61 protein-coding genes, 1 other RNA gene and 1 riboswitch (1 of these 63 running past the window's edge) are annotated in these 57,671 nt (G+C 33.1%); of the genes, 10 read left to right on the forward strand and 52 right to left on the reverse strand.

All coding sequences use genetic code 11. The annotated features are described in order from the left end of the window. Positions 1-195 precede the first annotated feature (195 nt). Entirely contained in the window at positions 196-579 is a 384-nt protein-coding gene (locus EKN01_RS05050) for a CvfD/Ygs/GSP13 family RNA-binding post-transcriptional regulator (RefSeq protein WP_129045267.1), read from the reverse strand. 72 nt (positions 580-651) lie between these two features. On the opposite strand from EKN01_RS05050, the gene EKN01_RS05055 reads away from it, so the two are divergent. After that, the gene (locus EKN01_RS05055) at positions 652-1,647 is read left to right on the forward strand and encodes an NAD(P)/FAD-dependent oxidoreductase (protein WP_129045268.1); all 996 of its coding nucleotides are present in this window, start codon (positions 652-654) and stop codon (positions 1,645-1,647) included. An 84-nt stretch (positions 1,648-1,731) separates the two neighbouring features. Next, a complete protein-coding gene (locus tag EKN01_RS05060) occupies positions 1,732-2,379 on the forward strand; it encodes a DedA family protein (RefSeq protein WP_129045469.1) in 648 nt (215 codons plus the stop codon). A gap of 4 nt (positions 2,380-2,383) precedes the next feature. Here EKN01_RS05060 and EKN01_RS05065 read toward each other — a convergent pair whose 3' ends face one another. From EKN01_RS05065 to EKN01_RS05090, 6 genes are read right to left on the reverse strand one after another with little or no spacing between them, the layout of a single operon-like run. After that, entirely contained in the window at positions 2,384-2,995 is a 612-nt protein-coding gene (locus EKN01_RS05065) for a TIGR01906 family membrane protein (RefSeq protein ID WP_129045269.1), read from the reverse strand. Beyond that, complete coding sequence (locus EKN01_RS05070) at positions 2,988-3,767, reverse strand: TIGR01457 family HAD-type hydrolase (protein ID WP_129045270.1); 780 nt, start codon at positions 3,765-3,767, stop codon at positions 2,988-2,990. Before EKN01_RS05070 ends, EKN01_RS05065 begins: the two co-directional genes overlap by 8 nt. Beyond that, positions 3,764-4,387 carry a YutD family protein gene (locus EKN01_RS05075; RefSeq protein ID WP_241685256.1) on the reverse strand — a complete coding sequence of 208 codons (624 nt, stop codon included), beginning with the start codon at positions 4,385-4,387 and terminating at the stop codon, positions 3,764-3,766. The genes EKN01_RS05070 and EKN01_RS05075 overlap by 4 nt, the downstream gene beginning before the upstream one ends. 2 nt (positions 4,388-4,389) lie before the next feature. Then, positions 4,390-5,766: a bifunctional metallophosphatase/5'-nucleotidase gene (locus tag EKN01_RS05080; RefSeq protein WP_129045271.1), complete on the reverse strand. Its 1,377-nt coding sequence runs from the start codon at positions 5,764-5,766 to the stop codon at positions 4,390-4,392. Between the two features lie 3 nt (positions 5,767-5,769). Beyond that, entirely contained in the window at positions 5,770-6,375 is a 606-nt protein-coding gene (locus EKN01_RS05085; RefSeq protein ID WP_129045272.1) for a metallophosphoesterase, read from the reverse strand. Next, on the reverse strand, positions 6,375-6,704 hold the full coding sequence (locus tag EKN01_RS05090) for a hypothetical protein (protein ID WP_129045273.1): 330 nt from the start codon (positions 6,702-6,704) through the stop codon (positions 6,375-6,377). The genes EKN01_RS05085 and EKN01_RS05090 overlap by 1 nt, the downstream gene beginning before the upstream one ends. Before the next feature lie 62 nt (positions 6,705-6,766). Between EKN01_RS05090 and EKN01_RS05095 the strand changes: the two genes are divergently transcribed. From EKN01_RS05095 to EKN01_RS05105, 3 genes are all read left to right on the forward strand, one after another. Continuing rightward, a complete protein-coding gene (locus EKN01_RS05095; protein ID WP_129045274.1) occupies positions 6,767-8,200 on the forward strand; it encodes a glycerophosphodiester phosphodiesterase in 1,434 nt (477 codons plus the stop codon). A 66-nt stretch (positions 8,201-8,266) separates the two neighbouring features. Then, positions 8,267-9,667, forward strand: coding sequence for a dipeptidase PepV (pepV, locus tag EKN01_RS05100; protein ID WP_129045275.1), 1,401 nt, complete (start codon positions 8,267-8,269; stop codon positions 9,665-9,667). A gap of 110 nt (positions 9,668-9,777) precedes the next feature. Then, positions 9,778-12,471 (forward strand): transglycosylase domain-containing protein, encoded by a 2,694-nt coding sequence (locus EKN01_RS05105; protein WP_129045276.1) that lies wholly within the window; start codon positions 9,778-9,780, stop codon positions 12,469-12,471. Positions 12,472-12,527: 56 nt separating this feature from the next. On the opposite strand, the gene ccpA is transcribed toward EKN01_RS05105, so the two are convergent. Next, positions 12,528-13,529: a catabolite control protein A gene (gene ccpA, locus EKN01_RS05110; RefSeq protein ID WP_129045277.1), complete on the reverse strand. Its 1,002-nt coding sequence runs from the start codon at positions 13,527-13,529 to the stop codon at positions 12,528-12,530. A gap of 167 nt (positions 13,530-13,696) precedes the next feature. On the opposite strand from ccpA, the gene EKN01_RS05115 reads away from it, so the two are divergent. Continuing rightward, positions 13,697-14,797, forward strand: a complete 1,101-nt coding sequence (locus EKN01_RS05115) for a M24 family metallopeptidase (RefSeq protein WP_129045278.1) — start codon at positions 13,697-13,699, stop codon at positions 14,795-14,797. 27 nt (positions 14,798-14,824) lie between these two features. On the opposite strand, the gene EKN01_RS05120 is transcribed toward EKN01_RS05115, so the two are convergent. The 4 genes from EKN01_RS05120 to murI are packed head-to-tail and all read right to left on the reverse strand — an operon-like array spanning position 14,825 to position 16,967. Next, positions 14,825-15,100: a hypothetical protein gene (locus tag EKN01_RS05120; RefSeq protein WP_129045279.1), complete on the reverse strand. Its 276-nt coding sequence runs from the start codon at positions 15,098-15,100 to the stop codon at positions 14,825-14,827. Positions 15,101-15,102: 2 nt separating this feature from the next. Then, complete coding sequence (locus tag EKN01_RS05125; RefSeq protein WP_129045280.1) at positions 15,103-15,510, reverse strand: DUF948 domain-containing protein; 408 nt, start codon at positions 15,508-15,510, stop codon at positions 15,103-15,105. Positions 15,511-15,562: 52 nt separating this feature from the next. Further along, positions 15,563-16,162, reverse strand: a complete 600-nt coding sequence (locus tag EKN01_RS05130) for an XTP/dITP diphosphatase (RefSeq protein ID WP_129045281.1) — start codon at positions 16,160-16,162, stop codon at positions 15,563-15,565. 13 nt (positions 16,163-16,175) lie between these two features. Beyond that, entirely contained in the window at positions 16,176-16,967 is a 792-nt protein-coding gene (murI, locus tag EKN01_RS05135; protein ID WP_129045282.1) for a glutamate racemase, read from the reverse strand. A 71-nt stretch (positions 16,968-17,038) separates the two neighbouring features. Between murI and EKN01_RS05140 the strand changes: the two genes are divergently transcribed. Then, positions 17,039-17,470 (forward strand): DUF2507 domain-containing protein, encoded by a 432-nt coding sequence (locus EKN01_RS05140; RefSeq protein ID WP_099975100.1) that lies wholly within the window; start codon positions 17,039-17,041, stop codon positions 17,468-17,470. A 40-nt stretch (positions 17,471-17,510) separates the two neighbouring features. Here EKN01_RS05140 and EKN01_RS05145 read toward each other — a convergent pair whose 3' ends face one another. The 20 genes from EKN01_RS05145 to EKN01_RS05240 form a co-directional block, all read right to left on the reverse strand. After that, positions 17,511-18,266 (reverse strand): hypothetical protein, encoded by a 756-nt coding sequence (locus tag EKN01_RS05145; RefSeq protein WP_129045283.1) that lies wholly within the window; start codon positions 18,264-18,266, stop codon positions 17,511-17,513. Positions 18,267-18,364: 98 nt separating this feature from the next. Then, a complete protein-coding gene (gene trxA, locus EKN01_RS05150; RefSeq protein WP_129045284.1) occupies positions 18,365-18,679 on the reverse strand; it encodes a thioredoxin in 315 nt (104 codons plus the stop codon). Between the two features lie 73 nt (positions 18,680-18,752). Further along, on the reverse strand, positions 18,753-21,101 hold the full coding sequence (locus tag EKN01_RS05155) for an endonuclease MutS2 (protein ID WP_129045285.1): 2,349 nt from the start codon (positions 21,099-21,101) through the stop codon (positions 18,753-18,755). Positions 21,102-21,169: 68 nt separating this feature from the next. Then, a complete protein-coding gene (locus tag EKN01_RS05160) occupies positions 21,170-21,712 on the reverse strand; it encodes a CvpA family protein (RefSeq protein ID WP_099975104.1) in 543 nt (180 codons plus the stop codon). 78 nt (positions 21,713-21,790) lie between these two features. Then, positions 21,791-22,099: a DUF1292 domain-containing protein gene (locus EKN01_RS05165; protein WP_129045286.1), complete on the reverse strand. Its 309-nt coding sequence runs from the start codon at positions 22,097-22,099 to the stop codon at positions 21,791-21,793. A gap of 6 nt (positions 22,100-22,105) precedes the next feature. Further along, on the reverse strand, positions 22,106-22,540 hold the full coding sequence (gene ruvX / locus EKN01_RS05170; RefSeq protein WP_129045287.1) for a Holliday junction resolvase RuvX: 435 nt from the start codon (positions 22,538-22,540) through the stop codon (positions 22,106-22,108). After that, on the reverse strand, positions 22,541-22,798 hold the full coding sequence (locus EKN01_RS05175) for an IreB family regulatory phosphoprotein (RefSeq protein WP_099975107.1): 258 nt from the start codon (positions 22,796-22,798) through the stop codon (positions 22,541-22,543). A 64-nt stretch (positions 22,799-22,862) separates the two neighbouring features. Further along, entirely contained in the window at positions 22,863-25,502 is a 2,640-nt protein-coding gene (gene alaS, locus EKN01_RS05180; RefSeq protein WP_129045288.1) for an alanine--tRNA ligase, read from the reverse strand. 259 nt (positions 25,503-25,761) lie between these two features. Next, a complete protein-coding gene (locus tag EKN01_RS05185; RefSeq protein WP_129045289.1) occupies positions 25,762-27,114 on the reverse strand; it encodes a DEAD/DEAH box helicase in 1,353 nt (450 codons plus the stop codon). Then, complete coding sequence (locus tag EKN01_RS05190; RefSeq protein WP_129045290.1) at positions 27,115-28,071, reverse strand: DHH family phosphoesterase; 957 nt, start codon at positions 28,069-28,071, stop codon at positions 27,115-27,117. It abuts the gene before it with no gap. Then, positions 28,071-29,243, reverse strand: a complete 1,173-nt coding sequence (dinB, locus tag EKN01_RS05195; protein WP_338323310.1) for a DNA polymerase IV — start codon at positions 29,241-29,243, stop codon at positions 28,071-28,073. The genes EKN01_RS05190 and dinB overlap by 1 nt, the downstream gene beginning before the upstream one ends. Then, positions 29,200-30,639, reverse strand: a complete 1,440-nt coding sequence (zwf, locus tag EKN01_RS05200) for a glucose-6-phosphate dehydrogenase (protein WP_129045292.1) — start codon at positions 30,637-30,639, stop codon at positions 29,200-29,202. Before zwf ends, dinB begins: the two co-directional genes overlap by 44 nt. A 118-nt stretch (positions 30,640-30,757) precedes the next feature. Then, a complete protein-coding gene (gene yajC / locus EKN01_RS05205; protein ID WP_241685257.1) occupies positions 30,758-31,168 on the reverse strand; it encodes a preprotein translocase subunit YajC in 411 nt (136 codons plus the stop codon). A 70-nt stretch (positions 31,169-31,238) separates the two neighbouring features. Then, positions 31,239-32,381: a tRNA guanosine(34) transglycosylase Tgt gene (gene tgt / locus EKN01_RS05210; protein WP_129045293.1), complete on the reverse strand. Its 1,143-nt coding sequence runs from the start codon at positions 32,379-32,381 to the stop codon at positions 31,239-31,241. Between the two features lie 9 nt (positions 32,382-32,390). Then, a complete protein-coding gene (queA, locus tag EKN01_RS05215; RefSeq protein ID WP_129045294.1) occupies positions 32,391-33,425 on the reverse strand; it encodes a tRNA preQ1(34) S-adenosylmethionine ribosyltransferase-isomerase QueA in 1,035 nt (344 codons plus the stop codon). Position 33,426: 1 nt separating this feature from the next. Further along, complete coding sequence (gene ruvB, locus EKN01_RS05220) at positions 33,427-34,440, reverse strand: Holliday junction branch migration DNA helicase RuvB (RefSeq protein WP_129045295.1); 1,014 nt, start codon at positions 34,438-34,440, stop codon at positions 33,427-33,429. Positions 34,441-34,454: 14 nt separating this feature from the next. Then, positions 34,455-35,045: a Holliday junction branch migration protein RuvA gene (ruvA, locus tag EKN01_RS05225; protein WP_129045296.1), complete on the reverse strand. Its 591-nt coding sequence runs from the start codon at positions 35,043-35,045 to the stop codon at positions 34,455-34,457. A gap of 2 nt (positions 35,046-35,047) precedes the next feature. Continuing rightward, a complete protein-coding gene (mutL, locus tag EKN01_RS05230) occupies positions 35,048-36,922 on the reverse strand; it encodes a DNA mismatch repair endonuclease MutL (RefSeq protein WP_129045297.1) in 1,875 nt (624 codons plus the stop codon). Positions 36,923-36,935: 13 nt separating this feature from the next. Continuing rightward, on the reverse strand, positions 36,936-39,491 hold the full coding sequence (mutS, locus tag EKN01_RS05235; RefSeq protein ID WP_129045298.1) for a DNA mismatch repair protein MutS: 2,556 nt from the start codon (positions 39,489-39,491) through the stop codon (positions 36,936-36,938). A 12-nt stretch (positions 39,492-39,503) separates the two neighbouring features. Continuing rightward, entirely contained in the window at positions 39,504-40,307 is an 804-nt protein-coding gene (locus EKN01_RS05240; RefSeq protein WP_129045299.1) for a TIGR00282 family metallophosphoesterase, read from the reverse strand. 238 nt (positions 40,308-40,545) lie between these two features. Here EKN01_RS05240 and EKN01_RS05245 point away from each other — a divergent pair, with 238 nt between their 5' ends. Continuing rightward, complete coding sequence (locus tag EKN01_RS05245) at positions 40,546-40,887, forward strand: hypothetical protein (protein WP_129045300.1); 342 nt, start codon at positions 40,546-40,548, stop codon at positions 40,885-40,887. A gap of 44 nt (positions 40,888-40,931) precedes the next feature. Here the strand turns inward: EKN01_RS05245 and groL are convergent, their stop codons facing one another. Together groL and groES are read right to left on the reverse strand one after the other, a co-directional pair. Next, complete coding sequence (groL, locus tag EKN01_RS05250) at positions 40,932-42,560, reverse strand: chaperonin GroEL (protein WP_129045301.1); 1,629 nt, start codon at positions 42,558-42,560, stop codon at positions 40,932-40,934. Between the two features lie 31 nt (positions 42,561-42,591). Next, positions 42,592-42,879: a co-chaperone GroES gene (gene groES, locus EKN01_RS05255; protein ID WP_099975123.1), complete on the reverse strand. Its 288-nt coding sequence runs from the start codon at positions 42,877-42,879 to the stop codon at positions 42,592-42,594. Positions 42,880-43,006: 127 nt separating this feature from the next. Between groES and EKN01_RS05260 the strand changes: the two genes are divergently transcribed. Further along, positions 43,007-43,624 (forward strand): CPBP family intramembrane glutamic endopeptidase, encoded by a 618-nt coding sequence (locus EKN01_RS05260; RefSeq protein WP_129045302.1) that lies wholly within the window; start codon positions 43,007-43,009, stop codon positions 43,622-43,624. A gap of 36 nt (positions 43,625-43,660) precedes the next feature. Here EKN01_RS05260 and manA read toward each other — a convergent pair whose 3' ends face one another. Next, positions 43,661-44,629: a mannose-6-phosphate isomerase, class I gene (manA, locus tag EKN01_RS05265; RefSeq protein ID WP_129045303.1), complete on the reverse strand. Its 969-nt coding sequence runs from the start codon at positions 44,627-44,629 to the stop codon at positions 43,661-43,663. 17 nt (positions 44,630-44,646) lie between these two features. After that, a complete protein-coding gene (locus EKN01_RS05270; protein WP_129045304.1) occupies positions 44,647-45,291 on the reverse strand; it encodes a redox-sensing transcriptional repressor Rex in 645 nt (214 codons plus the stop codon). 136 nt (positions 45,292-45,427) lie between these two features. On the opposite strand from EKN01_RS05270, the gene EKN01_RS05275 reads away from it, so the two are divergent. Further along, complete coding sequence (locus tag EKN01_RS05275; RefSeq protein ID WP_129045305.1) at positions 45,428-47,338, forward strand: ABC-F family ATP-binding cassette domain-containing protein; 1,911 nt, start codon at positions 45,428-45,430, stop codon at positions 47,336-47,338. A gap of 34 nt (positions 47,339-47,372) precedes the next feature. On the opposite strand, the gene tsaD is transcribed toward EKN01_RS05275, so the two are convergent. The 16 genes from tsaD to EKN01_RS05355 form a co-directional block, all read right to left on the reverse strand. Continuing rightward, on the reverse strand, positions 47,373-48,386 hold the full coding sequence (gene tsaD / locus EKN01_RS05280; protein ID WP_129045306.1) for a tRNA (adenosine(37)-N6)-threonylcarbamoyltransferase complex transferase subunit TsaD: 1,014 nt from the start codon (positions 48,384-48,386) through the stop codon (positions 47,373-47,375). 10 nt (positions 48,387-48,396) lie between these two features. Beyond that, a complete protein-coding gene (rimI, locus tag EKN01_RS05285; RefSeq protein ID WP_164966373.1) occupies positions 48,397-48,927 on the reverse strand; it encodes a ribosomal protein S18-alanine N-acetyltransferase in 531 nt (176 codons plus the stop codon). Beyond that, positions 48,911-49,636, reverse strand: coding sequence for a tRNA (adenosine(37)-N6)-threonylcarbamoyltransferase complex dimerization subunit type 1 TsaB (gene tsaB, locus EKN01_RS05290; protein WP_129045308.1), 726 nt, complete (start codon positions 49,634-49,636; stop codon positions 48,911-48,913). The genes rimI and tsaB overlap by 17 nt, the downstream gene beginning before the upstream one ends. Before the next feature lie 61 nt (positions 49,637-49,697). Then, positions 49,698-50,216 carry a folate family ECF transporter S component gene (locus tag EKN01_RS05295; RefSeq protein ID WP_099975131.1) on the reverse strand — a complete coding sequence of 173 codons (519 nt, stop codon included), beginning with the start codon at positions 50,214-50,216 and terminating at the stop codon, positions 49,698-49,700. A gap of 51 nt (positions 50,217-50,267) precedes the next feature. Next, positions 50,268-50,362: riboswitch (THF riboswitch) on the reverse strand. A 49-nt stretch (positions 50,363-50,411) separates the two neighbouring features. Beyond that, positions 50,412-51,161 (reverse strand): acyl-[acyl-carrier-protein] thioesterase, encoded by a 750-nt coding sequence (locus EKN01_RS05300; protein ID WP_129045309.1) that lies wholly within the window; start codon positions 51,159-51,161, stop codon positions 50,412-50,414. 1 nt (position 51,162) lies between these two features. Continuing rightward, positions 51,163-52,029, reverse strand: a complete 867-nt coding sequence (gene rsmI, locus EKN01_RS05305; protein ID WP_129045310.1) for a 16S rRNA (cytidine(1402)-2'-O)-methyltransferase — start codon at positions 52,027-52,029, stop codon at positions 51,163-51,165. 14 nt (positions 52,030-52,043) lie between these two features. Then, the gene (locus tag EKN01_RS05310) at positions 52,044-52,394 is read right to left on the reverse strand and encodes an initiation control protein YabA (protein ID WP_099975134.1); all 351 of its coding nucleotides are present in this window, start codon (positions 52,392-52,394) and stop codon (positions 52,044-52,046) included. 11 nt (positions 52,395-52,405) lie between these two features. After that, positions 52,406-53,359: a DNA polymerase III subunit delta' gene (locus EKN01_RS05315; protein ID WP_129045311.1), complete on the reverse strand. Its 954-nt coding sequence runs from the start codon at positions 53,357-53,359 to the stop codon at positions 52,406-52,408. Beyond that, positions 53,359-53,679 (reverse strand): cyclic di-AMP receptor DarA, encoded by a 321-nt coding sequence (gene darA, locus EKN01_RS05320; RefSeq protein WP_099975136.1) that lies wholly within the window; start codon positions 53,677-53,679, stop codon positions 53,359-53,361. The genes EKN01_RS05315 and darA overlap by 1 nt, the downstream gene beginning before the upstream one ends. 4 nt (positions 53,680-53,683) lie before the next feature. Then, the gene (gene tmk, locus EKN01_RS05325) at positions 53,684-54,334 is read right to left on the reverse strand and encodes a dTMP kinase (protein ID WP_129045312.1); all 651 of its coding nucleotides are present in this window, start codon (positions 54,332-54,334) and stop codon (positions 53,684-53,686) included. A gap of 93 nt (positions 54,335-54,427) precedes the next feature. Beyond that, the gene (locus EKN01_RS05330) at positions 54,428-54,712 is read right to left on the reverse strand and encodes a YaaL family protein (protein WP_099975138.1); all 285 of its coding nucleotides are present in this window, start codon (positions 54,710-54,712) and stop codon (positions 54,428-54,430) included. Then, a complete protein-coding gene (gene recR, locus EKN01_RS05335; RefSeq protein ID WP_129045313.1) occupies positions 54,712-55,311 on the reverse strand; it encodes a recombination mediator RecR in 600 nt (199 codons plus the stop codon). Before recR ends, EKN01_RS05330 begins: the two co-directional genes overlap by 1 nt. After that, positions 55,311-55,634: a YbaB/EbfC family nucleoid-associated protein gene (locus tag EKN01_RS05340; RefSeq protein ID WP_099975140.1), complete on the reverse strand. Its 324-nt coding sequence runs from the start codon at positions 55,632-55,634 to the stop codon at positions 55,311-55,313. The genes recR and EKN01_RS05340 overlap by 1 nt, the downstream gene beginning before the upstream one ends. A 12-nt stretch (positions 55,635-55,646) precedes the next feature. Continuing rightward, positions 55,647-57,353 (reverse strand): DNA polymerase III subunit gamma/tau, encoded by a 1,707-nt coding sequence (gene dnaX / locus EKN01_RS05345; RefSeq protein ID WP_129045314.1) that lies wholly within the window; start codon positions 57,351-57,353, stop codon positions 55,647-55,649. Between the two features lie 82 nt (positions 57,354-57,435). Further along, positions 57,436-57,522, reverse strand: an RNA gene (ffs, locus tag EKN01_RS05350) — signal recognition particle sRNA small type. A gap of 41 nt (positions 57,523-57,563) precedes the next feature. Further along, positions 57,564-57,671, reverse strand: partial view of a nucleoside deaminase gene (locus tag EKN01_RS05355; RefSeq protein ID WP_241685258.1) — the final stretch only. Its footprint extends 366 nt past the window's final position; only the last 108 of its 474 coding nucleotides appear in the window; its start codon lies off the right edge, out of view; the stop codon is at positions 57,564-57,566.

The raw sequence follows: 57,671 nt of genomic DNA on the forward strand, positions 1-57,671 counted from the left end.
TAATCGCTTTCGCTTCTTAACAAGCGACTAGAATATCTTATCAACTTAGCTAACTCATGTCAACTAGTTTTTTAAAATATTTTTATCCGGTTTCAATCGATAAATCTCTCTCAACCCGTTGCCGCAGTTGCTCTTACGAAACAACAAATATTATCTTATCAATTACTGCTATTCCTTGCAACCCCTTTTTACACTTTATTTTACTTTTTTTTCGTTTTTCGCTTCAATCGTTGACATAGTGCTGTTTATCCAGTCTTTTTTAGACTGTTCAATTGTCTTAAATCCAATGTGTTTCTTATAATTTGTCCAAAAATGTTTAAATCTTAGTGGTTTTCCATTCTTTTCAACATACATTAGCGCTCTGGAAGAGAGACTAACCTGATTGTTATATTCATCTACATCCAAGACTACAACATCTAATTCTTCCCCAACTTTATAGTAAGCTGACAAGTTATTCACATAACCTTGGGTTAATTCGGATATATGAATTAACCCTTGTTTACCATCTGGCATTCTTACAAATACACCATAATCTTGAACACCTGTGATTTCTCCTTTGAATCTATCACCTATCTTCATATGTAATTCCTTTCTATTTTTGTTATATTTGTGCCACAATATAATTACTAATTATTTAGGAGCAAATGTACTATGACAGATAAAATATATGATATTGCAATTATCGGTGGTGGCCCTGCTGGTATTTTTGCAGCTTATTATGCAAGATTACGTAAACTAGATGTGGCACTTATTGAAACTCTCCCAAATCTAGGGGGACAACCAAACACTCTATATTCTCAAAAGAAGATTTATGATATTGCAGCTATACCTAGTATAACTGGTTCAGAGTTAACTGAGCAACTAATTGAACAAATTAATTTCATTGGATGCGACAAATTTTTAGGAACATCTGTTTCGAACATCAATCAAGTAGACGATGATAAATGGGAGCTAACTACTGATAATGACAACAACAAAACTATTATTGCCAAATCAATTATCATTGCTCTTGGTAATGGAGCATTTGAACCTCGAAAACTTACTTTTGATTACGATCATGAATTAGAAACAAATAACATTCGATATTTTGTAAATGATATAGAAGATTTCAGAAACCAAGACATTGCCATAGCAGGTGGTGGTGATTCTGCTGTCGATTGGGCTGTGGATCTAAATAAAGTTTCAAACAGAACTTTTCTTATTCATAGAAGAAACAAGTATCGTGCGATGGAAAATAGTGTTGATCACTTGAATTCTTCATCAGTAGAACAGCTTAATCCATATATTATTAAAGACGTTAAACCTAATGTGGACAAAATGGATATAATTATGAAAAAACTAAAATCCGATGACATTGACACTATTACCGTTGATAAACTTTTAGTAAATTACGGATTTGTCTCAGATTCAAAAATTTTAAAAGAATGGAATATCGACTTGGAAGGACCTTTCATTAAAGTAAACGAACATATGGAAACTAATTTGCCAAATGTCTTTGCAATTGGAGATATCGTCACTTACTCTAGTAAATTACAATTAATTGCAACTGCTTTTGCTGAAGGCCCTATTGCTGTGACAAAAGCTATCAGAAACATCTATCCCGAAAGGGATTTCTTCGAACACAGCACGTCACTTTTTGAAAATTAATTTTATTTTTTAATCTATTTTTAAGATTTGTTGGTATAATTAAGTTTCATAATATCGAATGGAGTTGATTATTTGAGTTACGTTATGGGTCTTATTAATTTTATTCTACATATTGACTCACATATGGTTAATATCGTGAATAACTTTGGCGATTGGACATACTTAATATTGTTCTTAATTGTCTTTGTTGAAACAGGACTGGTTATCATGCCGTTCCTACCTGGAGATTCATTGATCTTTGCTTCTGCTGCATTGGCTGCTAATCCAGCATACAATCTGCATCCGTTACTACTATTCTTCATATTTTTCTTAGCAGCAGTCTTGGGCGATTCTCTTAACTACGAAATTGGAGAACATCTTGGACAGTTTGCTACTGAGCAGAAACACCTGAAAAAGCTCATTAAGAAAGAGAATCTTGATGAAGCCCATGAATTCTTTGAAAAACATGGTGGAAAGACAATCGCCTTTGGACGCTTCATTCCTATAATTAGAACTTTCGTCCCATTCGTAGCCGGAAGTGGTACCATGAGCTATCGTCACTTCCTAACATACAACGTTATAGGTGCATTCAGTTGGGTCGGTGTTTGTGCTTTAGCCGGACACTGGTTTGGTAATATACCTGCAGTGCAAGAGCATTTCACACTTATCATACTTGGAATTGTTATTGTTTCTCTGATACCTGTCATTATAGCCAGTTTAAGAGGTCGCAAAAAAGATACAGAAAAGAGCTAGAACATTATGTTCTAGCTCTTTTTGTTTGCCAATATTTATACAATAATAATCCTTCAAATAATACAAAGAAGAATACAAAGCACTGCGTGAAAAATTCTTCTGGTAAGACATTTATAATTGGATCTAAATTAGGATCAAACAACCAATCACTATTTCTAAACAAAATCTCATGGAATATCACAAAAAATCCGTCAAAATTGACTGTCATTAAAATAGCCAAAATTATAAATACACCTGCTGTATATAGATACACTTTAGGAAATACCGCTCTAACTTTTCGTTGCACAAAATAATATATTCCTGTAAAAATCATAACTATAAAATTTAACATAAATAAATTTTTACAATCGGAAAAGTGTCTGATACCTGAGGCTGATGATGGAAAGTTATCCAATTTAAAATTATGAGCGAATGGATTAACTAGATAATTCAACATCTGATTATAATTGTGCATCAATTGCTGTGATGTCAGATGTACTTCATCAGACAGATAATATGCACCAATGTCATATCTAAAAAAAGCAAAACTAACAACTATTGCTAAAGTAATAGAGAGTGTGAATAAAAACAAAATGCTAGCTATTGTGTAGACAGTATCTTTTTGAGTACTAGACATCCCATTCATCCAAACTTTCTACTTCGTAAGTAGGTTTAATATTTTCTTTGGCAATATCATCATGTGTGCTTACACCTGAGTAAACTAATAATGAATCAATACCCGCATTGATACCACATTTGATATCCGTATTATAGTTATCTCCAACCATAATTGCATTTTCAGGATCTATTCCCTTTTCAGAAACAGTATATTCAATAATGTCCTTTTCAGGTTTACCAATATACTTTGCTTTTTGTTGAGTGGATGTTTCTACAAGTGATATCACTGAACCAGCACCAGGAACTAATCCACGTTCATTTGGCAAATTTGTATCGGCATTTGTTCCTATGAAAAATGCACCTCTTTTAATTGCCAATGTTGCCAACTCGAATTTATGATAAGTTACATCATAATCCAAACCAACTACGACTACATCTGGATCAACTTCATTCATTTTTATACCTGTAGAATAAATTGCATTCTTCAATCCGAATTCACCAATAACATAAGCACTATGATTTGATAGCGAATCTTCAAACATATTTTCTATGTAGCCAGCCGTAGCCATTGAAGGTGTCACAATATGTTCTACATCTGCTGGTATGTCATGGTTTACGGTCAGATTATCTGCCACTTGTTGTGGTGTCTTAGTAGTGTTGTTAGTGACAAAGTAATAATCTAGACCTGCATCACGGATTTTATCTATAAATATTTTAGCTTCAGGGATTTTTTCTTTTCCACGATACATAGTTCCGTCTAAGTCAATTAAATATGTTTGGTACTTTTTCATTTATCGTTTCCTACTTTTCTAATTTTAAAACTTGGCTTTTTAGCAACTTTTGGTGATTTGGCTGTTTGCTTATTTTTGACATCATTAGTTGCTTTTTTTGGCTTATTATTTTTAGGTTTTCGAGTACTATTCTTTTTGGCAGAATTAGAATTATTATTTTTAGATATATTCTGTTTCTTACTGTCATTCTTTTTATTAGAAGTATTCTTTTTTCTTACGTTGGGTTTATTGCCATTTTTAGTGGTATGTTGCTTCTTATTGGAACTAGTTTTCTTCTTTACCTTCGGTTTATCTACTTTTTCCAAAACAAAATAGGCACAACCAAAATTACAATACTCAACCAGATAATCAGTTAGATATGCTAAGCGATTATCCATAGTACTTTCTGCTCTATCGTTATCAAAAAAACCTTTGAATCTTAACTGATCATAACCCCAGTCTCCAACAATATAATCATACTTATCAAGAACGGTATTATATCTTAATGCCAAAGATTCCTGATTAAAGCCATTTTCATAGTTTTCAACAATTCTGTATTTAACACCATTTATTGATATCAAATTTTCTTCAAGCATCGTTACCTCAGCTTGATTAACTTTTTTTTCTTCAACTTCTTGCAACTTTACACCTCAATAGGATATTTAACTTTTAAATAATTTCCAATTACAGTTCGTATAAAATTAGGATACATAATTTCATTATCGCCAACAATTTCTATAGTTGGAAAATAAGGAATGAATAAATAGTGATCCAATAATCCTAAAGTATACATTTTATTTTCTTCAAGTGCCTTACCGTTGATATATACATTTCTTTTTTCATCAACAGTAATTCCTTTATAGACAAGCTCGCCAAATATAATACCACGAAAACCCATACCTCTTTGATGGTGATTTCTTAAAATTGGACGATTTTTTTCCATTTCCATAACTAAACGCCAAACATCACGACCACTAAGAACTGTTTTCATAGCGTGGATAGCATGTGGCATGCAGTCATGAAGATTTTTTTCAGAAATAATACCTTTCGGTAAATCTTCTAAGAATAATCCTGTACTTAAAACTGCGACTTCAGCACCAGTATTTTCTTGTAAAGCATCAAGCGCAATATCAATAATTCTGTTTTTGCTATTTACATCTGTGCTCAGATTCTTAGGCAATTTAGCAACCTTTTTCAAATCTAAAAGTTGCTCTCCTTTTTCAAACTGATCTTTTACCCACTTATCATCATCTTTTTTTACACTTAGTTCGGAAGTTTTAACTGTCCAAGCTTTCTTGCTAACTATTTGATGATTATCATCAATCACTAAATCAGCATTGCCAATGTTTTGACCATATTTACCAGCTGCACATAATAATGTTCCTTCATCTAATTCACCTTTTTCAAACAAATGATGCGTATGTGAACCCAAGATTAGATCTAATTGATCATATTCTTTTGCTAAAGATCGATCCATAGAAATTCCCAGATGTGACAACAAAATAATAACATCCGTCTTACCTGCTAGATCATCTAGAATAAGATTTAAAGTGTCACGAATCATTCTAATATCCCAATCTATCAATGGATAGGTCAATATATATGGTGCTGTTAGTCCTATAACACCTATTCTTGTACCCTTAGTAGTTTCGATAATTTTGTATGGTTTTGAAAATTTTGCTAATTTATGTGTTCTCTCATCAAACAAATTTCCAACTAGAACTGGGAAATTAGCGTCATCATATAAATGAGATAATTCTTCGTGACTATTTCCTAGACCTTCATTATTTCCAATTGTAACAGCATCATAATTAAATTGATTCATCCACTCTATATTGCTGTGCCCGTTGGTTGCTTCAGTAAGTGGATGCGCACGATCCATAGAATCACCAATATCGAATAATAAAAAATCATCTGCTTTAGATTCTTTCCTACTATCATTTATGTATCTTTTAATACGAGGAAAGTTTTCATAGTGAGAATGTAAATCATTTGTATGTACAATTTGAATTTTCTCCATAATCTAACTCCTCTTCATTAAATCTTGCTTTTTCTTATCATATATTACCAATATTTCCTCGCCACGTAATGGTGTTCCAAACTCAACAGGATTTTCCAAATACTGCAGTTCTGGAGAATCTACTCCAACATTGATATTTTCAGCGATACCTACTGAATAATGATGTATATGACCGTGCAAATTGAGAATCTGATCAACTTGTCCCAACAACATTGGATAATGAGTGCAATAAAATTGATGATGATCAAACTTTAATAAGGATCCGACATCTTCGGTCTGATATTTTAAGCCACCATCTTCTAATACTCTATTATTTTTCATTAAGTATTTTAACAAGCTACGATAATCATGATTTCCCTTAATCAAAATAATATGACCATTTAAACGTTCTAACATATCAAATGTTTCTTTTTCAGTTGGGTAATGCTTTGGTCGCATAGCAACATCCCCCAAATGATAAACAGTATCATGGTCAGTTACACGTTCATTCCAAGATTTGATTAGTTTTTCATTCATCTCTTCGACACTATCAAAAAGTCTGGGTGCAAAATCATTTTGACCTAATAAACTATCATGGTAAAAATGTGTATCTGAAATAAAGTAGTTCATTATTTATCATCTTCATTCTTTTCAATAATTTTATTTGCTTTTAAAATGCTGTCAAATGCGTCCTTTATCTTGCCTTCTGGCTTATCATAGACTACCCATTCTGACATTTCCCAATCAGGTATTGTATAATTACTGTTAATATATTCTTCATAGACAGAAACTGCAGAAGAATGTGGGATGTTTAATTTCAAGATTTTAACCTCTTTGATTAATCCCAGTTCCACTGCTTTCTCTGCTCGTCCATTCATTAGAATATTTGCAATTTCATAATACTTTGTTCCATCGTCCAAAGTAATTTGTTCTATCATATCTAAAACTTGATTATCCATTTTGCACCTCAATTTAGATTCCATTATCATTATTATATATTAAGTATTTAGCGGGGTATATTATGTACTTTAATAAAAAGAAGCTACCTGTAGTAATTTTAACATTTTTTATTTTCATACTGACAAGTGGATTTACAGTTGTTGGTCATCGTGGTGATCCAATAAAAGCACCTGAAGAAACTTTTCAAAGTTTTGATACAGCTTTTAATGAGGGCGCTGATTATGTAGAGTTAGACGTCCATGAATCAAGTGATGGTGTTCTAGTTGTATCTCATGATATCAACCTAGAAAGAATCACTGGATCTAACATTAATGTTAATGAACAGACCTTTGCAAATATCCAAAAGTTAACTCAACAAAACGGAGAACCCGTCCATAGCTTGGATGAAGTTTTTGAACACTATCAAGATAATCCCAATGCTAAATTCTTAATTGAAACAAAAAAGTTAAAAAATAACGTACCCACTGATATGGAAGATAATTTAAAAGTATCTATCGATAAGTACCATATGCAAGACAGAGTAATGTTTCATTCTTTTTATACCAAGAGTTTGAAAAAAGAATCTGAGATAATGCCTGATATTCCTCGAATCTATATTGCCAAAACTTTGAAAAAGATTAATTTCGAAATCTTGCAATATGTAACCGGAGTTAATCTATCTTCTAAAATTGTCACTGAAGATATCGTTGATGAACTCCATGGTGCAGGTAAATCAGTGTATGTTTGGGATGAGATGAATGAGAACGCAAAAAAATGGAACACATTAATTAATAAACCCATAGATGGAGTTGTTACTAACTATCCTGAAACTGGTGCCAGTTATCGTGATTTGAAAGATTTGTCCAAAAATCAAACGCTAGATAAAGATTATTTCTATATTGGCTCAACCAATAAAACTATATACGAGAATCCCTATAAATTTATAAAACGCAAAACAAAAGTAGAACCACTCTACGGTTACCACGTAACGAAATCCGTCAAATTTGGAGATAAAAATTATTTCCAAATCGGTACTAATCAGTTTGTTGAATCAACAGGCTTTAATACCGCAGATACAACTCCACAATTACTTCAATACTATGGAGCTAACATAGTTTATCGTGGTCAAAACTATGACAACCTTGTCTTTAAAAAACCAGGTGATAGAGATTCATTGATTAATTATCTAAATTGGAACTCACCTGAACAGGTCGTTGGCGTTCAAAGAATAGGTACCTCTATATGGTTAAAAATTGACCAAGGTTGGGTAAATTCTGATGATGTTCTCGTGCAATTGAATAGTCAGAAGTTAAATGGTAACAGTACTTTGGACAGATACAATACAACTGATGAGAGTCAAAAATTGACCAATATCGACCTGCTACAAATGAATTCTTTCTTATATACTGAACATAAAAAATCAGTTAAAAGCACAAAAATAATAAAAAACGTGCCAAATCTTTACAGCGTTCTTTTCGATAATTCTGGTTTAGATAATTCGATAAATGATATTTAATTATTAGCTATCAGAATGTATATTTGATAAAATATCTCATTATTAACTACTTATGGAGGATTCAATATGTCAATTGATTGGGAAAAAGAGGTATCACTTCGTTCAGATGAACTGATTAATGATGTCTCAGAATTAGTAAGCATCAATAGTCAACGAGATGTTGAACACAAAACTAGTGATTACCCACTAGGACCAGGACCTGCCAAGGCACTAAAGACTTTCTTAGGAATGGCTGAACGTGATGGTTTTACTACAAAAAATATTGAAAATGTTGCCGGAAGAATCGAATTTGGTGAAGGTTCTGAAGTAATCGGAATTCTATCACACGTCGACGTTGTACCTGAAGGACCAGGTTGGGATACTAATCCCTTTAAGCCAACAATAAAAGACGGCAAACTATATGCACGTGGTGCTAGTGACGATAAAGGACCAGGTCTTGCTGCCTACTATGGTCTAAAAATTATCAAAGAACTTAAATTACCTGTATCAAAGAAAATTCACTTTATTATCGGTACTGACGAAGAAAGTGACTGGGTTGGTATCAATAGATATATGGAACTTGAAGAAATGCCAGAAGTTGGTTTTTCTCCAGATGCAGAATTTCCTGCTATCAATGGTGAAAAAGGTATTGTCTCATTTGAAATTAATTTTGCCGGTTCAGATAAAGGAACTGTAAAATCTTTTGATAGTGGTCTAAGACCTAATATGGTTCCTCAATCAGCTACCGCTGATATTGATTTAAATAAAGTTCAAAATGATGAACTTTCATCTAAATTTGAAGAATTTTTAAATTCAAATCCTTCACTTAAAGGTACTATCGAATCTGAAGGTGATGTTGCCCACATTGAATTAATTGGTAAAGCTTCACACGCAATGGCACCATTCAATGGTATCAATGCAGCTACATACTTAGCAGTATTCCTAAACTCACTTGAACTTGCAGATGAAGAAAAAGTTTACTTCAATTTCATTGAAAAGCAACTTCACATGGATTTTGCTGGTAAGGGAATTGGAATAGAAGCTTCTGATGAAGTCATGGGAGAACTTACAGTTTCAGCAAGTATTTTGAAATTTGACGCAAAAGAAGGATCAATTGTGATCAACATACGTTATCCTAAGGGTGACGATGATAAAACACTTTCAAGTAAAATAGCTGCAACACTTCCTGAAAGTGGCTCAGTTAAACTATATGGATACAATGAAATGCCTCATTTCGTTGATGCAAATGATCCATTAGTTCAAAATCTTGTTCAAGCATATCGTGAACATACTGGTGATGTGGAAAATAATCCATACACAATTGGTGGTGGAACATATGGACGTATCCTAAAAAAAGGTATTGCTTTTGGAGCTATGTTCCCTGGTGATGAAAATGTTATGCACCAAGCTAATGAATACATCGAAATCGATAAATTATTAAAAGCTGCAGCAATTTATGCAGATGCAATTTACCGTCTAATAAAATAATATAAAAAGTTCTGTAGAATAAATCTACAGAACTTTTTGTTTTTATAAGTTATAAACCCGATTTTATTATATAATTATGACATGTAACTTTTTAAAGGGGTTTATTAATCTTGAAAAATCTATGGAACTCTATCAAGGAATTCTTCAATAGTATTGATAGCTGGTCTGACTTAGCAGAACGTGCCAACTTAACTATTGCTGTAATCCGTCGAATAGTCTTGTATTCAATAGCTGGTATTTTCATTATACTAAGTCTTCTAATTGGTCTAGGACTTGGTTATGTATCAGCATTGACTAATCAAGTTGATGTACCTACCAAAACAGAAATGAAAGCAGAACTACAAGACACTAATAATTCTGCTACATTATACTTTGCTGGTAACAAAAAAATTGAAAGTCTTCAAAAAAATCTTTACGGTCAAAGAACTTCATTGAACGATATGTCACCATATCTTAAGAAAGCTATCGTTGCTACTGAAGATGAAGACTTCTACAAACACAATGGTGTGCTTCCAAAATCTGTCGTACGTGCTGTAATCTCAGATGTTGCTGGTATTGGTACCCAAACTGGTGGATCTACCCTTACCCAACAAACTGTAAAAATGCAGATGTTATCATCTGAAACAACTTGGAAACGTAAAGCCGTGGAAATTTTCCTAGCTATGCGTGTTGACAAATATTTTACAAAAGATGAAATTCTTGAAGATTACTTGAATGCTGCTACTTTAGGTCGCAACAATAAGGGACAAAACATTCAAGGTGTGTACGCTGCTGCCAAAGGACTATTTGGTAAAACACCTAGTGAGCTTAATTTAGCCGAATCTGCATATATTGCAGGTCTACCTCAAAGTCCATCTGTTTATACTCCATACGATAACGATGGTAAGCTCAAAGATGATTTAAGTCTTGGTAAAAAACGTATGAAAGTCGTTCTTTACCGTATGTACCGTAATAATCAAATTTCCAAATCACAATACAACGAAGCTTCTAATTTTGATTTAAAAAAAGATTTCCTTAAACCTCAAAAACAAACAACTGAAGAAATCAAATACGGTTATCTATATAATTCTCTAACAAGTCAAGCTAGAACTATACTTATCAAAAACTTGGCAAAAGAAGATAATATACCTTATTCAGAATTGAAAAAGGATGAGAACCTATACCAAAAATACTATGAACAGGCTGACACTGAGCTACATAGTAAAAACTACAAGATTGATAGTACTATCAACAAAGATATTTACAATTCTATGAATACTCAAGTAGATTCATTTAAGTCAAATCTTGGTACTACTCATAGTGACACTGCTACCGACTCAAATACCGGAAAAACTATCAATGTGAAAGAGCCTGTTCAAAATGGTTCTGTCTTGCTAGATAATGCCTCTGGTCAAGTATTAGGATTTGTTGGTGGTGTTGACTTTGATGATTCTCAATTGAATCACGTTTTTGATACACAAAGATCACCTGGATCTTCAATCAAACCGCTTATCACGTTTGCTCCAGCAATTGAAAACGGACTAATAGGTACTCAAACACAATTATCCGATTTCAAGGTCAAATTTGGAAATTATTCTCCTACAGATTACGGTAATACAATCCAAAATAGATTTGTATCTGCACGTGAAACTCTAGAGGAATCATACAATATCCCTACAGTTAACTTATACAAACATATGAAGGACAAGGGTATTTCTTCTAAACAGTATATGTCTAAGATGGGAATTGATCTTTCTCAAAAAGAATATGATCAATTAGGTATTACTCTTGGTGGTACTTCTACCGGTGTGACTGTTCTTCAACAAGCAAGTGCCTTCTCTACATTTGCTAACAAAGGTGAACACGTTGAACCATATGTAATCAAAAAAATTACAGCTCCAACTGGTAAATCTATTTACAAGCATAAGGATGCTGCCAAGAAAACTAAGGTCTTCTCAAAGGAAACCTCATACATCATTCAAAATATGTTACATGGCGTAGTTACAAAAGGTACAGCCTCTGCATTATCATATGAAACAAACTTCAACACAGATAATCTATTCGGTAAAACTGGTACCTCAAATGACTACCGTGATAACTGGTTTATCGGAAGTACTAACGGTATGACTTTGGCTTCATGGATAGGTTATGACAACTTCTATGGTAACAACTACAATTTGGAATCCAACTCAACCGATATTAATCAAGAGTTATGGTCAAGGATGGCAAATGCTATCTACAAAGTTGATCCTAATGTGGTTGATGAAGATACATCATTTAGTAAACCAAGCGGCGTTAAGAAGTACAAAGTTGACAAAGAAACTGGTACTAAGACTGGTTATATTGAATACAATGGTATCAATACTCACGTTAACCAACATACAACTACCTCGCTATATTACAAAGGTAGTCCTGATGACATGTCATCCAAGAATTTTGCAATTGGTGCTAAATCTAGCAACTACAAACTATTCTGGGATAACTATTTCGGAAAATCTAATGGATATGGCGTAGTTACAACTAAAGGAAATTCATCTAAATCAGCTGCTGAAGTATTAGCAGAAAATGGTAGTGGTAGAACTACTGGATTTAGTAATAGTAGTGACAACAGCGGATCATCTGAAGTTACTACAAACTCTTCTACAACAAGCGGAACTAATTCAACAACAAATAATGGAACATCTGAAACTGGTACAGGATCATCTGGTGCTGGTTCAGGAAGTGGTTCTTCTGGTGCCGGAACTGGCGGTGGTGGAACATCTACTGGAAATATTGGTGGTGTAACTGGTGGTACCACTCCTGGTGGTGCTACTGGAGCTGAGTAATAAAAAAGACCAAGCTAGAAAAATTCTAGCTTGGTCTTTTTTTGTTTAATTAATATTTAACGTGTAGATTCTCTTTTAACGATGCTATAAGGAAGTTTAACAACGTTTTCGTCAATCTGTTCCTGATTCATCATCTTAGTCAAAAGTCTCATAGCAACGGCACCAATATCATATAGAGGTTCTTCAATAGAACTCATCTTAGGATTAGTTACTTCACAAAGAATTGTATCGTTACTTGAAATTATCTCAAAATCTTCAGGAATACTAATTCCGGATCTAACAGCAGAATTAAGAATACCAGCAGCTAATAAATCATCTGTAACATACACTGCAGTGGCATTTGTATTTTTGATAACATCAAAAATTGCTTCCCCTGCTCTCACTGAATTTTCAGCTTCAAAAACTAAATCAGATGAAAAATTAATATTAGCATTCTTAAGTGCCTTCTTGTAACCATCTAGTCGATACTTGCCATCGATAGGATTTTCTAAATTACCTCCTACAAAGGCAATCTTTTTGTGTGAATTATGAATAAGTTGAGTAACAACATTATTTACAGCTTCTACAAAATCAATATGTACACTAGCAGTTTCATTGTTCTTATCTACAGAACCTGCTAATACTAGAGGTGTCTTTGAGTGCATAAATACTCGTTTGAGTTTCTTGGAAATTTGCTTACCCATGTAGATTAAGCCATCCACTTGTTTAGACAATAGGTTATTGATGATCTGTTCCTCATCCCCTACTGATTCTTCTAAACTAGTCAAAATGATGTTGTACTTGTACATAGAAGCAACATCATCAACACCCTTAGCCAGAGAAGCATAATATAAATCAGTGATATTAGGAATAATTACACCAATAGTTGTACTCTTTTTACTTGCTAGACCACGAGCAACAGCATTTGGTCGATAATTTAATCGATCAATAACTTCCATTACTTTTTTTCTAGTTTCTTCTTTTACATTAGCATTTCCGTTAACAACTCTTGAAATGGTTGCCATAGAAACATTGGCTTCTTCAGCCACATCATATATAGTAATTACTTTTTTATCCATATGAACCACTCTTTTCACAAATATTACATTTTACTAACATTAAAGGTATCAAATTACAGGATACTTTGCAAGCGTTTCCTTATTTGATTAAACATGTTTTCATACTTTTTTCATAAAGAAAACAGTTTTCAGTGCTATACTAAAGAAAAAACAAAGGAGTACATATCTTGAAAAAACAATTATTAGAATTACAAAATTATCTGGCCGAAAATAATTATGATCTGGCATATATCTCTGATCCTTCAGACATAAATTACTTCACTGGATTTTATAGTGATCCTATTGAAAGAATTTTGGCACTTATCGTGTTTAAAGATAAAGATCCTTTTATTTTCGCACCTGCTCTAGAAGTAGATTCCGTTAAAAAAGTTGGTTGGGAAAATGACGTTTATGGCTATCTCGATCATGAAAATCCATTTAAACTAATAAGACAACATATCATTGATCGTAATACTGATATTAAAATCTGGGGTATTGAAAAAGATAGTCTTTCAGTTGATAGATTTGAAGCCATTCGCTCACAATTTCCAGATGCAGAGTTCCCTGGAAATATTTCTAGATATATGGAAAACGCAAAATTAATCAAAACTGATGAAGAAATATCTGAATTGATTGCTGCTGGTAATGAAGCTGATGAAGCTTTTGAGATTGCTTTCAATGCAATTAAAGAAGGTCGTACAGAACAAGACATCGTTGCAGAAATAGAATACGGTATGATGAAAAAAGGTGTCATGGAAATGAGTTTTGACACTATTGTTCAAGCTGGAGCAAATGCTGCAAATCCTCACGGTGGACCAGAAAAAAATCCAATTACTCGTGATGAACTAATTCTATTCGATTTAGGTACTGTTCATAATGGATACATCAGTGATGCCTCACGTACTGTTGCTTTTGGCAAACCAAATGAAAAAGCTATCGATATATACAATGTTACACTTGAGGCACAACTGGCAGCTATGGAAGCTGCTAAACCTGGCATAACAGCTGCTGAATTAGATGCTGTAGCTCGTGATATTATAACTAAGGCTGGATATGGTGAGTACTTTATCCATCGTCTAGGTCATGGTATGGGTACTTCTGAACATGAATTCCCTTCTATCATGGAAGGAAATGATATGGTACTTAAACCAGGTATGTGCTTCTCAATTGAACCAGGTATTTATATACCTAATGAAGCTGGAGTACGTATTGAAGATTGTGTTTACATCACTGAAGATGGATGCAAGCCATTCACACATACAAGTAAAGAACTTAAATATATCAAGTAAAAAAACCTCTCAATATGAGAGGTTTTTTTATTTTTTAATATCGTCTTCATTGAAAACTATATCTGATGTATCCAAATCACTAACTGAAGATTTCATGTAATCTTTTAAAGCACCTGTACGTTCATTGAATGAACTAACAAGTTCATCACGATTAGCCAAACCTACGCCACCATTATTAAAATCAGCACGGATTTCTTTGATGTTTTCTATAACTTTTTGGCCATCTTCACTTGTAAGATATTTTGATGCTACATATCCAACTGCACTACCAACAACAAGTCCTAAAGTAAATTTCATCTTCATGATTATTTTCTACCTCTACGAGAAAAGATTTTAGCAGTACTTGTAGCTATTTTTGCCATCTTTAGCATGTTAGAAATACCAAATGCATTGCTCTCTTCTGGATTATTTGAAGTAGCATTTGCTGTTTTTGTTCCTATGTTTTCAACTGTATCAAATAATGGGTTCAATTTACTTGCTTTGTAGTTAACGTCATCCATCAACTCGTTTGTCTTTGACACAAGTTCTGATGATTCTTCCATTATTTTTTCTGCTTTATCTGTAGAAACTTTCAAAAGTTCTGTTGATTCAGCAACTGTTTTTTGAAGTTCTTGAAGAACTTTTACCGTTTGTATTAGTGCCATTCCTAAAAAAATAACTAATACTACAAAAGCGATAGCAGCTATTAATCCTGCAATTTGTCCAACTGTCATAATGAATCCTCCTGAGATTTTTATATTTAATGAATATTATACAGCAATATTTTTATTTATTAAGCCAATCCTGCCAACTTTTCTCTAGTTCACTGATTGCCCTACCACGATGTGAAATTTCATTTTTCTCATCCATAGACAATTGTGCCAATGTTTTCTCTAGTTCAGGTACGTAGAAAAGTGGATCATATCCAAAACCATTGTCACCATTAGGGAATATTGCAATTAATCCCTTTAGTTCACCAGTAACAACTAAATCATCACTCTTTTCAGGATCAGTAAAAACTAGCGTAGTCATGAAAGTTGCTGTTCTATCTTGAAGAGCAACTCCACCTAATTCTGATAATAGCTTTGCGTTATTAGCCGCATCATTGTGATCTCCAGCGAAACGAGCAGAATAAACACCAGGCTTGCCATGTAAAGCATCAACACATAATCCTGAATCATCTGCAATCACTGGAACATTATATTTTTCAGAAATTGTATGTGCTTTTAATTTTGCATTTTCCTCAAAAGTTGTGCCATTTTCGATAATATTAGGTGCATCTGGAAAATCAAATAACGTTTTTACTTCGTATTGAGTATCCTCAAATATTTTTTGAAACTCTTTTGCCTTATTAGGATTCTTGGTAGCAACAATTATTTCTGGCATCATTCTTCTCCATTTATACTAGATTAATTTCATCAATATCATTGTTTAACCATTTCAATGCTAGCTTGGAAAAATTCTCAAAATTAGCAGTAGTATTCAATTCAATTGTTCTGTTCAGTCCATCATTTAGCATATCATTTTCTTTCAAAAATGCTTTGATCTTGTTCACAGTCTCAACTCCTGGATCAACAAGAACAATATCTTTACCCAAAATATCGGCAATTATTGGTTTCAACATAGGAAAATGAGTACATCCTAATACCAATGTATCACTTTTAGAATCAATGACATTTTGTAAAACATCATGAATCATCGTTTGAGCTAATGGTGATTCTGATAAATCATCTTCAACAATTTTAACAAATGACTGTGCCGCTACACCATTAACTTCGACATCATTTTTTATTTTTGAAATTGCCTTAGTATAACTTTCATTTTTGATTGTTCCCTCAGTGGCTATAACTGCAACATTGTTGTTCTTAGTTGCAGCTACAGCAGTTTGTGCACCAGATTCAATTACTCCTATCATTGGAATATCATATTCTTCTTGAAGAATAGGCATTGCCAATGCAGTCGCAGTATTACAAGCAAATACAATAATCTTAGAATCATTCTTTATCAAAAATTCTACTGATGTACGACAATAATCTATTATTTCTTGTGCAGTTTTCGTTCCGTAAGGCATGTTTAATTCATCCCCAATAAAAACAATATTTTCATTGGGTAATTTTTCTTTGAGTTCTCGAACCACAGTGAGTCCACCCAAACCAGAATCTAATAATCCGATAGGTTGATTTTTTTTCATAATTGCCTCTTTTATCCTTAAATATCTCTATTCTTAATGATATAATAAATTGTTGAAAAAAGGAGCTTAAAATGTCAGAAAATGAAGTTCAAAATACTGAAGTAACAGTTAACCCCGCATTTGCTATATCTATATTGCGTGATAACGTAATACCTGATTTGTTGGACAATGATACCATTGAAATACTGTATTGGGCAGGTAAGAATCTTGCCAGAACACTAGATTCCAAGATTGAAGGTCTTCCTACCCTATTCAAAGAAGCTGGATTGGGAGACTTGAGAATCATGAAGCAAACTACAAGTAACTTCCAATACAAGCTCCAAGGTACCGAAGTAGCTGAACGATTTGACCACTCTGACGTTAAACACTTGGAGTATTCCCTAGAAGCTGGACTTATCTCAGAAACTATCGAGCGAACAATCAGCGCCTATTGTATGGGAACATACTCAATTAATAAAAATGATAAATCTGTATCAATTAAAATTCACGTTGAACGTGCATAACGTGCATAGAGTATAGAAGACCAGCATATGCTGGTCTTTTTTATTTTGTTCTTTCCGAGTCAGTTATTGCCCAACTATTATCAGAAAATTTAGGAACTCCTGCTTCTTTTAAACTCCAAAGATTTTCACCAGATTCATATTCTGTAATCTTTACAACGTTTGATACTTTTGTCTTTATTTCATCTTCTATTCCAATTTCTGCTCTTTTTGAATATGTATTTATCATTAATTCACTGATAGCAGAACTAACATCTATAGGAACTAACTTTTTTGAAAATGCATATAGCTTAATCCAATCAATATATTTAGAATATTTATTCTTCAAATCAATAAATACCGTCTCTCGTAAATCATTGATTTTAATTTCTTTATTAGCTATTTCAAGTACTTTCTGCTGATTGAAACTAGAAAAATATTCTGTAGGATTTACTTGAAATTTATCTATATCCACTGAAGAAATATTTTTTAATAAAACATCGTCAACATCTGAAGTTTTGATAATTCTAACTGGTCCATTGTTATTGTGAACCCAAAATATTAGTTCCATGATTACCCCTTCAGGTAATTCTTGTATTTCATCTGAATCAACAAATAACCAAAATTCATCTGCCAATTGTTCCACAGAAATACAATCTTCTAAAGCAGATTTTTTAGAGTTTCCATGTGCTACAGTAGAAATATAGTATCCTAATAATTTTGTGGGATTTAAAGGTGTGTAACCATGGTATAGCGCAAATGCTATAAAATTATCTATTTTTGTAATTAAATCCCCATCATATGAAGTATAAACCAACATAATTATCACCCCATTACCAATTATTATTACCGTTAATAATATACCTACTTATACAAAAAAAATAACCTCTAAAGTAATTAAACTTTAGAGGTTATTTTTTATTTTGCTAAATATCCATCAAGAATTTTTTCTAGTTGACCTTTACTATGGAAGCCTGTCAATTTCTCCACTACTTCGCCATCTTTTTTGATAACTAATGTTGGGATTGCCATTATTCCGAATTCTTCTGGAGTATTTGGATTTTCATCAACATCCATTTTTGTAAACTTAACTGCATCATTTTCGTCAGCAAGTTCTTCAATAACAGGTGATTGCATACGACAAGGACCACACCAAGTTGCCCAAAAGTCAGTTAATACAACACCTTCTGCTGTTTCTTCTTTAAAAGTCTTATCTGTTAGTTCATCAACCATAATAAGATCTCCTTTTCTATCGATAGAATGATATTACCACTTTTATTTTTATATACAAACGTTTTAGCTCATTTTATAAATTAACTATTGTAGCGCCTGAACCACCTGAACTGGCTGGAGCATATTCAAATGATTTTACTCTAGGATTACTTTGTAAATATTCCTTCACACCATTGCGAATAGCTCCGGTACCAAATCCATGGATGATTGTTACTTGATTATAATTTGATAACAAAGCAGAATCAATAAATTGATCTAACTCAGTCATAGCCTCTTCATATCTCTTACCACGTAGGTCTAGTTTATTAGAAACCGTGGCACTCTTTGTACGTTTCACAAAGGTTTTCTTTTCTTCTACTTCTGGCTCTGTATCAACTTTTTCAAGATCATCACGATTGAATTGCATTTTCAAAATACCAAGTTGAACTTCATATTTTTGATTTTTATCAATCTGTGTAACTATTCCAATTTGACCATATGTTAGTGATCTGACTGAATCGCCAACTTTAATTTCCTGACGTTTTTTACTTCTCTTTAGAACACGATTCTTAGATAGCTCTTCTTCGTGAAGATTATTCAAACCAGTTCTGGCACTTATAATTTTGTCTTCTTTGACAGTTGCGCCTTCTCGTTGCAAACGATGTAATTCTGAAATTATTTTTTCAGATTCCTTTTTAGCATTAGCAACAAGCTGATTAGCTCTAATTTTAGCAGCTTGTAATTCACTTTCTTTAGAGTTATCTAACTTAGTTAACTTATCTTCGTATTCATCTTCTATTTTCTTATTTTGAGATAACTGTTCATCAAGTTTGACAGTTTTATCTTCAAACTCTTTTCGACTATTTTCAAGATCAGTAATCATCTTGTTGAGATCTTGGCTCTCTCCACTCATTAATGACTTAGCTCGTTGAACAACCGAATCCTGCATGCCCAAACGAGAAGTTATATTGAAGGCATTACTTGATCCTGGAATTCCTATCAACAATCGATAGGTTGGTCGTAGTGATTGTTCATCAAATTCCATACTAGAATTGATTGTATCTGTAGTATTATAAGCAAAAATTTTCAATTCAGGATAGTGAGTTGTTGCTACAATTAGACAATCTTTTTCAGATAGTTTCTCCAAAATAGAAATGGCAATAGCCGCACCTTCTTGAGGATCAGTTCCGGCTCCTAATTCATCGATTAAAACCAGACTGTCTTCAGTGGCTTTGTCCATAATATTGATAATATTATCCATATGAGATGAGAATGTACTCAAGTTTTGTTCAATAGATTGTTCATCACCAATATCCACAAAAACCTCATCAAATATAGCAATTTCACTTTCTTCATGAGCTGGAATAAATATACCAGCCTGTGCCATCATTTGAATTAAGCCTAAAGTTTTCATGGTAATAGTTTTACCACCAGTGTTAGGTCCAGTGATTAACATTGTTTTATAATCATCGCCTAATACTATGTCGTTCGCTACGACCTTATCAGGGTCGATTAAGGGATGTTTTGCTTGCTTTAGATTAACTACATGCTTTTCAGAAATAATTGGCTCTGTTGCCTTAATTTGTCTTGCATAGCGTGCTTTAGCATTAATCAAATCTAGTTGAGCTAAAATATCATTGTTCTCTAAAATACGATCAATGTCAGGTCTTACCATGTCAGATAGATTATTAAGAATTCTGATTTCTTCTAATCTTTCAGACGTTTGAGCATCATGTAATTTATTATTTAAATCTACAACCGCTGATGGTTCAATATATAACGTTTGCCCACTAGCACTTTGATCATGGACTACCCCACCAAATTTAGACCTATACTCCACTTTAACAGGCACAACAAATCGATTATCCCTCATGGTAACGATAGCTTCAGTTAGATACTTGGTGTTATTACCACGTGTATATTTCTCCATAGATTCTCGTATTTGATCATTTAGCTTTCCTATTTGATCACGTAAGTATTTCAATTCTTCTGAAGCAGAATCTAATACTCGCCCAGTTTCATCGAGAGAATCATGTAATTTTTTGGTCAAATCTGGATTATCTATAAGTTCGTCATTCATTTGATAAAGAACTTTCAACTCGACTTGATCAACTTGTAAATCTTCAAAAAATTCTTTTAAATCATGTGTTGTTTGAAGCACTTTACCAATCTCTGCTAGTTCAGTTCCATTTAGGTTACCATCTTTTTTCAAACGATTGGCTTGGTCACTCAAATCGTTTAATTTTCTAAGTGGTATTTCTCCTTTTAGTCTAGCAATTTCTAATCCATCTTTTGTCTGATCAATTAATGTTTGAACAATTGATTCTTTTGACATTGGCATTAATTTTTTTAACAGACTTTGGCCTCTTGCTGTAATTAGATATCTAGAAATCTCTTCTCTGATTTTTCCAAACTCTAAAATATTTAAAGCCTTTTTGTTCATTAGTATTTCCTCTTTTTAAATTCAAATTAATAAAGACTAAGGCATTATTATGCCTTAGTCTTTTATTCTTAAAGTACACTCAACCATAAATTAGTAATGTTATGAGTTAATATCGGTGTACTAGTAATTATTGACGATGCTAAAAATGAATGTTTCATAGCATCTTGCAAACCAGCTACTGGAATAAGAGCCATTAAAAGTAAGATAAGAAATATTCCAATATAATTTACAATAAGTCCTAAGATTCCACCACTCAGAACATTTACGTCATTTGTCATTGGAAAATATGTTAATCGTTTAAAGTATAGGCCAGCTATTCTCATAACAACCCAACCAACAAAACATACAAAGACAAATCCAAATGCACTATAAAATACACTATCTAGTTTAATTCCTAATGAGTTTGAGAAAAACGCAAACTTACTATCTAGAGTGGCTGATGGATATGGTATTAACATTTCAAATTTTGGACCTAATGATTTAAATGAAAGTGCTGCTATAACAAAAAATACTGCATAACCGGCTGTATAGAACAATTGCATCATTAAGCCTCGTCTTGCACCAATATAAAATCCATATATGAGTACCAAGATAATTAATAGACTTAGCATTTCTTCCCCTTATTACGTGAGTGTTTTTTATATAAAACAAACCATGAATCTGATATGATTCATGATTTTTGAATAAAACTACTCTTCGTCATCTGATATAAATGTATTTAATACTTCTTGAACCATTTCCCATTCTTCATCATCTTCAACTGGGTTTAGTTCTCCTGCATCTATATCACCATTTGCATCTGGTTGGAATGAAAAAGCCTGTATTTCAATTTCATCTGAATCTTCATCCGCCTTAGGATATAAGAAGACATATGATTTACCATAGTCGTCTGAATCAAATGTAAAAAGAATTTTAAATGTTTCTTCATTTCCTTGATCGTCACTTAATAATACTTCATCTAAATCACCATGAGGTGGTTGTATGTTGTTATCTGCCATTAAAAATTACTCCTTCGTGAGCTTTCCTTTTGCGTCTAAATAGTTTTGTAGAATCATCTCAGACGCTACTTTATCTATGACTTGTTTTCGCTTATTTCTAGAAACATTACCCTCATCAATCAGCATTCTTTCAGCTTGAACAGTTGTTAAGCGTTCATCAATGTAATCAACTGGTAAATTAAATTTGTCTTCAACCATCTGACCATATTCGCGTGATTTTTCCACACGAGGTCCTTCGGTATTATTCATATTTTTAGGTAGGCCAATGACGACACCTGTAGCTTGTTTTTCTTTGATGATCTCACCTAGTCTATCTAAGCCAAAGTCATCTTTATCTTCATTGATACGGATTATTTCTACACCTTGGGCAGTCCAGCCTAGTAAATCACTCACTGAAACACCTACTGTTCTTGACCCAACATCCAGTCCTAATAATCTCATCTAAACATTCTTATTAAGATAGTCTTTAACAATTTCTTCAACTATCTCATCTCTTTCATGTTTTAGTATAAGATTTCTCGCATCATTGTAACGAGGAATATAAGCCGGATCTCCAGAAAGAAGATAACCTACTATTTGGTTAATAGGATTATAACCTTTTTCCTCTAGAGATTGGTATACACTTTGCAAAGTTTCTTTGACATCTTTGCCTTTATTATTATTAAAATCGAAGCTCATAGTTTTATCTAGTGAACTCATATCGACACCTCCATTGGGCACAAACTAAAAATAAGCTAAACTAATAGATACATTATAACTTAAATTAGTTAGATTTAATAATTTCTTTCGACATTTGGATAGCTTTTTGTAGTCCAGCGGGATCTTTTCCACCTGCTTGAGCCATATCTGGGCGACCGCCGCCGCCCCCTTTAATTTCTCCAGAAATTTGTTTTATTAAATCTCCAGCCTTGATTCCTTTAGACTGTGCTTCATCGTTTACTGCAACAACAAGACTTGCCTTATCGTCAGCACCTGTTCCAAGTACCAATACATCAGAACTATTATTGTTCTTCCAATTATCTGCTAACTTACGTAGAGAACCCATATCAGAACCAGGAACGATAGTTGCTATTACTCTAAGGTCGTTAATTATATCAACATTCTCGAACACTTGACCAGATTTTTGACTTGTAATTTGATCTTTTAATTTTTGATTCTCGCGTTTTAATGTTTTCACATCATTAACTATTTGACTTGCTTGTTTTGGTAAATCTTTTACTTGATTTACTTTCATGTTATCAGCTGTTTCTTGAAGTAAGCTTAAATTATTATTCAAATATTCAAATGCTTCCTTACCAGTAACTGCTTCAATTCTACGAACACCAGAACCAACGGCTGATTCAGAAATTATTTTGAATAATCCAATTTCAGAAGTATTTGAAACATGAGTACCACCACAGAATTCCATTGAGTAATCATCAACTTCAACAACACGAACTATATCACCATATTTGTCTCCAAACATTGCAATAGCGCCCTTCTTTTGAGCTTCTTCAATTGGTAATTCTTCAGTTACAACAGGAATAGCTTGCCATATCTTTTCATTAACAATTTTTTCCAAGTTAGAAAGTTCTTCAGATGACAGACCCTTATTACTGTTAAAGTCAAAACGTAAATATCCTTCTTCAACCAATGATCCAGCTTGATGAGTATTCTCATTAACAACATCCCTCAAAGCTTGATCCAACAAATGTGTGGCGGTGTGATTATGACGGACTCCCTCACGGAAATCTACATCAATCTTCAACAAATAATTTTGGTCTTTTGATAGATCAGCAAGTACATTTACCAAATGGATATTTTGACCATTAGGTGCGTGTTGAACATCGACGACTTCCGCTACTTTGTTATCCTTTGAATCATAAATAAATCCTTTATCGGCAACTTGTCCACCCATTTCTGCATAGAATGGAGTTTTATCAAATATTAATTGTGCTTGTCCTTCTGAAACTGAATCAACTAAAGAATCTGATACAACGATATCCTTCAATACAGAATTTGTTTCATTTTCTGTATATCCAACAAACTCACTCTTAGTTTCGATATCCATCAATGTTTCATCTTGCATACCCATTGATTGCATATTACCTCTAGCTGAACGAGCACGTTGTTTTTGTTGTTCCATATGATCTTGGAATCCATCTTGATCTACTTTCAAACCTTCGTCATTGGCATATTCTACAGTCATTTCTAGTGGGAATCCATATGTATCATATAGTTTGAAAGCTGTGGCACCATCTATTGTGCTATCATTTGAAGACTTAAGTTGAGCAATAACATCATTTAGAAGTGTCAAACCTGCATCCAATGTTTCAGAAAAACGATCTTCCTCATTTTTTATTGTTTCAGCAACGAACTCACTTTGTTCACTGACGTTAGGATAGTAGCTCTTCATAATATCGCCAACTATTGGAACCAGTTTATACAAGAAAGCCCCATCTATGCCCAATTTTTTACCGTTTAATACAGCTCTTCTAATAAGACGTCTAATAACATATCCACGTCCTTCATTAGAAGGCAATGCTCCATCAGATACAGCAAACGAAACTGTACGAGCATGATCAGCAATTATTTTAAATGAGACATCATCTTCTGGAGTTTTTCCGTATGAACGATTATCAGAAATTTTAGAAACATTTTCAATTAATGGCATAAATAAATCTGTTTCAAAATTAGTTTTTGTTCCTTGTATGATAGAAACTAGTCTTTCTAGTCCCATACCCGTATCAATATTTTTATGTGGTTGTTCAACATAGCTACCATCTGGTAAATGATTTAATTCAGAAAAAACAATATTCCAGACTTCTAGATAGCGTTCATTTTCTCCACCAGGTCTGTTTTCTGGATCATCTTCAGAAACATTATTGAATTCTTGACCTCGATCATAAAAAATTTCTGAATCAGGTCCACATGGGCCTTCACCAATATCCCAGAAGTTATCTTCTTCTTCGATGATATGATCTTCAGCTACTCCTGTTTTTAACCATATTTCTTTAGCTAACTTATCTTTAGGATAAACTGTGACATAGATTTTTTCTTCATCCATATCAATCCATTCTGGACTTGTTAAAAATTCGTATGCCCAAGGAATAGCATCTTCTTTAAAATAATCACCTACTGAAAAATTACCAAGCATTTCGAAAAAAGTTTGGTGACGAGCAGTGTGACCGACATTTTCAATATCATTTGTTCTGATACATTTTTGAGCATTTGTAATTCTTGGATTTTCAGGAATAACACTTCCATCAAAATATTTCTTCAATGTAGCAACACCTGAGTTAATCCACAACAATGTTGGATCATCTTTTGGTATTAGAGATACACTGGGTTCTACACTGTGTTTTTTTGATTTAAAAAAATCTAAGAACATTTGTCTTATTTCTGCACTAGATAATTCTTTCATAATATATTCTCCCAAAATAAATTAAAAAAATCGCTGCAAATTCAAGGACGCCTATGCGCGGTACCACCTTGATTGCAACGATTTTCGTTAGCCTCTTTATTAAATAAATCTATAATTTGATTACACTTTGAATTGGTAGCATCAAATATTCTACTATCAGGCTTTCTCAGCAGTTAGCCCTCTCTTTTGATAGCGAATCTATTTGATATATCCTTCTAAAAATATAGCGAGATATCAAGCATTTGTCAATATCATTAATTTATCTATGATTATTATTTTCTTTACGACGAACTCGATCTTGTTTAGCTTCTTGACGATTATTAATTCTTGTCTTTCTCTTACGTTCAGTAGTAATAGCTTGTTTGATTTTCTTTTTATAACCAGGTTTTTTCTTGTTTTTTTGCTTTTTAACAAAACCCACAAGTTTTGGCTCTAGTTTTTCTTGTGATGCATTACGATTTTGACGTCGATCACGTTCTTGAACATCAACAATTTCATCTTTGCGCAAATCCTTAGGTGCAAACTTGATACCTAATTTTTCAATAGCATCGATCTTATTTTCTTCACCTGGACGGTAAAGTGTAATTGCAATACCGCTTAACTTATTACGACCAGTACGTCCTACACGGTGAATAAAGAAGTCCAAATCATCTGGTATTTCAGCATTAATTACATGTGAAATACCTGTTATATCAATACCACGTGCAGCTAAATCAGTAGCCACAACATATTGGTATTCCATATTTTCAATTTGCTTCATAACACGCTTACGTTCTCTAGGTGTTAATCCACCATGAATTTTGGCAACTTTTAACCCTTGACCACGCAAATAACTATGAATATCATCTACAGAGCTTTTGGTATTAGCAAATATCAAAGCAAGATACGGAGATCCTATTGTTAATAATTGATAAATTAATTTATTTTTGTCTTTACCTTTTGTTGATATCAACCAGTTTTCAACATTTTTTGCAGTAACTGAACCAGTTTTAATCTCAACTTTTTTAGGAGCATTCATATACTTCTTTAAAAATGGTTCTAACTTTTGAGGAATAGTAGCAGAGAAGACCATCATCTCTACTGTATCTGGCATCTTTGAAGAAATATGTTCTACATCATCTAAGAATCCCATGTCCAAAGTCATATCAGCTTCATCAACTACAAATCTAGAGGCAGTATCAACTCTTAGATAGTTATCTCTTATAAGATCCCAAATTCTACCTGGTGTACCAATAACAATTTGTGGTTGTGATGACGATAATTTTTTCTTTTGGCGATCGCGATCTGCCCCACCAACAAAAATAGAAGCTTGATATTCTGAAGAAAAATTCTTCAAAATATTTTTTGTATCGTTATAAATTTGATAAGCTAATTCTCTACTTGGAGTAGCAATAACAGTCTGAACTTGTTGATCAGGTGTTATAGCGTTCATTATTGGTAATAAGAAAGCATGCGTCTTACCAGAACCAGTTTCTGACTGGACTATAATATCTTTCCCTTTATTAATCAATGAAATAACGGCTTCTTGAACCTCAGTTGGTTCATCAAATCCGATATCTTTCAGTGATTCGTTAATTTCATCACGGAAATTATACTGTGAAAATTTTGTCATTTATTTTTCCTTTAATTTGTATTCGTTAACTGCAGCAATCAATTCCTTGAAAATTTGGTCAATTTCATTTCGATCCTTAGCATTTGCTCCACTAGCAAGTGGGTGACCACCGCCATCATGTAGTTTAGCAATTTCATTTATCACGGGGCCTTGCGAACGGAAATGCATTCTAAAAGTTCCATCATCTTTCTCGACAGCTTCAACCCAACTAGTTACTTCTTTTAGTCTCCCTGGTGTTGAAACAGCTGAGTTAGCTTGTTCTTGATTTAGACCAATTTTTGACATCATTTCTTTATCAATGATAACAAGTGCTGCTCCACTTGGATCGATTTTAATTACATTGAAAACCTCACTCTGAAGTTTGGCTTGGGCTATGGTAATCTCATTCATTTTTTGATTAATAGAACTTGTATCTAGTCCCAAATCTAAGAATTTACCTGCAGTTTGTAAGGTATGTGAAGTAGTTGCTGGGTATAGGAATCTACCTGTATCCCCAACTATACCTGCGTATAGATAGTAAGCTATTTCTTTAGATAACTTCATTTCATCAGAACTTTCAATTAAATCAGAAATAATTTCAGAACTAGAGCTTGCCTCATCATCAACATATAGCATATCACCATATGAATCATCATTTGGGTGATGATCTATTTTAATTAAAAAATCACCGTTATTAAAACGATCGTCATCAACTCTTGGTTGGTTAGCTGTATCTGTAACAATAACTAAACTACCCTCAAAATCGCTGTCTTTGATATCTTGCATTTCTGATAACCAAATTAAGCCCTTGGAGTTCTGTCCACCAATCAAAACTTCCTTATCTGGATATGCTTGGCGAATAGCAGTTGCTAACCCTCCCTGTGATCCTAGTGCATCAGGATCCGGATTCTGATGTCTCAAAATTATAATTTTTTGATATTTCTTGATTGTATTGTCTATTTCTTGAAATGTATTCATTAGTTATCCTCTTTCGAAAACAAATTTAATGACAACTCTTCAAATGATAAAGAATCAAGATTTGTCAAAGTTATCCCTAGCAAACGAATTTTTTTATCTACAATGTCTAATTTATCATATATATCTAGTGCAATTCTATAAATATCGTCTTGCTCGTAAATATAATCTTGAAATGTCATTCTTTTTGTTGTCGTTTCAAATTGATCGTCACGAACTTTTAAAACAATTGTTTTGCCATGAAGTCTTTTTTTAGACAAATCAGCGCTTACCATTTCAGATATTCTTTTCAGTTCTTTAAATATTTGTTCATCAGTTACCAAATTTTGTGTGAAAGTCCTCTCACGTCCTATGGATTTTCGTTCTCGTAAATTATTAACGGGTGCTTCATCAATGCCATTAATTCTCCGATACATGATATAGCCCATTTTACCGAAAGTATTAAGGAATGTGTCTTGTGATAAATCCTGTAAATCAGCACCTGTATACACATCCATCGAATGCAATTTTTCCTGCATAACTTTTCCAATACCATTAAACTTTTCAATGGGAATATTACTCATAAACTCTAGTGCATATTCTTTCAAAACGATTGTTCTACCAAAAGGTTTTCGGTATCCTGATGCAATTTTAGCTAAAAATTTATTGTAAGAAATTCCTACTGAAGATGTTAATCCAGTCTCTTTCAAAATTCTTTGCTGTATATAATTAGCTATTTTAATTGTGTTTGTTTCATCCAACTTATTTTCAGTAACATCTAGATATGCTTCATCTAGAGCGACAGATTCATAAACATCAGTAACGTCGGAAAATATATCGTGAATTTGCTGCGAAACTTCTTGATATAAAGTAAAGTTTGGATCTTTCAATACTAACTCACTAGAAGGTATTAAATCTAAAGCTTTTTGAGCTGGCATAGCAGAATGGACACCATATTTTCTAGCGTTATAGTTAGCAGTTGTAACAACACCATGATGATTATGTTTCCTAGGATCAGGTGCAACAACAAGTGCCTTCTTTTTATATTGAGGATTTTCTCTTTCTTCTACAGACGCGAAAAAAGCATCCATGTCAACATGGATGACTTTTCTCGATGAATCTATTTTCGTTGGTATTTTTAAAAATGTAATATTACCACACCCATTTATTATTATCTTGTGCCAATAGTAGATCAGACAACGCTGGTCCCCTGGTCATACTTAAATAGTTAGGGAAATCAGGTTCTTCACTATCCCATTTTTGACGAATAACATCAATATATTTCCAAGTACTTTGTAATTCATTCCAGAAAGTGAAGTTAACTTTGTTTCCTGAAAGAATATCAATGATTAAACTTTCGTATGCTTCACGAGCATTATCAAAGTAATCAGCTTGTTCTGGGAATTTGATCAAGTTTTGATCACCTTCTAAGTAATCTTTTCCATTAACTTGTATATTTGATCCTTCACTAGGTTCAATGTATAAGGTTACTACTGTATTAGCGTCAATTCCAAATTCAGTTACTTTGTCATTGAAAACAATATCAATACGAGAAGACTTATCAACTAATCTCTTACCTGATCTAACGTAGAACGGTACGTTTTCCCAACGATCAATAGCAAATTCCATTTTACCAGCAGCATATGTATCAATATTTGAATTAGGATCAACATTGTCCTCTTGACGATATGCCTTCATTTGACCTTTTTCATCAGTATCATATTGTCCACGAATGAAATTATCATCAACCGTCTCGGGAGTTAATATTTTCAAACTAGCAAATAATTCATTCTTTAATTCATGAACTTCACTATCTTTTTTAATTTCAGGATGATCAACTGCAAGTGAACCAATGATTTGCATTATATGATTTTGAACCATATCACGTAGAACACCAGATGTTTCGTAGTAGCCACCACGTTCTTCAACACCTAATGATTCAGCTAATGTAACTTGGATATTTGACACATACTTATTGTTCAAAATTTTCTCAAAAGTAGTGTTTTTCTCACGAATATTAGCTATTTCTTGAACCATCTTTTTACCGAGATAGTGATCTATACGATAAATTTCTTCTTCAGTAAATGCTTGGGAAATATCGTTATTTAGTTCTTCAGCACTTGCGTAGTCACGACCAAATGGTTTTTCAATAACAAGACGATTGAATCCTTCTGTCTTCAATCCTTCACTATTGATATGTTCAGCAACTGTTCCAAAGAATCTAGGTGCAATTGCCATGTAGTAAACTCGGTTACTATTTGTTTCAAATTGATCATCTAAACTAGCTGCTAGCTCTTTTAGAGCTATATAATGTGCAGCATCATTAACATCATGTGACATATAGAAGAAGTGCTTAACAAATTCAGAAATATCATTTGAATTGATATTTTTAATTTCATTATTTAATGATTCTTCGATAGTTTCACGGAAATAATCGTCAGTCCAAGGTCTTCTAGCTGTTCCAATAACAGCAAAATGATCTTTTAAGTATCCTGATTTATAAAGTCTAAATAGTGCTGGGTAAAGCTTACGATGTGCCAAATCACCTGACGCACCAAAGATAATAAAAACAGCTGATTTTTCTTCTGACATTACTAAACTCCTTTTATTCTAATAAGAATATTTTACTGCATTATCGCACAATAAATACTAAATTATAACTATTTAAACTAAAAAAGATCGAAACATATTTATGTTTCAATCTTTGTTACTATTTATTGTCTGAATCTTCTTTTTTATCTTCTGTAGCATCTTCTATTTCTTCTGAAGCTTTTGGTTTTGCATATCTGTCATCATTTGCTGATGATGAAGGAGTTGTATTAGCAGCTGCTATATGACGAATAGCATTCATATCAAATGTTAGATATATTCCATCACAATCAAGAACAACTTCCTTTTTATCGTTATTTACTTTATCAATTACACCTTTAAGTCCACTAACAGTTACAACCCTATCACCAGGTTTCATTTGAGAAATCATTTCTTGACGCTTTTGTTGATTCTTCTTTTGTGGTCTCATAATTAGGAAATACATACCGATAAGTAAAATAGCTAAAATTATTAGTGTTGTATATTGACTACTACCATTGTTTTTTTGTGCAAGTAATACTAAGTTAGACAATTTGTTCACCTCATATATTTGATACCTTATAGGATATCAAAGTATTTATTATTTGTAACTAAATAACTTCTTAAAAATTGCGAGCATTTGCTTGATTAAATCCATAATCTTCAAATACAGATTCTCTAAATTCTAATAAATTATCATCTCTAATTGCCTGACGAACACCCTTCATCAAGTTAAGTAGGAAATAAAGATTATGATAACTAGTTAGATGTATTCCAAATAGTTCATCTGCATTTATCAAATGACGGATATAGGCACGACTATAGTTTCGACATGTATAACATTGACAATTTTCATCAATTGGTCGGAAATCACGAGCGTACTTACTATTTTTCACAACGAGACGCCCCTTACTTGTCATACAAGTTCCGTTACGAGCAATTCTTGTAGGAAGAACACAATCAAACATGTCAATTCCACGAATAACACCGTCAATCAATGAATCTGCTGTACCAACACCCATTAGGTAACGAGGTTTATTTTCAGGCAACATTGGTGTTGTAAAATCTAGAACATGGTTCATCTCTTCTTTAGATTCGCCAACTGATAATCCACCGATTGAATATCCTGGAAAATCCATACTAACAAGATCTTGAGCACTTTGTCTTCTCAAATCTTCAAATCCAGCACCTTGAACTATTCCAAACAGTCCTTGAGTTTCTGGATTTCTATGAGCTCTCAATCCTCTTTCAGCCCATCTAGATGTTCTAGCAACTGACTGTTTAATATATTCATAGCTTTCATCAAATGGTGGACATTCGTCCAAACTCATCATAATATCTGGACCCAAATCATTTTCAATTTGAATTGCTTTTTCAGGTGATAAAAATTCACGTTGACCATTCAAATGATTTTTGAAATGTACTCCTGCCTCTGTAATGTCTCGACTGTTGGCAAGTGAGAATACCTGAAAACCACCTGAATCAGTTAAAATACCTTTGTCCCAATTCATAAATTTATGAAGTCCACCGGCTTCTTTAACAATATCTTCACCAGGTCTTAGCCAGAGATGATAAGTATTAGAAAGAATTATTGAAGCACCCATGGTATCCAAATCTTCAGGAGCTATATTTTTGACTGTTGCTTCTGTTCCAACAGGCATAAACATAGGTGTCTCAAAAGTACCATGAGGAGTTTCTAGAAGACCTAATCTAGCACCAGTATGCTTCTCTTTTTTTAATAATGTATATTTAATTGCAGGTTCCATAGTTCTCCTTTATTTAACAAACATTGCATCTCCAAAACTGAAGAAACGATATTTTTCATCGATTGCATGTTGATAAGCGTTTAAAATATTTTCACGACCTGTAAAGGCAGCAACTAGCATAACAAGTGTTGACTTAGGTAAGTGGAAGTTGGTGATAAATTCATCGACAACTTTCCATTCATATCCTGGGTTTATAAATATATCAGTCCAACCACTATCAGCTTTAATTTCACCGTTATATTTTGTACCAATTGTTTCTAATGTGCGAATTGAAGTTGTTCCTGTAGCGATTATTTTACCACCGTTGGCTTTTACTTCATTTAAAGTCTTTGCCGCATCTTCATCTAGTCTATAGAATTCTGAATGCATAACGTGCTTACTAATATCTGATTCACTAACCGGTCTAAAAGTTCCTAAACCTACATGTAATGTTAAGTATACTAATTTAATTCCTTTTTCTTCTACTTTTTTTAATAAATCTTCAGTCCAGTGAAGTCCTGCAGTTGGTGCTGCAGCTGAACCATTTTCTTTTGCATAAACTGTCTGATATCTATCAGGATCATCCAGTTTTTCTTTGATATATGGTGGTAAAGGCATTTCACCAAGTGATTCAATAATTTCTAAGAAAATACCTTCATAGTGAAATTCAATAATTTTTCCACCATGTTCCAACTCTTCTAAAACTTCAGCTACAAGTTTGCCATCACCAAAAGATACCTTAGTTCCAACAGGGGCTTTCTTAGCTGGTTTCATCAAAACTTCCCACTTGTCACCTTCGATATTATTCAAAAGCAAAACTTCTAAGTGAGCGTGTGTATCTTCTTTAACACCGTATAAACGTGCTGGTAAAACACGTGAATTATTCATTACTAGAGCATCTCCAGGATTCATATAATCCAAAATATCATAAAAATGCTTGTCTTCGTATTCACCAGTTTTGTGATCTAAAACTAACATTCTAGAATGATCACGATCTAATATAGGTGTTTGAGCTATTAATTCTTCAGGTAAATTATAATCAAAATCTTCAGTTGTTAATGTCATACTAATTCTCCTCTTTTGGATATGGAAATCCCATATGTTGATATCCTTTAGGCGTTACAACTCGTCCTCTTGCTGTGCGTTTCAAAAATCCTTGTTGCATTAGATAAGGTTCATAGACCGATTCAATCGTTTCCTGATCTTCTCCAATATTTGCAGCAATAACTTTTATTCCTACGGGTCCACCGTTATAAATTTCTATCATCATTGATAAAATTCTACGATCAACTTGATCCAATCCAGCTTCATCGACTTGAAGTTGATCAAGTGCTGATTTAGCTATCTTGTAATCAATCATCGATTGATCTGCTACTTGAGCAAAATCGCGTACCCTTTTTAACAATCGATTGGCAATTCTTGGAGTTCCACGTGATCTTCGTGCAAGTTCATGTGCACCATCTTCATCAACTGCTATATCTAATACATTGGAAGATCTTTTAACAATACTTGCTAATTCGTTTTCAGAATAATATTCCATGTGTTCAACGATTCCAAAACGGTCTCTTAGTGGTGCAGATAACTTACCAGCTGTAGTCGTTGCACCTATTAATGTATACGGTGCGAGCTCATGATGTAGTGATCTAGATTCGCTACCTTGGCCAACTATTATATCGATATAAAAATCTTCCATAGCTGAATAGAGAACTTCTTCCACATTCTTCGGCATGCGATGAATTTCATCGATAAATAGAATATCCCCAGGATTTAACTCATCCAAAACAGCAACCAAATCTCCAGATTTTTCAATTGATGGTCCAGTGGTTGTATGAATGTCTACTCCCATTTCATTTGCAATAATCATTGCAAGTGTAGTCTTACCCAAACCAGGAGGACCATACAATAAAGTGTGATCAAGCGTTTGTTCTCTCTGCTTAGCAGCTTGGATAAATATATCTAACTCTTTTTTTACTTTGTCTTGACCTAGATACTGATCAAATGAACTTGGACGTAATGTAAACTCAGATCTTTGTTCATCGTCGTCAATTATGTTCTGATCAGTTACAAAATCATCATCCATTTTGCTCTCCTTTGTTATTTAGTAAGTAATTTTAGACCTGCACGAAGATACTCATCCGCTGATTTTAAGTTCTCTGTTTTAAGTTGTTCTTTTACTTTTTTGACTTCTTTAGCTGAATAACCAAGTGATTCCAAAGCAGCTAACCCATCTCTTAATTTTTCAGATAAATCTTCTGTTTGAACAGGAATAAAGTCAATTGATAATTGTTTAGATACGCCAACTTTACCAGATAAATCCAAAATAATTTGTTGTGCTGTTTTCTTTCCAATCTTAGGGAACTTGGTCAAAAATTTAGCATCGTTGTTTTCAATTGCAGTAATCAATCCGTTAACATCTTGACTAGCTAAAATTGCCAAAGCACTTTTGGGTCCTATTCCAGAAACACTTATAAGATCTAAAAATATTTTTTTCTCATTAAGATCATAAAACCCATAAAGAGCCTGCTCATTTTCTCTAACAATCTGTTCAACAAAAACTTGTGCTACTTGATCTACTTCATAACGATACGGATTAGAAACATTTATCTTATAACCCACTCCATTAACATCAACAACTATATATGAAGGATTAATTATAGAAATTTTACCAGTTAAATATTCAAACATATCTATTCACTTTCTCTTGTGTCATGAGAATCTTGAATTCTCTTGAACATTTTTTCTAAATCTTTATCACTAAATTCTACCAAAACGGGTCTACCATGTGGGCAATTATATGGATTTTTTGCTTTAGATAATTTTTCTAGTAAATATCTTGCTTGCTTTTCATCTAAATGTTGATTAGCTTTAATAGCTCTTTTACAACTCATCATAATTGCATTTTTTTCTAGATAATCTGCAAGAGTTATATTTTTGTCATTTAATACATAATCAATCATTTCTCTAATTGTCGATTCTTCTTGTCCCTTAACAAACCAAGTTGGATGAGAATTAACTACAAAACTATTTTGACCAAATTCTTCTAAATATAGTCCTAAGCTGTTCAACAAATCCATTCTTTCTTTAATCAGAATACTTTCTGTATTTTGATAGTCCAAAACTATTGGCACCAATAGAGGTTGTTGTGAATGATCAACTTTTGCAATCTCTTCACGATAAAATTCGTAATTAACACGTTCTTGTGCAGCATGTTGATCCACAAAGTAAATTGACTTCTCTGTATCTGCTATTAGATATGTTCCATGTGCTTGACCAACATAACGTAAATCTGGAAAAGTTGAAATTTCAGATGTATTAACCTCATCTTCATTTTGAAGTCTTTCATCCCACTCTTTTAACTTATTCGGATTTTCAAAAATTAATTTTTCTGAAGCTCCATTATCAAATGAGTATTCACTAGACGGAGTTTCCATCGGAATATCTTTAATTTCTGGCTCAGAGATTTGTTCAATTGCAGAAATTTCATCAAAACTAATTTGTTCAGAATGCTGCTTAAATATTGGTTTATTCGTATTTAGATTTGTACGATTAAGGTTTGTTAGTGCATCAGGAATTAAATTTTCTTTTCCCAAGGCATTTTCAATACCAGCTCTGATCATTTCAGCAATGTGACCTTCATTGGTCAATCTTACTTCTTGCTTAGTTGGATGCACATTAATATCTACTAGTGATGGGTCTAAATCTATTTTTATAATTGCAATTGGAAATCTTCCAATCATTAGCTTAGATCCATAGCCTTTTATAATAGCGTTATTTAAAGCATAATTTTTAATATAACGACCATTCAAAATAATCGAAATGTATGAACGATTTGATCTAGTAACTTCTGGTTTAGAAAAGTAACCGCTTATTTGATAATCGTCATCAGAATTTTCAAACTTTAATAAACTACTTGCAATTGTTCTTCCGTATATACCTGATATAGTTTGTGGTAGGTTACTATTTCCTGAAGTCCAAATCAAATCTTTACCGTTATTTATCAATCTAATTGATAATTCAGGATGACCGATAGCAATTCTATCAACAATATCAACGATTTTATTTAATTCAGTCTGTAATGATTTAACATATTTCAATCGTGCAGGAGTATTAAAGAACAGATCCCTTACTTTAACAGTAGTTCCTTGTGGTCTAGCTGAAGTTTCTCTTGATAATAATTCATTACCTTCAAAATTTGCTTTAACAGCTGATAAACCATCATCACTGGTAATCATTTCAACTTTTGATACTGAAGCTATACTAGCTAGCGCTTCACCACGAAAACCAAGGGTAGAAATATTAAATAAGTCGTGATTATCACTTATTTTACTTGTAGAGTGAGGTTGAAAAGCATTTTCTACATCATCTGATGCAATACCAGTTCCATTGTCATTAATTTCAATTAACTTTAAACCAGCATCTTCGACCGTTATAATAATTTGATCTGCTTGAGCATCAATCGAATTTTCTAATAATTCTTTAACTACAGAAGAAGGTCTTTCAATAACTTCTCCAGCCGCTATCTGATTACTCAATTCAACTGGTAACTGATGTATTTTGCCCAAATGACTCACCTCTCTATCTTATAGATTTTTGCCACTTATAGAGCAAGTTCATAGCTTCCATAGGTGTCATATCCATCAAATCTTGATTTCTAATATCAGTTAAAACTTCATTTTCATCATCGTTAGGTTCAAATAATGATAACTGTGATTCTTCTATTTTTAATTCTGGAGTATCATCAGAGACTTCAACATGTTTTTCTTGGTTCTCTAAATTAATTAAAATACTGTCTGCTCTTTTCAAAACTTGAGTTGGTAATCCTGCAAGCTTTGCGACATGAATACCATATGATTTATCAGCAGGACCAGGTAATACTTTATGTAGAAATACTAGAGTTCCATTCTCTTCTGAAGCATCAACATGAACATTCTTTACCCCTGGTAATTCTTCTGTTAACTCAGTTAATTCATGATAATGCGTAGAAAACATAGTTATAGCATGAACGTTTTTGACAATGTATTCGATAATAGATTGTGCAAGTGCCATACCATCATAAGTTGCTGTTCCACGTCCTATTTCATCAAAAATTATCAAACTATGTTCTGTTGCATTTTTAAGGGCGTCATTTGCTTCTCTCATCTCAACCATGAAAGTACTATCACCTGAAATAAGATCATCTGCAGCACCAATTCTAGTGAAGATACGATCAAATATAGGCATGTCAGCTTTTTCCGCAGGTATGTAACAACCAATTTGTGCCATCACAACAGAAAGAGCTAGTTGACGCATGTATGTACTCTTACCAGACATATTGGGACCAGTAATAAGTGCAACATCTGTTTTTTCATCAAATTCAACATCATTAGGAATATAACTATTATTAGACAAAACTTTTTCGACTACTGGATGTCGTCCATCAACAATATTCAAAGTTCTTTTATCGACGAAATTTGGCTTAGTGTAATGGTAGTTTTCACTAACTACAGCAAAGCTCTGTAGAACATCCAATCTAGAAATAATAGTTGCTAGTTCTTGAATACGGCGTATTTCTTTTTTGATTGTTTGTCTAATTCCGTCAAATAATTCATATTCTAGAGCTTGAGATTTATCATCAGCTTCTAAAATAAGAGTTTCTTTTTCTTTAAGTTCAGGGGTAATGTAACGTTCTGCGTTGGTTAAAGTTTGCTTTCTTTGATAGCGATCTTCAGGAACCTTGCCTACGTTACCCTTAGAAACTTCAATATAGTATCCAAATACTTTATTATACCCAACCTTTAGATTACTAATTCCAGTTACTTCTTGTTCCTTTTTTAATAACTGGGCAATCCAATTTTTTCCATTTTTTGAAGCGTCAATATACTCATCTAGCTGATCATTGTAACCTGTTTTAATCAAACCTCCGGAAGTTACTGATATCGGAGGATCATCAACAATTGCATCATCAATAATGCCGTATATATCATCACAGGCATCAATAGCAGTGACCTCTTTTGTTAGTGCTTCATCACCTATGTCTAATAGAATTTCTTTAATCTTAGGTATTTGTTCCAAAGAAGATTTAAGTTGTATCAAATCTCGTCCATTAACTGTTCCATAAGCCACACGCCCAGCTAATCTCTCTAAATCATATACTTTAGTCAAATAATCTTGTAACGAAGATCTTTGGAAAAAATTATCTAAGAATAATTGCAATATATGTTGACGATCTAATAATTCATTTTTATCAACTAGTGGTCTGGATATCCACTGTTTTAAAAGTCTGCCGCCCATAGCAGTTTGAGTCTCATCAAGTAACCAAAGAAGTGTACCTGATTTTTTGTTAGTACGGATATTTTTGAATAATTCCAAATTACTTTGGACATTATAATCCATCTGTAAATAAGATGATGGCTTGTAAGATTGTGCAGGTTTCAAATGATCCAATGCACGTAATTGTGTCTCTTGAAAATAATTTATCAATATCTGAACAGTATTTATTTGTAGCTCTTCAGTCAAATTGTCAAAATTATAATCTAGATTTTCATCATTATCCTTAGCAGTTGAAATTAATATGCCACGCTTAATAATAGGTTCTTGGTATTTAAGCGCGAAAGTATTTGAAACAATAGTTTCTCTTGTATTTAAATTTTGTAACTCATTTACTAATTCGTCATATGAATCAAATGATGTAACCTTAACCTCACCAGTAGATAGGTCAGCATATGCTAGTCCAAAACGCTGCTTTTGATTTGTAACAGCAGTTATGTAGTTATTCTCATTGGAATTATTAGCAGACTCATCCATAATAGTTCCCGGCGTTACAACTCTTGTAATGCCACGTTTAACCATTCCATCTGCCATACTAGGATCCTCTAGTTGATCACAGATAGCTACTTTATAACCTTTTTCAATAAGTGTATCGATATATCCTTGTACAGCATGATGAGGTACACCACACATTGGAATATTGTTATCAGAGTTCTTATTTCTAGATGTTAATGTTAGTTCCAATATTTGAGATGCCTTAACAGCATCTTCGTAAAACATTTCATAGAAATCACCTACACGATACATCAAAAAAGCGTCGGGATAATCTTTTTTCATCTCGACGTATTGTTGCATCATAGGTGTTTCTTTATTTTTTTGTGGCATATCTTTCCTCCACTAATTTAAGTATCTTTGATTATCTGGTGTTATGACATAATTTTGAATTGAAGTAGCAAAATTATTACTATCGTTAATATTAATTACACAAAAATTTATCTGCATTCTACCGTCTTCGTCTACTAGAAATCTCTCAGGTCTTTGAGTCAAAAATCGATTGATAACTGGTTCTTTTTTAACTCCCAAAATTCCATCATATGAACCTGTCATCCCTACATCGGTAAGATATGCGGTAGTCTTGTTAATTAGTTGTGCATCATTTGTCTGTACATGAGTGTGCGTACCAACCACAGCAGAAACACGACCTTCTAAATAACGACCCATAGCAATCTTCTCACTAGTTGTCTCAGCGTGCATGTCTACAAATTTGATCGAATCATCATCCAAATTTTTTAGCAAATTATCTACTTCTAAAAAAGGGTTGTCCAATGGTTGCATCAAAGCAGTACCTTGTAAATCGATGACGTATACCTTTTTTTGATTAATATTTAAGCTTAAGTAGCCTTGGCCAGGAACATTGTCACCTGGAAAATTGTAAGGGCGGACCATATTTTTATCTTTGTTATTAATAAATTCTAGAACCTCACGACGATCCCAAACATGATTACCACCTGTAACAACATCAGCACCTGAATGCAAAATTTGTTGGAATGTATCTTCACTAATACCCTTACCATTCAAAGAATTCTCACCATTAACGATAGTTAACTGTGGTTTTACTTTTCTTTTTATTTGAGGTAAATATTCGTCCAAAGATTTTAACCCGATATTACCTACTACGTCGCCAACAAATAGAATTTTCATTATGTACTTCTCCAATAAAGCTACTTATAGTATATACTTTATCTATTATATAAAATATTTTAGTCAAAAGGGTATTTTAGGAAAAATAAAAATAGTACTTCTTACTTTATTTTTGATAATCTAAAAATCTTATTTGGAATGAAATAAGCTAAAATCAGTTCAAATAAAAAATATTTTGTATATTTATTTTAATGTATAATGTAAATTATTATAATAATATTTCCTGGGGGGTTACATTATGAAAAATAAAACCATTAGTTATTATATTTTACCAGTAGCATTAATTATTGTTTATCTTACTTCCATGATCTACTTCAATCTATTTGATAACTTTAGTAACTGGACTATTATATATCCATCTGTCGTAATCCTTGAAGTCGCATTATTAATGCCTCTAATGAGAGTGACCGGTCAAAAGAACAGTATTATTAGAATACTAAACTTTACTGGAATTGTATTAGCTTTAGCTTTCCTAGTTGTCTTTCTTATAACAGGTACTAAGATTGCACTAGGTTTGGGATTACTATTTTCAACATTAATAATAATGGACAGTTTAATTATTTCGATTTTCAAAAAATAAAAACACTTCAGAGTTTATTCTGAAGTGTTTTTTATTTTATTAAATTACATCATTGGTCCCATACCAGCACCTGGTGCTTGCATTGGATCAGCTGAATCATTTGGTTCTGTCTTATCAGCAACAACTGCTTCTGTTGTTAATAATAGTGCTGATACACTGGCAGCGTTTTGAAGTGCAGATCTTGTAACTTTAGTTGGATCGATAATACCAGATTCAATCATGTTTACCCATTCACCGTTAGCAGCATTGTATCCAACTTCATTTTCTTGTTGTCTTAATCTTTCAACAATTACTGAACCTTCAAGACCAGCATTTTCAGCAATTTGACGTAGTGGTTCTTCAAGAGCACGAACAACTATGTTAATTCCTGTTTGAACATCTCCCTCTCCTTTGACAGAGCTAACAGCTGGGATAATGTTCATCAATGCTGTTCCACCACCAGCAACGTATCCTTCTTCAACAGCGGCACGTGTAGCATTTAGTGCATCTTCAATTCTATATTTACGTTCTTTTAATTCTGTTTCTGTTGCGGCACCAACTTTGATTACAGCAACACCACCAGCTAATTTTGCAAGGCGTTCTTGCAATTTTTCACGATCAAAGTCTGATGTTGTTTCTTCAACTTGTTTCTTAATTGTTTCTACACGTTCTGAGATTTGTGTTGCATCCCCAGAACCTTCGACAATAGTTGTACTATCTTTTGTAACTGTAATACGGCCAGCTTGTCCAAGTTGTTCTAGTGTTGTGTCTTTCAATTCAAGACCCAAATCACTTGTAATAACTGTACCACCAGTTAGGATTGCAATATCTTGTAGTTGTTCTTTACGACGATCACCAAATCCTGGAGCTTTGACGGCTACAACATTGAATGTTCCACGAATCTTATTCAATACAAGTGTTGGCAAGGCTTCACCATCAATATCATCGGCAATAATCAAAAGTGATTTTCCTTGTTGAACAATTTCTTGTAACATTGGCAAGATATCTTGGATATTTGAAATCTTCTTATCTGTAATCAATACATATGGATTTTCTAGATCAGCTTGCATTTTATCGTTATCAGTTACCATGTATTGTGACAAGTAACCACGATCAAATTGCATACCTTCTACAACATCAAGTGTTGTATCGATTCCTTTTGATTCTTCAATTGTGATAACACCATCATTACCAACTTTTTCCATTGCATCAGCGATTAAATCACCGATTTCTTCACTTGCTGAAGAAACTGAAGCAACTTGAGCAATATCTTTTTTACCAGCAACCTTGTGTGAAATCTTGCTTAACTCTTCAACACCGGCTTTAGTCGCCATTTCGATACCATTACGGATACCTACTGGATTAGCTCCTGCAGTCACGTTCTTCATACCTTCATTAAGTAATGCTTGGGCAAGAACTGTAGCTGTTGTTGTACCATCACCAGCGATATCATTTGTTTTTGAAGAAACTTCAGCAACTAATTTTGCTCCCATATCTTCAAAATGATCTTCTAGTTCGATACTTTTTGCAATTGTAACACCATCATTTGTAATTTCAGGTGAACCATATGATTTTTCAATAACAACATTACGACCCTTTGGTCCAATTGTAGTTTTAACAGTATCTGCTAACTTATTAACACCGTCCATCATCTTTGAACGTGCGTCTTCTGAAAATTTAATTTCCTTTGCCATTTCACAAATCCTCTTTTAGTATTAGTATTTTTTATTTTTCAACGATTGCCATAATATCTTTTTCGTGAAGAATTAGGTATTTTTGATCATCAAATGTAACTTCTGATCCTGCATATTTATCGAATAAAACCTTATCTCCATTTTTAACTGTTAAAGCAACTTTTGTTCCATTATCAGAAACTAGTCCTTCACCAACAGCAATAACTTCGGCAGTTTGAGGTTTTTCTTTTGCGTTATTAGCTAGAACAATACCTCCGACAGTCTTTTCTTCTTCTTGATCGACTGATACAATAACTCTATCTCCAAGTGGTTTTAACAATTTTAATACCTCCAGATTTTATGATATCTTTTTTAGCACTCTCAAGTTCAATGTGCTAATCACAATTTTTATGATATCATTTTACAGATAAGATTCAAGTATAAACAAATAATTTTAGGAGTATTTCATGGATAATTTTAGAAAACAGATACCTATTTTTCTTACATATTTGGGTATTAGCGTTATCGCAACTATATTACTCGGATTCAAAATAGTGGGAACTCCTTACTTTATAACAATGACTGTCGTCACAATCATTGCAACTAGCTATATATTAGCCAAATCTAGAACTTTAGATATTACAGAAAGACGATTAAGTCCTACTAGATCTTTCCTTTGGATAATTGCTACTACTTTGGGAATTATAGTCATTCAACTTGTGATATCTGAGATACTAGTTCAATTCTTCAATGTTTCATTATCAGCCAATACACAAGATCTTATAACATATATGAAATTTGCCCCATATTATGTCATATACCCCTTAGTATGTGCACCAATCATGGAAGAAATAATATTCAGAAAACTTATGTTTACTGATTTAAATCAATACATAGGCTTTGGGATGTCTGCAGCACTATCCAGCTTGTTATTTGCCTTTTTACATCAAGATAGTTTCTTCTTAGTATATTTCTTTATCGGACTGTTCTTATGCTTTATATACAGTAGAACTAAGAACATTTACATAAATATGATGGCACATATTTTAATGAACTTAATTGTTATATTGATTAATTTTGCATAATAAAAAAGCGTTGAAACTTTAAATGTTTCAACGCTTTTATTTTTCCCCAGATTCTGAGGCAATGATGTTTAAATTTCCAGATAATTTCCAACTATTAACTGTTGCAGGAACAATTAAGTGTTGTCCCTTTGATAAAGAGTAATCTTTATTATCAATAGTAATTTGACCTTCACCAGACAAAACAGAAATTAAAGTATAACTTCCAACTTCATGTTTAAAATCATCAGAATTATTTATTTCCCATTTGTATACTGCGAAGTAAGGAGACAATGGTGGCTGTACAAATGTTGTATATTTATTGCCATTTTTTTCAACAGTCTCTATATTCAACTGTGGTCTCTTGTAAGGAACAGTGATTGTATCTTTGGACTGTTCTAAGTGTAGTTCACGCATCTTACCAGTAGTTTTGTCTACTCGGTCATAGTCATAAAGACGATATGTAGTATCACTACTCTGCTGTGTTTCTAAGACTAATATTCCCTTATTTAAGGCATGAACTGTACCACTAGGAACATAGAAGAAATCACCAGATTTAACAGGTACTTTGGTTAACAAGTGATCCCAGTCACCCGAATCAATCATTTGATCAAGCTCTTCTTTAGTTTTGGCATTATGTCCATAAATTAAATATGAATCAGGTTCGGCATCGATTACATACCAACATTCTGTCTTGCCAAGTTCTCCTTCATGCTTCATAGCATAATCATTATCAGGATGAACTTGTACAGAAAGGCTATCTTCAGCATCTAAAATCTTCGTCAGTAGTGGGAATACACTACCTTTAGGATTTCCAAATAATTCAGGATGGTTAGTCCACAATTGATCTAATTTTTGCCCAGAAAAAGTTCCGTTTTCTACGATAGAAGTTCCATTCTTGTGCCCTGATATTGCCCAGCACTCACCAATATCTCCATCAGGCAAATCATACCCAAAAGATTCAGATAGTTTACGACCACCCCATATTTTTTCATGGAAAACTGGTTTTAAAAATAGTGGCTCTGCCATAGTAACTTCCCCTCCTATTATTCGTGGTCTAATGAGCTGTCATGATCTAAGAAATAAATCAATGTTTGTAACTCATTGGCAAGATCCACATAGTGAACTCTTACGTTATTTGGAACATTAACGATAATTGGTGTGAAGTTAAGAATTCCCTTAACACCTGCATCAACTAGCATATTGGCTGTTTTTTGAGCAGCATTTGAAGATACAGTTAGAATACATACATCAATCTGTTGTAATTCCAATTGCTCTTTAATTTCATTCATATCATAAACAGGAACACCACTTTTGACTGTTCCTACAATCTCAGGATCGATATCAAACGCTGCAGCAATTCGAACGTTGCTTGTTCTTGAGAAGTTATAATTCAAAAGAGCGTTACCCAAATTACCAACACCAACAAGTGCAACATTAGTTCTGCGATCTTGATTTAGTAATTTTTTGAAGAAATCAACTAGTTCATTGACGTCATATCCATATCCTCTTTTTCCAAGAGCCCCTAGATAAGAAAAGTCACGACGAATTGTCGCACTGTCAATTTTGATACCTTCGGCTAATTCACCAGATGATATCTTCTTAGTTCCTTCATCCTTTAAAAATTGAAAGTATCTATAGTAAATTGGTAATCTTTTTATTGTTGCATTTGGTACAATATTTTCTGTCATTTTATTCCCACCATGTGCGTATTTTCACTATATTATATACTAATGAATATCGAAGTAAAACGCAATATTAATAAGTAATTTAAAAGATTAATTTTATAAAAAATGTTAAAATTGTGAATAAATAAAGGAGATAATTTTGATACTACTACAAGCAAACAATATAACTAAAAACTTTGGTACTGAAAATTTATTCTCAAATGTTAACTTAGAAGTTCAAGATCATTCTAGAATTGGATTAGTTGGTAGAAATGGTGTTGGTAAATCTACCCTTCTAAAAATAATTTCTCAGGAAGAACCATATACTGATGGAACTATCTCCATAAAAAAGGATACTTCAATTGGCTATTTAGCTCAAGATAGTGGATTAAATTTGGATAATCTAGTATTCGATGAAATGGAACACGTTTTTGATGATTTGAAAATTATGGAGAAAAAGCTTCATGAGGTTGAGGCAAAACTCGGAGATACTGATGCTGAAAACTATCAAGATATTTTAAATCAATATGACCAAATTCAAAATGATTTCAAAGAAAATAATGGATATGGGTATCCATCTGAAATTCGCAGTGTTCTTAAAGGATTCGGATTTGACGAAGAATACTGGAATGTCAAAATAAGCACTTTGTCTGGTGGAGAAAAGTCACGTCTTGCCATGGTCAAACTATTGCTTGAAAATAACGATATTTTGCTGTTAGATGAGCCTACCAATCATTTGGATATAGATACAGTCGAATGGCTAGAAAACTATCTACGCGGATATAAGGGTGCTCTAGTAATTGTTTCCCACGACCAATATTTCTTAGACAAAGTTACTAATGAAATAGTTGAAATAAATCAACATTCTTCAAACCATTACTCAGGAAATTATTCTTTTTATCTTCAAGAAAAGAAAAAGAATCAAGACGTTGCTCTTAAGCACTACGAAGAACAACAAGCTGAAATCAAAAAAGAAGAAGAATATATTCAAAAAAATATTGTTCGTGCTTCGACTACAAAAATGGCACAAAGTCGCCGCAAGAAACTAGAAAAAATGGACAGATTGGAAAAGCCTCAGTCTGATCAAGGATCAGCTCACTTCTCTTTTAATATTGATAGAGAGAGCGGTAATGATGTCTTACTTGTTCAAAATGCAGCAATTGGATATGAAGACGATGAAATAATGTCTTATCCTGTAAACATGGATATAAAGCGTGGTGACCGAATTGGTATTATCGGACCAAACGGAGTTGGTAAATCTACCTTCCTAAAATCGATTCTCGGCGAAATCAAATTGCTAGATGGTACATATAAATTTGGTGCTAATACTCAGATAGGTTACTATGACCAAAACCTTACCAACTTAGATCCTAAAAAAGATGTATTACACGAAATTTGGGACTTACATCCGTTGTTAGATGAACAGGTTATTAGAAATACCTTGGGAGCATTTTTATTCAGTGGTGATGATGTTAATAAACCCGTTAGTGGGTTATCTGGTGGAGAAAAAGCTCGTTTGACACTCACTAAATTATCAATGGAAAACAATAATTTATTGATCATGGATGAGCCCACTAACCATTTGGACATCGATAGTAAGGAAGTTCTTGAAGAAGCACTGAATAATTTTGCCGGAACTATTATTTTCGTATCCCATGATAGATACTTACTTAATACACTTGCAGATAAAATAATTGAAATCTCAAAATCCGGAAGCACTCTGTATCTTGGAAACTATGACTATTATTTGGAAAAAATTAATAGTGATAAAGAAACTAACGAAGAAGAAAGTGCTCCAAAAGTTAGTATCAAAAAAGAAGAATATCAAAAGTCAAAAGAAGATCAGAAATATATTCGTAAAATAACACGTGAAATTCAAAGTTTAGAAGAGCAGATTGAAAAAATTGAAATAAAAAATTCTGAACTTCAGCAAAAAATGACTGAAGATGAAATTGTCAGCTCGTATACAAAACTTGGTGAAATTCAAAAAGAAATTGATGAAAATAATCTCGAAAAAGATTCACTTGAAGAAGAGTGGACCGAAAAATCAATGGAATTAGAAAGCATTTAAAAAAAGACAGTGCACATATTGTGTACTGTCTTTTTTAGAAGTCTAAGCTTGGATCAGAATTCAAATCTAATCCAGAAAAGTCACCTTTTTCGTATTGTATTTGTGCAATAGCACCAATCATAGCAGCGTTATCTCCACACAATCTCAATGGAGGAAATACTAATTCTATATCAAGATTTTTATCTTTGATATCTTTTGCCAATCGATTCCTAAGTCCTTGATTAGCTGCAACTCCACCAGCCACAACTATTTGTTTGACTGGATTTTTTTCAACAGCTCTAAATAATTTATTTGATAAAATATCCAAAACCGCAGCTTGAAAACTGGCTGCTAGATCATTTTGATTTAACTCTTCATTTTTCTGTTCAGCATTGTGCACCTTATTTATAAAAGCACTCTTGATGCCACTAAAACTAAAGTCTAAATTATCTTCTTTAACCATTGCTCTGGGGAAATCATAGACGTCATTTCCCTTAGCAGACATTTGATCAACAGTTTTACCTGCTGGGTACTGCAAGCCTAGGACACGACCTATTTTATCGTATGCCTCACCTACTGCGTCATCCCTAGTATCTCCTAGCGTTTCAAACTCACCTGGTGCTTTCACCAAAACAATCTCTGTATGTCCACCAGATACTAATAATGACATAAATGGGTATTGTAAATCAGTCACAAATTGTGCCGAATAAATATGTCCTGCCAGATGATTAACAGGTATTAGAGGTAGATTGTGTGCAAACGCAATAGTTTTGGCTGCCATAATTCCAATGAGCAACGATCCAACCAATCCTGGCCCATACGTAACTGCCACAGCATCTAAATCGTCATAGGTTACATTTGCTTCCTCCATTGCCAAATCAATACAATAAGTTATTTGCTCAACATGATGTCTACTTGCAACTTCAGGAACAACTCCACCAAATCTTTGATGACTCTTGATTTGTGTAGCAATTATATTTGACATTATTTCTTTTCCATTTTTAATAACTGCAACACTTGTTTCATCACAGCTACTTTCAAACGCCATAATTATTGTATCTTTTTGCACTTTTTACTCCTTACAAATCTGTAATCATTTCATAAGCATCATGGTTATTTTTTACATAGTATTTCTCTTGTAATTTACGCACATTAAAAGAGAATGCTTCATATAGTCGAATAGCATCTGTATTTGTTGTATCGACTTCAAGAGACATTTGTTTGTAGCCAAGGTTTCTAAAATAATCCATAACCTGGTTGATTAATAGATGCCCTATTCCTTGTCTTTGGAAGTCTGGAGAAACAGCTATATTAGTAATGTGAACTTCTGCATCATTAACTATCGAAACACCAATAAAACCCACTAATTTCTTACTATGTTCTAATGAAAGGTATAGTGCTTTTTTATTTCTTAATTCCATTTGCACTATTTGAGCAGGCCAAGGTTGATAGTAATAAACTTCTTTTTGTAAGTTCATATAATCAAGTGTATCGGTTACACGAGATTTACGTAATATCAGTTCATTTTGCTTAACTGTTACCGTTTTTTCAGTAAAATCTAAATTTTTATTATTAGTGGGTACTAATAATTCTCTAAATTTCTTCAACATAAGAAATATTTCCATTTTCTGTATGATTGTCTTTTTGTAACCAATCATATTCGGCTTGTGTAACTCTAAGGTATGTCGGTACGAAAGTATTTACATCAGCAACTGGAGGCTCAATCTCTCCTAGTTTGGCTAGTTTCACAGCATCTGGCTTTGAATTGGCATAATCGAGGATATTCGCTTTAGGCATTGCTTCTTTTATAATTTCTAGCAAATTATCACTAACATTGACGAAATCAATTTCTTCTTCACGATATGACTTTAATTTGTCTAATAGATCATATATAGAAACATGTTGGTCTTCAATTAAATTATCCAAACTACCATCTTTTGACTGATATACTCCTGCAAAAACATTATCATTTCTTGCATCCATAAGTGCCACTGAAATATGACCTTCTTTGGCATTTGCAGCCAATAACTTCAGACTAGATATTCCTACCAGTTCTTTTTCAAGTGTATAAGCCAATGTTTTAGCCACTGTAACTGCTATTCTAAGCCCAGTATACGAACCCGGGCCTTGCGCCACAACAACTCGATCAATATCAGACAAATCTAAATCTGTATCATCCAACAATTTTTGTATATTGGGTAATAAATTAATACTGTGCGTCAACTTATCGTCAGTATTAATTTCAGCTAAAGACAGCTGATTTTCTACAATTGCGATTGACGATAATTTATTAGATGTATCAAATGCCAATACTTTCATATGCATCCCTCACATTTCCTAAAAAACATTCTACCACATTATCATGAAACAAAAAAAAGGCCTAACGGCCTATCTTGTTAAATCTTGAATTCTGTACCCAACGCAAAATTATGTATATAAATGCAGTTTGGTAAATCAAACTTAGTGCTTCCTTAGGAAGTCTTGATGCTAATAAAGCTGTAACAGGTGTCTGATACATCATATGAATCCATAACGTATTCATACCCAAATTGATAATTACTACTACCAATAGAGTGGTTAAAAATGAATTCAACAATGTTACTTTTCTATTGTGCAACATCAATCCATAAATAACTCCAGCTACTAACGCTGAAAGTGTGAACCCCCAAAAGAATCCTCCCACAGATGGAAACACTGTGTTAGCAATAATGTCTGCTAATACATTGGCAATTGCTGCTTTGAAGGGTCCAAAATAGTAACCTATCAATGCTAAGGCAACAAATCCAAAACCGATTTGCATAATGTTGCTAACCCCAATAACCAACTTGCTTAATACCACGTTCATGGCAATTAATACAGCCATCCATGTTAACTCTTGTATCTTTAATCCCTTTGACATATTTAATCATCTCCAAATAGGAGCCCGCACAAATAATATTATTATATATACATTGGCGAATGCGGAAACTAAGTCGCGACTAGTGTCTTTGTCCAATGTTCACATTCCGTTCCATCGGCACTTAACGCTTAGAATCCTACTCCAAATATTTTTTACTTAGCAAGAGTAACACATAAGATACTCTTTACATAGAAATTAGCTTGGTATATCTTCCCAACTGATCTTCGCTATGACATTTTCTTGATTGTCACTTTCAATCCAGTGGATACTTGTCATATCCTCAGGATTGTATGTTGAATAGACCGTTGGAGTACTATCAATATCTAGCTCTTTTTCATATTTTATATCTACGCTCCCAACTTGATGACTGCTTAAAAATTCCATATCTAATGAATCTAACATCCAATCAAAGTAGTACGAGTTATTTACATGACCATTGATATCAATATTGTAATATCCAATATGTTGATCTCTATTGTTATCAGACTCATCCTTAGATACTTTGGGTAACCTTGCAAATCGCTTAATCTTAGATGTTTGTTCGGCACCAAAGAAATTATCTAGACTTTCGGCAGCACTAATTATTTTTCTTTGATTGATATCTAAAATTACGAAAGAACTTTCCAATGTAACTAATCTATTTCCTTCTTCGTCATCAATCCAAAAATTACGATACAAGAAAAATTTATTATAACTTTCTGCTTGAGTAGATACTACTAGCTTCTGATCTTTTTGAGGCATCTTTATAATATCCATATGATACTGGACAACAACCCATCCAAAGCCTTTTTCAACCATATCATCGCTACCTGCATTTCCTGCATGCAGCTGATGCTCGGACGCTAATATCATCGTATCAATCAGTGATGAAATTTTCATATTACCTGCAAAATCAAATGCATAAAATGGTGGTACTATCTCTTCTGTATAAACTACTTCAGTCATTTTATTCTCCAATCTCATGGAACAAGTTATAAACAAATTGTTTCTTTAGATTATTCTGATTAGCCACTTGCTTGATTGCTTGATTAGGCTTCAAACCATCATCGATAAGCTCTTGCACATCTTGAATAATTGCATCGTTAGGTTTTTCTTTTACTTCAACAGCTGTCTTTCCTGCGATTACGATAACATATTCACCTTTAGGTTCGTGCTCTTTATAGTATTCAGAAACTTCTTGAACGCTACCTCTTAAAAAAGCTTCATGAAGCTTGGTCAGTTCACGTGCCAAAGAAACTTGCCTATTGTCTCCAAAATATTCAACAAAATCTTCTATTGTTTTCTTCACACGATATGGTGATTCATAAATAATTGTTGGTTCTATGCGTTTTTCTATGTCATTTAATATTTCTGTACGTTCTTTGCCTTTTCGTGGTAAAAAGCCATAAAAATAGAAGTGTTCTGGGTTTAATCCTGAAGCTATTAGCGCCGTTATAGAAGCCGTAGCTCCTGGCAATGGTACAACTGGAATATCATTTTCAACAGCTGCCTCTACTAATTCTTTTCCCGGATCACTAATGGAAGGAGTTCCCGCATCACTTACTTGTGCAATTTTAATTCCACTTTGCATTTTTTCAATGAGTTCTGGAATTCTTTGTGCAGTATTATGCTCGTGAAAACTAATTAGATCAGTTTCTATTTCAAAATGATTTAACAATTTTTTAGTATTTCTAGTATCTTCTGCAGCAATTAAATCAACTTCATTCAAAGTATTCACTGCTCTATAGGTCATATCTTCCAAATTACCAATAGGTGTTGGAACCAAAAAAAGACAGCCTATAGAATTATCAACAAAACTTTTTTGTTCTTCCAATCTATAAGCTCCCTTTATTCATTAATATTCTTAGGTTGTCCACCATAGATAACACCATAGCAGAAAACACACTCTTCACTTTGATCACGATGTGAGCCATAAAACTGTTGGCACACATGAAATCCTTGCTGATATAATTTTTCCAAATTTTTTCGAGAAGTTGATAACGTTTTTTTATCAACTTTCTTTTCATCTAAACCTGAATTAATCAAATGAGAACGAAGATTTTTATTCTCAAGTTTTAATTCTTCCTTTTCTTCTAAATCAATAGATAATCTTTCTTTTAAAGAAGCAATTCTTTTAGTTAGGTCATCTAGCTCATTAGAAATGGTTTCAAATTCATCATATAGATCATTTTGAGCCATCTTCTCACCTGCTATTCTAATAATTTTAAAGTTAAATCTTCCATAGCAGCTTGAAATGCTACATTACTTTGCCATTTTTCTTTTGCCATGAATAAAAACTCTGAGTCTCTAACAATATCATCAATATTAATCGATTCTAAATAATCCTGATTTGTTAAGACACTATTTTTAAAATTGAACCTTATAGAAAGTATATCGCTAAAGATTTGATTTAAAACATCAAATACAAATTCTTGTTCATTTTTATTATTTATTAAAGGCATAATATCTTTTTGAACACTAATAAAGGCAGTCAAATCTTTAGAGTTTAACTGCTTTAGATAATTAATAATCGCTGTCAAAAGCTTCTGACAATCTTCGGGTTCAATATTAGCTAACGTATTAATATCTACAAAAGACAACAATTTTTCAGCAAGTTGTTCATTGTATCCCATCTCAACTAGATCTGTAAGTTCTGAATTACTTGATTCATTGGAGAGATGAAAAATCTGAACTCTAGAAATAATTGTTGGAAGTAGTTGGTTCGCATTCTGCACCAACAGTATGACGACCAAGTTACCTTCTGGTTCCTCAATAGTCTTTAAAAGTTTATTGCTAGCTGCATTAGTAAGTTTTTGTGCTTCTTCTATAATTAAAAATTTATAAGCACCTTGAGTAGAACTCATGTTAGCTTCTCTTTTAAAAAATTGAACATCGTCTACACCAATACTTTGTTTATCAGTTGATAACACAAGTACATCTGGATTATCCATTTCAGCAATAGCTACACACCTATCACAAGTTTGATCTGGCAAACCATCAGTACAATTAGGACAAAACTGACTTTGGGCAATCCAGATAGCCATATTTTTTCTAACCGCTGATGATGCTTGATCAATCAAATATGCATGTGAAAGCATATTAGTATTGATGATATTTTGAAATTCTTCAACAAGCTTAGGTTGCTCTTCGGTAATTGTTGTCATTAGAATCTCACAAATTTATCTACTGGCAATACAAAGCATGTTGCTCCACCGACTTGTACTTCCACTGAACTATTAATAGCATCTTCTGGAAGAATAAATGATGAGGTAACAAATTGTGTTCTTGTGTGACAGTTATCTCTGATAACGTCCAAAGCAGGCTCTACTTGATCTTCTTCAACACCAATGATGAATGTTGTATTTCCTGATCTTAAAAAGTTTCCCGTAGTATTTAGTTTAGTTGATCGAAAACCTCCATCAACTAGTCCCTTTTGAAGATCTTGGCTATCTTTATCTTGAACAATTGCTAAAATAACTTTCATAATTCTATCCTCCTAAATTAAATTCACTTGGAAATCTATCAGTAATAACTTTTAAAGTATCAGCAACAACTTTATCTGGTGATTGGGTAGCATCGATTTTTTTGATTCTTTCGGGATTATTCTTAAGTAATTCTAGATAAGCTTCATGAACTCTTTCATGGAAAGGCAGCTTTTCTTGTTCTAATCTATCCATTTGTTCTTGGTGATCTTTTTTTATTCTAGAAAGTCCTATCTCAGGTGAAATATCAAAATATATCGTTAAATCTGGTAGTTGTCCATCAATTGCAAAATCATTGATTTCAGCAACTTCTTTGGTCCCTATCATTCTTCCAGCTCCTTGATATGCAATAGAGCTATCAACAAATCGATCACTAAGCATAATCTTATTTTGTTCAATCGCAGGTAAGATTACATCTACCAAATGCTGTCTTCTAGATGCAGCATACAATAACGCTTCAGTTCTAGCATCCATCTGCTCATCATGATTTGTTAAAATAATCTCTCGAATTTTTTCAGCAATTTCACTACCACCGGGTTCACGAGATAATACAATTTCTTGATCAGTCTTAAATTTTAATAATGGTAATAAATTATTTAATGCTGTGGTCTTTCCCGCTCCATCTGGACCTTCGAAAGAAATAAAAATACCTGTCATTTCTAATACCTCTTAAGTTAATAGTTTATATTTTAAAGGAAAGCGGTACAAAAAAACACCTATTTGTTTTTTTATAAATAGGTGTTTTCTTTTTTACCAATGTTTATCGTATTGATTAGGTTGTTGAAAGAAAGTATCTGAATCACCATAAATAATATTTGACGTCTCTTTTGCCTTAGCATTTCTACGACGCGCTTCCAAATATAAATATTGGTGTTTCATTTTATCTAAACGATACTTTAGCATTGACTCTTGACTCAACTCGATTGAGGCATCATTGATACGTTTTTGATATGAAATTTGATTTTGTAATTGATGGATATAATCCAACAATCTATCATTTTCCAATTTATGAACATTCAGTTTTCGTCCAAACATTATAACTCCCTACGACCTAAAACAGCACTTTTTAGTGTCATTTCATCAGCATATTCAATATCAGACCCAACGGATAATCCGTGAGCTAATCTTGTTACTTTTATTCCTGAAGGTTTAACTAATTTAGCTAAATATTGAGCTGTTGACTCACCTTCTGGAGTAGCATTAGTTGCAATAATAAGTTCTTTCACTTCACTATGTTCTCTTAAACGATTGATCAATAACTTAATATTAAGGTCGTCTGGACCAATTCCATCCACGGGAGACATAACACCACCTAATACATGGTACAAACCGTTATACGTATTCATATCATCGATAGCAATAATATCTTTCACTTGTTCTACTACCAAAATAGTACTCTGATCTCTAGTAGCATCCTGACAAATCTCACATGTATCTTCAGTAGTGATATTTCCACAAATAATGCAACTGTGAATATTTGTCTTCGCAGAAACCAAGTTATCAGCAAATTCTTTTACTGAAGTTTCAGTCATTCCTAACGTATAAAAAGCCATACGTGTAGCGGTTTTTATTCCAATACCTGGTAATAAACTATAACTTTCAATTAATTTATTAATGGGTTCTGGATATTTCATTAGAATAAACCGTTAGTATATTGTCCTAGTGCAGATTCTTGTTCCTTAAGCGCTTTGTTAATAGCATTTCCAACAGCATCAACAATCATATCTTGTAATAGATCTGGATCTTCTGGATCGATTATCTTTGGATCAATTTTTAGATCAAGAAGTTTGTGTTCACCATTCACTTTGGCAACTACAAGATCTTGAGATGATGAACCTGTGTATTCAGCATTTTTCATCTGTTCTTGAGCATCCATCATTTGTTTTTGCATTTTTTGTGCTTGTTTCATCATGTTGGCCATGTTTCCCATGCCACCCATATTAGGCATTTTTGCCATAGTTATATCCTCCTAGTCATCACTAACTTCAACTATTCCATCTCCAAAAAGATTCAAAGCTTCATCGACAACAGTATCAGTTGTGTTTGTTTCGTCTACCTTAGATTTTACATTTTTACTACTAGATAAATCAATATTATTTTTAATATATTCTTCACGAATAGTTGGCCAATCATCTCTTGGCACTAAAACAATTTCCAAATCTTTCTTTAATAGCTTGGCAACATTGTCGCTTAATGATGCCATTAACTCATCATCCTCTTGAACTTGTTCATACCACATAGCATAGTCAAACTGGACAACCACACCTGATTTTGAAGCTGCAACAGGTTCTGAAACTTGCATCATTGCTTTTTTAGAAGGTGCCAACATTGTAAGTAGATCAACCCATATTTCTTTGATTTCTGTTAGATCTTCCTTACTTGCATCACCTAGTATTTTATACATTGCGGTTCTATTAAGTGCATTGCGTTTTGATTTTGGTTTGGATGTAACAGTTTTCACAGTTTTTACTGGTTGAATATTGGAGTTATTGGAAATTTTGCTTAATTGTTTTTCTAGTTTTGATACTTGATTAATCAAAGATTCAATTTCTTTATTATCAACCGGTTCACTAGATACTTTTTGTGGTTCTTCTAAATGTGGTTTAGATATTTTTACTGTCAAAATCTCCATATAAATATCTGTTTGATTAGAATTTTTGAGATTCTTTTGTGTTTGACTGACTTGATCAACTATATAAAATAGCTGATTATTATCAAACTTGTTATTTAAAGGTTCTAATTCATTTTCAAGTGAATTTGAAGATATTCCCTCTAAATCTGTGTTGGAATTCTTTAAAATCATATTACGACATACTTTAATAATCATTTCAGTAAATCGTAATGGCGATCTACCACTCTCTAGAATAGAGTACATAGATTTCAGTGCTTGTGATGTATCTGCATTTGCAATGGATTCCATATATGTAAATATTTGTTCATTACTCAAGGCTCCAGTGACTTCTTGAGCATTACTCAATGTTACTTTGTCATCGCCAAGCGATAATGCTTGATCCAAAATACTCAATGCATCACGCATTCCACCTTCTGCAGCTTCTGAAATAATTTCTAAGGCTTGAGAATCGTAATCTATATTTTTGTCATCTAATATAAATTTCATTCGTTCTAAAATTGAACGATTAGAGATTCTTCTGAACTCAAAATTTTGAGTTCTAGACATAATAGTTGCTGGTATTTTTTGTGGTTCAGTTGTTGCCAGAATAAATATTACGTTTGCAGGTGGTTCTTCCAATGTTTTCAATAACGCATTGAAAGCTCCTTGAGATAACATATGTACCTCATCAATAATATAAACTTTGAACTTTGCTTCTGTAGGAGCATATTTTACCTTGTCTCGGATATCTCTAATTTCTTCGACACCATTATTAGAAGCAGCATCAATTTCGATAACATCATTTAATCTATTTTCGTTTGCTTCCAAACAAATTTGACATTCATTACAAGGTTCGCCATCTTTTGGATTCAAACAGTTAACAGCTTTTGCCAAAATCTTGGCACAGGAAGTTTTTCCAGTTCCTCTAGGTCCACTGAATAAATATGCGTGACTGGTCATATTATTAGCTACTGCATTTTTTAATGTCTGTGTTATAACATCTTGTCCGATAACATCAGAAAATACCTGTGGACGCCAAACACGATAAAGAGCTTGATATGACATTTTGTATCCTCTTTTTTTGTATAATAGTTAAATTTTACCACAAAAAAACTCCTAATCTAAAAGATTAGGAGTGTTAATATTCATAAACAAAGAGCACATGGTTCCACTTACTTAGTGCTGCTTTCTTCCGAATCTGACACGATTCATAAGAGAGCCATTGCCCCAAGGCCTTGCGGCAACTTATATAATACTATACTACATTCTATATTGCTACTTTTTAGAGCGTATATTTTTAAAAAAGTTTCTCAACAAATCTGCACACTCATCTTCAAGAACACCAGAAGTATATTCAGCATGATGATTATACTTTGATTCAGC

The organism is Companilactobacillus metriopterae (assembly GCF_004117915.1).
Classification (GTDB): domain Bacteria; phylum Bacillota; class Bacilli; order Lactobacillales; family Lactobacillaceae; genus Companilactobacillus; species Companilactobacillus metriopterae.

Excerpts from the sequence above, each read along its gene's own strand:
- EKN01_RS05050 (WP_129045267.1), bottom strand. The coding sequence starts at position 579 with ATGAAGATAGGTGATAGATTCAAAGGAGAAATCACAGGTGTTCAAGAT.
- EKN01_RS05055 (WP_129045268.1), top strand. The coding sequence starts at position 652 with ATGACAGATAAAATATATGATATTGCAATTATCGGTGGTGGCCCTGCT.
- EKN01_RS05060 (WP_129045469.1), top strand. The coding sequence starts at position 1,732 with ATGGGTCTTATTAATTTTATTCTACATATTGACTCACATATGGTTAAT.
- EKN01_RS05065 (WP_129045269.1), bottom strand. The coding sequence starts at position 2,995 with ATGTCTAGTACTCAAAAAGATACTGTCTACACAATAGCTAGCATTTTG.
- EKN01_RS05070 (WP_129045270.1), bottom strand. The coding sequence starts at position 3,767 with ATGAAAAAGTACCAAACATATTTAATTGACTTAGACGGAACTATGTAT.
- EKN01_RS05080 (WP_129045271.1), bottom strand. The coding sequence starts at position 5,766 with ATGGAGAAAATTCAAATTGTACATACAAATGATTTACATTCTCACTAT.
- EKN01_RS05085 (WP_129045272.1), bottom strand. The coding sequence starts at position 6,375 with ATGAACTACTTTATTTCAGATACACATTTTTACCATGATAGTTTATTA.
- EKN01_RS05090 (WP_129045273.1), bottom strand. The coding sequence starts at position 6,704 with ATGGATAATCAAGTTTTAGATATGATAGAACAAATTACTTTGGACGAT.
- EKN01_RS05095 (WP_129045274.1), top strand. The coding sequence starts at position 6,767 with ATGTACTTTAATAAAAAGAAGCTACCTGTAGTAATTTTAACATTTTTT.
- pepV (WP_129045275.1), top strand. The coding sequence starts at position 8,267 with ATGTCAATTGATTGGGAAAAAGAGGTATCACTTCGTTCAGATGAACTG.
- ccpA (WP_129045277.1), bottom strand. The coding sequence starts at position 13,529 with ATGGATAAAAAAGTAATTACTATATATGATGTGGCTGAAGAAGCCAAT.
- EKN01_RS05120 (WP_129045279.1), bottom strand. The coding sequence starts at position 15,100 with ATGAAGATGAAATTTACTTTAGGACTTGTTGTTGGTAGTGCAGTTGGA.
- EKN01_RS05125 (WP_129045280.1), bottom strand. The coding sequence starts at position 15,510 with ATGACAGTTGGACAAATTGCAGGATTAATAGCTGCTATCGCTTTTGTA.
- EKN01_RS05130 (WP_129045281.1), bottom strand. The coding sequence starts at position 16,162 with ATGCCAGAAATAATTGTTGCTACCAAGAATCCTAATAAGGCAAAAGAG.
- murI (WP_129045282.1), bottom strand. The coding sequence starts at position 16,967 with ATGAAAAAAAATCAACCTATCGGATTATTAGATTCTGGTTTGGGTGGA.
- EKN01_RS05140 (WP_099975100.1), top strand. The coding sequence starts at position 17,039 with ATGTCAGAAAATGAAGTTCAAAATACTGAAGTAACAGTTAACCCCGCA.
- EKN01_RS05145 (WP_129045283.1), bottom strand. The coding sequence starts at position 18,266 with ATGTTGGTTTATACTTCATATGATGGGGATTTAATTACAAAAATAGAT.
- trxA (WP_129045284.1), bottom strand. The coding sequence starts at position 18,679 with ATGGTTGATGAACTAACAGATAAGACTTTTAAAGAAGAAACAGCAGAA.
- EKN01_RS05155 (WP_129045285.1), bottom strand. The coding sequence starts at position 21,101 with ATGAACAAAAAGGCTTTAAATATTTTAGAGTTTGGAAAAATCAGAGAA.
- EKN01_RS05160 (WP_099975104.1), bottom strand. The coding sequence starts at position 21,712 with ATGCTAAGTCTATTAATTATCTTGGTACTCATATATGGATTTTATATT.
- EKN01_RS05165 (WP_129045286.1), bottom strand. The coding sequence starts at position 22,099 with ATGGCAGATAACAACATACAACCACCTCATGGTGATTTAGATGAAGTA.
- ruvX (WP_129045287.1), bottom strand. The coding sequence starts at position 22,540 with ATGAGATTATTAGGACTGGATGTTGGGTCAAGAACAGTAGGTGTTTCA.
- EKN01_RS05175 (WP_099975107.1), bottom strand. The coding sequence starts at position 22,798 with ATGAGTTCACTAGATAAAACTATGAGCTTCGATTTTAATAATAATAAA.
- alaS (WP_129045288.1), bottom strand. The coding sequence starts at position 25,502 with ATGAAAGAATTATCTAGTGCAGAAATAAGACAAATGTTCTTAGATTTT.
- EKN01_RS05185 (WP_129045289.1), bottom strand. The coding sequence starts at position 27,114 with ATGACAAAATTTTCACAGTATAATTTCCGTGATGAAATTAACGAATCA.
- EKN01_RS05190 (WP_129045290.1), bottom strand. The coding sequence starts at position 28,071 with ATGAATACATTTCAAGAAATAGACAATACAATCAAGAAATATCAAAAA.
- zwf (WP_129045292.1), bottom strand. The coding sequence starts at position 30,639 with ATGTCAGAAGAAAAATCAGCTGTTTTTATTATCTTTGGTGCGTCAGGT.
- tgt (WP_129045293.1), bottom strand. The coding sequence starts at position 32,381 with ATGGAACCTGCAATTAAATATACATTATTAAAAAAAGAGAAGCATACT.
- queA (WP_129045294.1), bottom strand. The coding sequence starts at position 33,425 with ATGACATTAACAACTGAAGATTTTGATTATAATTTACCTGAAGAATTA.
- ruvB (WP_129045295.1), bottom strand. The coding sequence starts at position 34,440 with ATGGATGATGATTTTGTAACTGATCAGAACATAATTGACGACGATGAA.
- ruvA (WP_129045296.1), bottom strand. The coding sequence starts at position 35,045 with ATGTTTGAATATTTAACTGGTAAAATTTCTATAATTAATCCTTCATAT.
- mutS (WP_129045298.1), bottom strand. The coding sequence starts at position 39,491 with ATGCCACAAAAAAATAAAGAAACACCTATGATGCAACAATACGTCGAG.
- EKN01_RS05240 (WP_129045299.1), bottom strand. The coding sequence starts at position 40,307 with ATGAAAATTCTATTTGTTGGCGACGTAGTAGGTAATATCGGGTTAAAA.
- EKN01_RS05245 (WP_129045300.1), top strand. The coding sequence starts at position 40,546 with ATGAAAAATAAAACCATTAGTTATTATATTTTACCAGTAGCATTAATT.
- groL (WP_129045301.1), bottom strand. The coding sequence starts at position 42,560 with ATGGCAAAGGAAATTAAATTTTCAGAAGACGCACGTTCAAAGATGATG.
- EKN01_RS05260 (WP_129045302.1), top strand. The coding sequence starts at position 43,007 with ATGGATAATTTTAGAAAACAGATACCTATTTTTCTTACATATTTGGGT.
- manA (WP_129045303.1), bottom strand. The coding sequence starts at position 44,629 with ATGGCAGAGCCACTATTTTTAAAACCAGTTTTCCATGAAAAAATATGG.
- EKN01_RS05270 (WP_129045304.1), bottom strand. The coding sequence starts at position 45,291 with ATGACAGAAAATATTGTACCAAATGCAACAATAAAAAGATTACCAATT.
- rimI (WP_164966373.1), bottom strand. The coding sequence starts at position 48,927 with ATGTTGAAGAAATTTAGAGAATTATTAGTACCCACTAATAATAAAAAT.
- tsaB (WP_129045308.1), bottom strand. The coding sequence starts at position 49,636 with ATGAAAGTATTGGCATTTGATACATCTAATAAATTATCGTCAATCGCA.
- EKN01_RS05295 (WP_099975131.1), bottom strand. The coding sequence starts at position 50,216 with ATGTCAAAGGGATTAAAGATACAAGAGTTAACATGGATGGCTGTATTA.
- EKN01_RS05300 (WP_129045309.1), bottom strand. The coding sequence starts at position 51,161 with ATGACTGAAGTAGTTTATACAGAAGAGATAGTACCACCATTTTATGCA.
- EKN01_RS05310 (WP_099975134.1), bottom strand. The coding sequence starts at position 52,394 with ATGGCTCAAAATGATCTATATGATGAATTTGAAACCATTTCTAATGAG.
- EKN01_RS05315 (WP_129045311.1), bottom strand. The coding sequence starts at position 53,359 with ATGACAACAATTACCGAAGAGCAACCTAAGCTTGTTGAAGAATTTCAA.
- darA (WP_099975136.1), bottom strand. The coding sequence starts at position 53,679 with ATGAAAGTTATTTTAGCAATTGTTCAAGATAAAGATAGCCAAGATCTT.
- tmk (WP_129045312.1), bottom strand. The coding sequence starts at position 54,334 with ATGACAGGTATTTTTATTTCTTTCGAAGGTCCAGATGGAGCGGGAAAG.
- EKN01_RS05330 (WP_099975138.1), bottom strand. The coding sequence starts at position 54,712 with ATGTTTGGACGAAAACTGAATGTTCATAAATTGGAAAATGATAGATTG.
- recR (WP_129045313.1), bottom strand. The coding sequence starts at position 55,311 with ATGAAATATCCAGAACCCATTAATAAATTAATTGAAAGTTATAGTTTA.
- EKN01_RS05340 (WP_099975140.1), bottom strand. The coding sequence starts at position 55,634 with ATGGCAAAAATGCCTAATATGGGTGGCATGGGAAACATGGCCAACATG.
- dnaX (WP_129045314.1), bottom strand. The coding sequence starts at position 57,353 with ATGTCATATCAAGCTCTTTATCGTGTTTGGCGTCCACAGGTATTTTCT.